Source organism: Streptomyces sp. NPDC046939 (assembly GCF_040644575.1).
Classification (GTDB): domain Bacteria; phylum Actinomycetota; class Actinomycetes; order Streptomycetales; family Streptomycetaceae; genus Streptomyces.
This window is the reverse complement of record NZ_JBEYWV010000043.1, coordinates 1-55,876: the sequence shown is the minus strand read 5'-3', so window position 1 is coordinate 55,876 and position 55,876 is coordinate 1. Positions and strand designations below refer to the sequence as shown.

Below are 55,876 nucleotides of genomic sequence, written 5' to 3'. Positions count from 1 at the left end.
CACGGAGGCGCTGCGCCCGCTGCTCACCGCCGTGCGCGACGCCGCCGACCGCACCGTGCGCACGCGCCGCGTCCCGCTCCTGGTGAAGATCGCGCCCGACCTGGCCGACGAGGACATCGACGCGGTCGCCGACCTCGCCGTCGAACTCGGCCTGGACGGCATCATCGCCACCAACACCACGATCTCCCGCGAGGGCCTGCGCACCAAGGGCGCCGTCGTGGACGAGACCGGCGGTCTGTCCGGGGCGCCGCTCAAGGAGCGCTCCCTGGAGGTCCTCAGGCGCCTCTACGCGCGCGTGGGCGACCGCCTCACCCTGGTCGGCGTCGGCGGCATCGAGAACGCCGAGGACGCCTGGCAGCGCATCCTCGCCGGCGCCACCCTGGTCCAGGGCTACTCGGCCTTCATCTACGAGGGCCCGTTCTACGCCCGCGCGATCCACAAGGGCCTCGCCGCGCGCCTGAACAACTCCCCGTACGCCACGCTCGCCGACGCGGTGGGCGCCGATGTGAAGAAGAAGGCCGAGGCCGCATGAGCGCCAACGAACCCTTCGGCGCCCGCCTGCGCCGCGTCATGGACGAGCGCGGCCCGCTCTGCGTCGGCATCGACCCGCACGCCGCCCTGCTCTCCTCCTGGGGCCTGAGCGACGACATCGCGGGCCTGGAGACCTTCACGCGGACGTCGGTCGAGGCCCTGGCCGACACCGTGGCTGTCGTGAAGCCCCAGAGCGCGTTCTTCGAGCGGTTCGGCTCGCGCGGCATCGCCGTCCTGGAGCGCGCCGTCGCCGACCTGCGCGCGGCGGGCACCCTCGTCGTCATGGACGCCAAGCGCGGCGACATCGGCTCCACCATGGCCGCGTACGCGGAGACCTTCCTCCACAAGGACTCCCCGCTGTTCTCCGACGCCCTGACCGTCTCCCCGTACCTCGGCTACGGCTCCCTGAAGCCCGCCGTGGACCTCGCGCGCGAGTCGGGCGCGGGCCTCTTCGTCCTGGCGCTCACCTCCAACCCGGAGGGCGGCGAGGTGCAGCACGCGGTGCGGGCCGACGGGCGCAACGTCGGCGCGACGATGCTCGCCCACCTCGCCGAGGAGAACGCGGGGGAGAGCCCGCTCGGCTCCTTCGGCGCGGTCGTCGGCGCGACCCTCGGCGACCTGTCCTCCTACGAGCTCGGCATCAACGGCCCGCTCCTCGCGCCCGGCATCGGGGCCCAGGGTGCCACCGCCGCCGATCTCCCGACGGTCTTCGGCGCCGCCGTGCGCAACGTCGTACCCAACGTCAGCCGGGGCGTCCTCAAGGCCGGACCCTCGGTCGCGGCGCTGCGGGACGCGGCCGTGCGGTTCGCGGACGAGGTGCGTGAGGCGGTCGAGGGCGCCTGAGGCAGGTGCCCCGGGGTGGCACTGCGTGCCGACTTTCCGGCCCGCGTCCGAATCCTGACCGATTTGCGGGTTGTTTTGTCGGAAATGCGCGGCTCCATAGAGGCTGACCAGGACTTTTCGTCTGTTCTCGCTGACTCAGACGGCCGAGGCCGCTAGTCTCCGTCGAGAGGTGTGGGGCGACTAGGTTCCTCACCGGTCCGTATCCGACAGTTTCGACATCCGAGGTGACGTAGGCGTGGCTCTTCCGCCCCTTACCCCTGAACAGCGCGCAGCCGCGCTCGAAAAGGCCGCCGCGGCTCGCCGGGAGCGGGCCGAGGTGAAGAATCGACTCAAGCACTCCGGCGCCTCCCTCCACGAGGTCATCAAGCAGGGCCAGGAGAACGACGTCATCGGCAAGATGAAGGTCTCCGCCCTCCTGGAGTCCCTGCCGGGCGTGGGCAAGGTCCGCGCCAAGCAGATCATGGAGCGTCTCGGGATCTCCGAATCCCGCCGGGTGCGCGGTCTCGGTTCCAACCAGATCGCCTCCCTGGAGCGCGAGTTCGGCAGCACCGGAGCCTGAGGCCATGGGCCGGCCCCCGGGCTGGTCCGGGGCACTCCGGAACAACTGGAATAATCGCTGCATGAGTGAACGTCCGCGGCTGACCGTGCTCTCCGGCCCCTCGGGGGTCGGCAAGAGCACGGTCGTCGCCCATATGCGCAAGGAACACCCCGAGGTCTGGCTCTCGGTGTCGGCGACGACCCGCAAGCCGCGCCCCGGCGAGCAGCACGGCGTCCAGTACTTCTTCGTCACCGACGAGGAGATGGACAAGCTGATCGCCAACGGCGAGCTCCTCGAGTGGGCCGAGTTCGCGGGGAACCGCTACGGCACTCCGCGCGGCGCCGTGCTCGACCGCCTGGAGGCGGGGGAGCCGGTGCTGCTCGAGATCGACCTCCAGGGTGCTCGCCTGGTCAGGGAGTCGATGCCGGAGGCGCAGCTGGTCTTCCTCGCCCCGCCGAGCTGGGACGAACTGGTCCGCCGGCTCACCGGGCGCGGCACCGAGGCGCCGGAGGTCATCGAGCGCAGGCTCGCGGCCGCGAAGGTGGAGCTGGCCGCCGAGGCGGAGTTCGACACGACCCTTGTCAACACCTCCGTCGAGGACGTGGCGCGTGAGCTGCTAGCCTTGATGAAGGTTCTTTGATCTTTACCCCAGCCGGGACCCCGGTTCCGGCCCCCATCGGAAGGCAGAGAGTGTCCTCTTCCATCACCGCGCCCGAGGGCATCATCAACCCGCCGATTGATGAGCTGCTCGAAGCCACCGACTCGAAGTACAGCCTGGTCATCTACGCCGCCAAGCGCGCGCGTCAGATCAACGCGTACTATTCGCAGCTCGGTGAGGGTCTCCTCGAGTACGTCGGCCCGCTGGTGGACACGCACGTCCACGAGAAGCCGCTCTCGATCGCCCTTCGCGAGATCAACGCGGGTCTGCTGACGTCCGAGGCGATCGAGGGCCCGGCGCAGTAGCTCCGTCAGCTTTCCCACAGGCCCGACAGCCCGTCTGTCGGGCCTGTGGTGTGTCATGGAGTCGTACGTTTTTCCGAAGCCAGGGGAGAGCCGGTGTCGTCCAAGCCCAAGGTCGTGCTCGGGGTCAGCGGCGGGATCGCCGCCTACAAGGCGTGCGAGCTGCTGCGCCGCCTGACCGAGTCCGGCCACGACGTACGTGTCGTCCCCACCGACTCCGCGCTGCACTTCGTCGGCGCCGCCACCTGGTCCGCGCTCTCCGGCAACCCGGTCTCCACCGAGGTCTGGGAGTCCGTCCACGAGGTGCCGCACGTGCGGATCGGGCAGCACGCGGACCTGGTGATCGTCGCCCCGGCCACCGCCGACATGCTCGCCAAGGCCGCCCACGGCCTCGCCGACGACCTGCTCACCAACACGCTCCTCACCGCCCGCTGTCCGGTCGTCTTCGCGCCCGCCATGCACACCGAGATGTGGGAGCACCCGGCGACGCAGGAGAACGTGGCGACGCTGCGCCGCCGCGGCGCCCTCGTCATCGAGCCCGCCGTCGGCCGGCTGACCGGCGTCGACACCGGCAAGGGCCGCTTCCCGGACCCGGTGGAGATCTTCGAGTACGCGCGCCGGGTCCTGGCGCGCGGCGCCGAAGCCGCCGTCTCCGATCTCGCGGGCAAGCACGTCGTGGTCAGTGCGGGCGGTACCCGCGAACCCCTCGACCCGGTCCGCTTCCTCGGCAACCGCTCCTCGGGCAAGCAGGGCTACGCGCTGGCCCGCACCGCCGCCGCGCGCGGCGCCCGCGTGACTCTTCTCTCCGCGAACGCGACGCTGCCGGACCCGGCGGGCGTCGACGTCGTCCACGTGGGCACGGCCGTGCAGTTGCGCGAGGCGGTCCTGAAGGCGGCGGCGGACGCCGACGCGGTCGTCATGGCGGCGGCGGTCGCCGACTTCCGCCCCGAGACGTACGCCACCGGCAAGATCAAGAAGAAGGACGGCGAGGAGCCCGCCCCGATCGCGCTCGTCCGCAACCCCGACATCCTCGCCGAGGTGTCCCGCACGCGCGCCCGTACGGGCCAGATCGTCGTCGGGTTCGCCGCCGAGACCGACGACGTCCTCGCCAACGGCCGCGCCAAACTCGCCCGCAAGGGCTGTGACCTGCTCGTCGTCAACGAGGTCGGGGAGCGCAAGACCTTCGGCGCCGAGGAGAACGAGGCCGTCATCCTGGGCGCCGACGGCACCGAGACGCCGATCCCGTACGGTCCGAAGGAGGCGCTCGCGGACCGGATCTGGGACGAAGTCGTCCGGCGTGTCTGAAAACCCGGTAATTCGCGGCGCCCAGTAGTCTTCCGGAGACGGTTCATCGTGGCGCAGAATGCCGTGTCGCAGGTCACAGCCCTCCCAAGGGGCGAGATGTGTGGTCCGGCGGCCGAGCGCGACCGATAAACTGAACGCGGACACCGCCGGGCGCAGCTCCCGGCAGTCCAACAATGATCAGCCAGCAGCCGCTGCAACCACAGGGAGCGTTGTGTCCCGTCGCCTGTTCACCTCGGAGTCCGTGACCGAGGGTCACCCCGACAAGATCGCTGACCAGATCAGCGACACCATTCTCGACGCGCTGCTGCGCGAGGACCCCACGTCCCGCGTCGCCGTCGAGACGCTGATCACCACCGGCCTGGTGCACGTGGCCGGCGAGGTCACGACCAAGGCGTACGCGCCGATCGCGCAGCTCGTGCGCGACAAGATCCTCGAGATCGGCTACGACTCCTCGAAGAAGGGCTTCGACGGCGCGTCCTGTGGCGTCTCGGTCTCCATCGGCTCGCAGTCGCCCGACATCGCGCAGGGTGTCGACACGGCGTACGAGAAGCGTGTCGAGGGCGATGAGGACGAGCTCGACAAGCAGGGCGCCGGCGACCAGGGCCTGATGTTCGGCTACGCGTGCGACGAGACGCCGGACCTGATGCCGCTCCCGATCCACCTGGCGCACCGGCTTTCGCGCCGCCTGTCCGAGGTCCGCAAGAACGGGACGATCCCCTACCTGCGCCCCGACGGCAAGACCCAGGTCACCATCGAGTACGACGGCGACAAGGCGGTCCGCCTCGACACCGTCGTGGTCTCCTCGCAGCACGCGAGCGACATCGACCTCGACTCGCTGCTCGCCCCCGACATCCGCGAGTTCGTCGTGGAGCCGGAGCTGAAGGCGCTCGTCGACGACGGCATCAAGCTGGAGACCGAGGGCTACCGCCTCCTGGTCAACCCGACCGGCCGCTTCGAGATCGGCGGCCCGATGGGCGACGCGGGCCTCACCGGCCGCAAGATCATCATCGACACGTACGGGGGCTACGCCCGCCACGGCGGCGGCGCCTTCTCCGGCAAGGACCCGTCCAAGGTCGACCGCTCGGCCGCGTACGCGATGCGCTGGGTCGCCAAGAACGTCGTCGCCGCGGGTCTCGCCGCGCGCTGCGAGGTCCAGGTCGCGTACGCGATCGGCAAGGCCGAGCCGGTCGGCCTCTTCGTGGAGACGTTCGGCACGAACACGGTCGACACGGACAAGATCGAGACGGCGATCTCCGAGGTCTTCGACCTCCGCCCGGCCGCGATCATCCGCGACCTCGACCTGCTCCGCCCGATCTACTCCCAGACGGCCGCCTACGGCCACTTCGGCCGCCCGCTGCCCGACTTCACGTGGGAGAAGACGGACCGGGTGGACGCGCTGCGGAAGGCCGCGGGCGTCTGAGCCCCGCTCACCTGGCTCTCGGGGTCCGGTTCTCCTTCGGGAGGGTCGGGCCCCGGCGCTTTTCCCGGGCCCGGCGCTGTCGGTGCTCTCTGGTAGGAATACGACTGTGAGCAGCGAGAACGACACCCCCGAGCCGCCGGAGCAGCTTGCGCTCATTCGGGAGAGTGTGCGGCGGGCGAAGGTGCCGAAGGCGAAGCCGCGTACGTGGCGGGGGGCCGCGCTCGCCAAGGAGCTGCCCGTCGCGCGGGTGCTCGTCGACAAAGGGGTGCTCCACCTCGACCGGTACTTCGAGTACGCGGTGCCGGAGGAGCTGGACGCCGCCGCGCAGCCCGGGGTGCGGGTGCGGGTGCGGTTCGGGGCCGGGTCGAAGAACGTGCGGGACGGGCGGCGCGAGGGCGGCGGCCTCATCGACGGGTTCCTCATCGAGCGGGTCGCCGAGGCCGAGTACCAGGGGCCGCTCGCCGCGCTCGCCCAGGTCCTCTCGCCCGAACCCGTGCTCGACCCCGAGCTGTTGGGGCTCACGCGGGCCGTCGCCGATCGGTACGCCGGGAGCCTCGCCGACGTGCTGCAGCTCGCGGTGCCGCCCCGGCACGGCAAGGCCGAGGCGCGGGAGTTCCCGGCGCCGCCACCCGCGCCGCCCGCGCCCGAACCGGGTTCGTGGCAGCGGTACGAGCGGGGGCCCAATCTGCTCGCGTCCCTGGCCGCCGGGGGTGCCCCGCGCGCCGTGTGGACCGCGCTGCCCGGGCCCGAGTGGGCCGGGGAGATCGCCCGCGCCGTGCAGGCGACGCTCGCCTCCGGGCGCGGGGCGCTCGTCGTCGTCCCGACCGTACGTCTTGCGGCACGGGTCGACGCCGCGTTGCGCGAGGCGCTGGGGGAGGGGCAGCACGCCCTGCTCACCGCCGACGCCGGGCACCAGCGGCGCTATTCCGAGTGGCTCGCCGTGCGGCGGGGCGCCGTGCGGGCGGTGGTGGGGACGCGGGCCGCCATGTTCGCCCCCGTACGGAACCTGGGGCTCGTGGTCGTGTGGGACGACGGGGACGCGCACCACAGTGACGACCGGGCGCCGTTCCCGCATGTGCGGGAGGTTCTCGAGTTGCGGGCGACGCGGGACAAGTGCGGCTTCCTGCTGGGGAGTTGGAGCTGCACCGTCGAGGCCGCGCAACTGGTGCGCAGTGGGTGGGCCGGGGCCGTGGCCGCGCCCAGGGAAGCGGTGCGGCAGGTCGCGCCCCTCGTACGGACCGTCGGGGACCTGGATGTCGCGCGGGACGAGGCGGCGCGGGCCGCCCGGTTGCCGAGCCTCGCCTGGGACGTGGCGCGGGCCGCGCTGCGGGACGGGCCGGTCCTCGTACAGGTGCCCCGGCGCGGATACGTGCCGCGCCTCGCCTGCCAGGAGTGCCGTACGCCCGCCCGGTGCCGGCACTGCGCGGGGCCGTTGGAGGCGCGGGCGGCGACCGGCGTCCTGGCCTGCGGCTGGTGCGGTCGCGAGGAGGCGCACTGGCACTGCGCGGAGTGCGGCGGGACCCGGCTGCGGGCGCAGGTCGTCGGGGCGCGGCGGACGGCGGAGGAGCTGGGCCGGGCCTTTCCCGCGGTGCCGGTGCGCACCTCAGGGCGTGAGCAGGTGCTCGACACGGTGTCGGCGGCGCCCGCGCTGGTCGTGAGCACACCCGGCGCCGAACCCGTCGCCGAGGGCGGTTACGCGGCCGCGCTGCTTCTCGACGGGTGGGCCATGCTCGGGCGGCCCGACCTGCGGGCGGGGGAGGACGCGCTGCGCCGCTGGATCGCCGCCGCCGCGCTCGTGCGGCCCCAGGAGGCGGGCGGCACCGTCGTCATCATGGCCGAGCCGACGCTGCGGCCCGTGCAGGCGCTGGTCCGCTGGGACCCGGCGGGGCACGCGGTGCGCGAACTGGCGGACCGGGCCGAGCTGGGCTTCCCGCCCGTCTCCCGGATGGCCTCGGTGACCGGGGCGCCGGAGGCGCTGCGCGACTTCCTCGGCGCGGTCGAACTGCCCCCGGACGCGGAGGTTCTCGGCCCGGTCCCGCTGCCCCGCGCCCGCCGTACGGGGCCGGCACCGCAGGAGGACCCGGGCGAACGCTTCCTGGTACGCGTCCCCCCGGGCAGCGGCGCCGCCCTGGCCCACGCCCTGAAACAGGCCCAGGCGGCACGCATGGCCCGGGGCGGGACGGAACCGGTACGGGTGCGGGTGGATCCACCGGACATCGGATGACCCAAGGGGGGCGGGAGGTCGCTGTCGGGGTCCTGCCCCCCGTACGCCGCTGCCTCCCCGCCCATGGGCGAGGAGGCAGCAAAGAGCGCACGGTTTCAACCGTTGCGTGGGCCGGGGAAGGCGCTTGGCCGGGCCTCGTCGCGCAGGCCCTGGCTGCTCGCGGTCGGCTGGGTCGGCATGGCGCGGGCGGCCGGTACCGAGGGGAGGGTGCCCGTGGGCAGCGGCAGCGCGGGGCGCTGGGCCGTCGTCGTGTCGCCGGCGCGCTCGGCGTCGGCCGCCGCCTGGGCGACCGCCCTGCGCGCCCCGTACCTGCGGTGCACCGCCTGCTTGGTGACGCCGAGGGCCGAGCCCACGGCGTCCCACGAGAAACCCAGCGAACGGTCGAAGTCCACGGCGGCGGTCACCAGGGTCTCGACACTGTCCCGCAACTCTTGCGCGAGGCGGACGGTCGGTGCGGGGGCCCGCCCGTAGACGACGAAGCCCGCGGCGGGGCCGGAGCGGCGGGGCCGGTAGACGTTGCCGAGCTGCGCGGTGAGGGTGCGCAGTGCGTCCACCTGCCGTCGGACCCGCTCGATGTCCCGCACCAGCAGGTGCAGGCTGGCCCGTGCCTGGGCGTCGTGGGTTGCGTGGTCGGCCATGTACAAGCCTCTCGAACCGGCGATGAGAACGGTCGGGCCGCGCACGCAGCAAGCACCAGCCTCCGCTGCCGGCGGAGGGAGCTGAGTGAGCACGACCCCTGGTCTGGTCAACTCTTTCTTGACCAACGCGCCATTCAGTGAGGGGTCACGCTGTTGCGGTGTATCCGTTCCCGTGCGGGGCGCGTGTTCCGGCGCGCGCCCCATAGACTGGTGCGCTGCCCGTGACCCTGCCCCGAGAGGCCGTTAGCCACCGATGAAGCTCGTCTTCGCCGGCACCCCCGAGGTCGCCGTTCCCGCTCTGGACGCACTGATCGCCTCCGATCGGCACGAGGTCGCCGCCGTCGTGACCCGCCCCGACGCGCCCGCGGGCCGCGGCCGCCGCCTCGTCGCGAGCCCCGTCGCGGAGCGGGCCGAGGAGGCCGGCATCGAGGTGCTCAAGCCGAACCGGCCGCGCGACGAGGACTTCCTCGCCCGCCTGCGCGAGATCGGCCCGGACTGCTGCCCGGTCGTCGCCTACGGCGCGCTCCTGCCGAGGGTCGCCCTCGACGTGCCCGCCCACGGCTGGGTGAACCTGCACTTCTCCCTGTTGCCCGCCTGGCGCGGCGCGGCGCCCGTGCAGCACGCGGTCATGGCGGGCGACGAGATCACCGGCGCCTCCACCTTCCTCATCGAGGAGGGCCTCGACTCCGGGCCCGTGTACGGCACGGTGACCGAGCGGGTCAGGCCCACCGACACCAGCGGCGACCTGCTGACCCGTCTCGCCTTCGCGGGCTCCGGGCTGCTCGTCGCGACGATGGACGGCATCGAGGACGGCTCGCTCAAGGCCGTGCCGCAGCCCGCCGACGGCGTCTCCCTCGCCCCGAAGATCACCGTCGAGGACGCCAGGATCGACTGGTCCGCGCCCGCGCTCCGCGTCGACCGCGTGGTGCGCGGCTGCACGCCCTCGCCCGGCGCCTGGACCGAGTTCCGGGGCGAGCGCCTGAAGGTGCGCACGGCCGTGCTCGCCCCCGACCGCACCGACCTGGCCCCCGGCGAACTGGGCGTCGGCAAGAAGAACCTGTACGTGGGCACCGGCTCGCACGCCGTCGAGCTGCTCTGGGTGCAGGCGCAGGGCAAGAAGCCGATGGCCGCCGCCGACTGGGCGCGCGGGGTGCGCATCGCCTCCGGCGAGCAGCTCGGCTGAGCCGCGTCCCGCACGTCGGCGGCGTGGACGTACGCTGGGAGGGTTCACCTCGGCGTACGTCCATCCCGTACGCCCGTACGACCTCTGCGTACTTCTCGTACGACCCCACCAGCGGAGCACCTTTGAGCGACCAGCCGACCCCGTCCAGCCGCAGGCCACGTAAGCCGGGCAAGCCGCATCGCCGCCCCCAGAAGGACCCCGTGCGCATCCTCGCGTTCGAGGCGCTGCGCGCGGTCGACGAGCGGGACGCCTACGCGAACCTCGTGCTGCCGCCGCTGCTGCGCAAGGCCCGCGAGAAGGAGGGGCCGGGGAAGTTCGACGGCCGGGACGCGGCGCTCGCCACCGAGCTGGTGTACGGGACGCTGCGCCGCCAGGGCACGTACGACGCGATCGTGGCGGCCTGCATCGACCGGCCGCTGCGCGAGGTCGATCCGCCGGTGCTCGACGTGCTGAACATGGGCGTGCACCAGTTGCTCGGCACGCGCATCCCGACGCACGCGGCGGTCTCCGCCTCCGTGGAGCTGGCGCGGGTGGTGCTCGGCGACGGGCGGGCCAAGTTCGTCAACGCCGTGCTGCGCAAGGTCTCGCAGCACGATCTCGACACGTGGCTGGAGAAAGTCGCGCCGCCCTATGACGAGGACCCCGAGGAACACCTCTCCGTGGTGCATTCGCACCCGCGATGGATCGTCTCCGCGCTGTGGGACTCGCTCGGCGGCGGGCGGGCCGGGATCGAGGACCTTCTTGAGGCGGACAACGAGCGGCCCGAGGTGACGCTGGTCGCGCGCCCCGGGCGCATCACGGCGGACGCCGTCCTCGCTGACGTGGGTGAGGAGTCCGCGCTTCCGGGCCGCTGGTCCCCGTACGCCGTGCGGTTGACGGAGGGCGGGGAGCCGGGCGCGCTCGACGTCGTGCGCTCCGGCCGGGCCGGGGTGCAGGACGAGGGCAGTCAGCTCGTCGCCCTCGCACTCGCGAACGCGCCCCTCGAGGGCCGGGACGAGAAGTGGCTCGACGGCTGCGCGGGCCCCGGCGGCAAGGCCGCGATGCTGGCCGGGCTCGCCGCCGAGCGTGGGGCGATGCTGCTCGCCGCCGAGAAGCAGCCGCACCGCGCGGGCCTCGTCGCGAAGGCGCTGCGCGGGAACCGGGGGCCGTACCAGGTGATCGCCGCCGACGGGACGCGCCCGCCGTGGGGGCCCGGCACGTTCGACCGGGTCCTCGTGGACGTGCCCTGCACGGGGCTCGGCGCCCTGCGGCGGCGGCCCGAGGCGCGCTGGCGGCGCCGTCCGCAGGACCTGGAGGGGTTCGCGCCGCTCCAGCGCTCCCTGCTCCGCATGGCGCTCGACTCCGTACGCGTCGGCGGTGTCGTCGGCTACGCGACCTGCTCGCCGCACCTGGCGGAGACGCGGGCCGTCGTCGACGACGTGCTGAAGGCGACCGGCGGGGCCGAACTGATTGACGCCCGGCCACTGCTCGACGGCGTCCCGGCTGTCGGGGACGGCCCCGACGTCCAGCTGTGGCCGCACCTGCACGGCACCGACGCGATGTACCTAGCACTGATCCGCCGCACCGCCTGAGGATCCGCCTAGCGTACCGCCTGGCGCGCTGCCCGGTGTCGCTCGCGGCGCATCGCCTGGCGTTGCTCCTGGCGCGCTGCCCGGTGTCGGTCCTGGCGCGTTGCCTGGCGTTGCTCCTGGCGCGCTGCCCGGTGTCGGTCCTGGCGCGTTGCCTGGCGTCGCTCGTGGCGCGCTGCCCGGTGTCGGTCCTGGCGCGTTGCCTGGCGTTGCCCCTGGCTCACCGCCCGGTGTCGGTCCTGGCGCGCTCCCTGGTGTCGCTCCTGGCGCGCTGCCCGGTGTCGGTCCCGGCGCATCGCCTGGCGTTGCCCCTACGCACCGCCCGGTGTCGGTCCCGGCGCACCGCCTGGCGTTGCCCCTACGCATCGCCTGGCGTCGCTCCTGACGTACCGCCCGGTGCTGGTCCCGGCGCATCGCCCGGCGTTGCCCCCGGCGCACCGCCCGGTGCCGCTCCCGGCGGGCCGTCCGGCGCCCCGCCCGACACACCACCCGGCGCCCCGCCCGACCCACCGTGCGGCGCCCCGCCCGACACACCGCCCGGCGCCCCGCCCGACGACCCCGCGAGGGCGCTAGGCCACCACACCCGTGACCCCACGTCCAGGAAGAGTGCCGTCACCAGGACCGAGCGGACGATGAAGGTGTCGAGGAGGACGCCGAGCGCGACCGCGAAGCCGATCTCGGCGAAGGCCACCATCGGCAGCGTGCCCAGGGCGGCGAACGTGCCGGCGAGGACCAGGCCCGCCGAGGTGATCACCGCGCCGGTCGCGGACAGGCCCGTGACGACGCCCGGCCGGGTGCCCTGGCGGGCGGCCTCCTCGCGGATGCGGGTGGTCAGGAAGATGTTGTAGTCGATGCCGAGCGCCACCAGGAAGACGAAGACGAAGAGCGGGAAGTCCGTCGACTCGCCCGCGTAGTCGAACAGGTGGCGGAAGGCGAGCGCGCTGACGCCGAGGGCCGCGGCGAACGACAGGACGACCGTCCCGATCAGCAGCAGCGGCGCGACCACGGCGCGCAGCAGCAGCCCGAGGATCAGCAGGACGACCACCAGGACCAGCGGGATCACGAGCTTGTTGTCGTGGGCGGTGGCGCGGTCCATGTCGAGCAGGGTCGCCGAGCCGCCGCCCACCTTGGCGTCCGCGTCCGGCACGGCGTGCACCGCGTCCCGCACCCGCTGCACGGTGTCCCGGGCCGCCTGGCTGTCGGACGGCGCCCTGGTCGTGGCCTCGAACAGGACCCGGCCGTCGTGCTCGGGCGCGGTGTTCGGCGGGACGTTGATGCTGCGCGCGACGACCCCTTCCGTACGCGCGACCGCGAGCCGCACGCGCCCGCTCCGCTCACTGTTGGCGATGACGACGAGCGGATCGCCGGTGCCCGCGGGGAAGTACTTCGCGGAGACCTCCTGGCCCGCGATCGAGTCCGGCTTGTCCGTGAAGGAGTCGGCGTTGCTGATGCCCTCCGCTCGCAGTTGCAGCAGGCCGAGCGAGAGGACGGCCAGGGTGATCGCCGTCGCGGACCACACCAGGCGCGGCCGGTGCGCGATGCGGCGGCCGATCCGTGACCAGACACCGCGCTCGGTGGGCTCCGGGGAGCCCAGGTGCGGGACGACGGGCCAGAACAGCCAGCGCCCGAACACCACGAGCAGGGCGGGGAACAGCGTCAGCATGGCGAGCAGGGCGACGGCGACGCCGATCGCGGCGACCGGGCCGAGGCCGCGCGTGGAGTTCATGTCGGCGGTGAGCAGCACCAGCATGCTGCACACGACCGTCGCGCCGGAGGCGAGGACCGCCGGGCCCGCCCGGTGCAGGGCGAGCGCCATCGCCTCGTGCCGGTCCTCGTGGCGGCGCAGTTCCTCCCGGTACCGGGCGACCAGGAGCAGGGCGTAGTCCGTCCCCGCGCCGAAGACGAGGACGGTGAGGATGCCCGCGCTCTGCCCGTTCACGGTGAGGCCCGCGTGCTTGGCGAGCAGATAGATGAGCGCCTGCGCCGTGAACAGGGCCGCCACCACGCTCACCACCGGCACCAGCAGCAGCGACGGGCTGCGATAGGTGAACAGGAGGATCACGACGACGATGCCGAGCGCGGACAGGAGCAGCGTCGAGTCGATGCCCTCGAACGCCTTGGAGAAGTCCGCCGACGTGCCGCCGGGGCCCGTGATGTGGATCGTGAGGCCGCCCACCGACTTGCCGGTCTGGTCCCGTACGGAGTCGACGGCGGGCGCGATCCGCTGCCAGCCCTTCGCGTCCATGGTGATGGGCACGGCGATCTGCGCCGCGGACGGCCGTACCGGCTTGTCGAAGACCGGCCCGACGGTCTGCGCGCCGCGCAGGCCGTGGTCGTCGAGCCCCCGGATCTGCCGGGCGTCGGCCGCGATGCGGGCCCGGTCCGCCACGGTCAGGCCGCCCTCGCGCGCGTAGACGACGATGGCGGGGATGGTCTCCGGGCGGAAGTCCTTGGAGAGGTCGAGCACTTGTGTCGACTCGGCCGAGCCCGGCAGCCAGGACTGGGCGTCGTTGTCCTGCGCGTCGGTGAGCTTCTGCGCCAGCGGCGCCACCCCGACCAGGACGACCAGCCACAGGAGCACCACCAGCCACTTGCTGCGCCGCCCGCACACCAGATGGGCGACGCCGCGCCGCGGTGCGGGCTCCGTGGTCCGGGCATCGGTCCGTACGTCCGCCATGGCGCGCCCCCCGCTGCGTCGTGCGCGGTGATCCCTGTCCGCCCTTCCTGGACGGCCCACGATGGCACGACAGGGCACGGCTCGGCATCGGTTCCGCGCGGTGGTCCGGACCGAGGCGGATGCCGGGCCCGGTCCATGGCAGGCTGGGGGCATGGCTCAGATCAACCCCAGCATCCTGTCCGCGGACTTCGCGCGCCTCGCCGACGAGGCAAAGGCCGTCGAAGGCGCCGACTGGCTCCATGTCGATGTCATGGACAACCACTTCGTCCCCAACCTCACGCTCGGGGTGCCGGTCGTAGAGTCGCTGGCGCGGGCTACGGACACCCCGCTGGACTGCCATCTGATGATCGAGAACCCCGATCAGTGGGCTCCCCAGTACGTCGAAGCGGGTGCCGGTTCCGTCACCTTCCACGCCGAGGCGGCCGGCGCCCCGGTCCGGCTCGCGCGCGAGATCCGCGCCAAGGGCGCCCGCGCCTCCATGGCGCTCAAGCCCGCGACGCCGATCGAGCCGTTCGAGGACCTGCTCCCCGAGCTCGACATGCTGCTGATCATGACGGTCGAGCCGGGCTTCGGGGGCCAGGCGTTCCTCGACATCATGCTGCCCAAGATCCGCAGGACGCGGCAGCTCATCGCCAAGCACGGCCTCGAACTGTGGCTCCAGGTCGACGGCGGCGTCTCCGCCAAGACGATCGAGCGGTGCGCCGAGGCGGGCGCGGACGTCTTCGTCGCGGGCTCGGCCGTGTACGGCGCCGACGACCCGGCCGAAGCGGTACGTGCATTGCGCACCCAGGCGCAGAGCGCGATGGCCTCCGCGCCGTGGGCATGCGACCACTGAGCCACGGATACGTGAACGCCCGTCATCAGGGCTGATCAAGCCCGAAGGATCTGCAAGGATGAGCCGCGTATCCAGGTTGTGAACGCAGTGAGTCGTGCAGAAGAGCAGAAGAGCAGTGAGGAGATCGCCGTGTCCGCATCATCGGCAGGTCGGTCAGCCCTGCGGATGGGGCCCGCGGAGCTGGTGCAGGCGGCGGCCATGGCCCGTCGCTTCTACCTAGAGGGCAAGTCCAAGATCCAGATCGCCGAGGAGTTCGGCGTCAGCCGCTTCAAGGTGGCCCGGGTCCTGGAGACGGCCCTGGAGCGAGATCTCGTACGCATCGAGATCCGGGTCCCGGCCGAGCTGGACGCCGAGCGCTCCGACGCGCTGCGCGCCCGCTACGGCCTGCGGCACGCGGTCGTCGTCGAGTCGCCCGCCGAGGCCGAGGAGTCGCCCGACCCGGAGAACCTCGGCGAGGTCGCCGCCGATCTCCTCGGCGAACTGGTGACCGAGGGCGATGTCCTCGGGCTCGCCTGGGGCCGCTCCACCATCCACATGGCCGCCGCCCTCGACCGCCTCCCGCCCTGCACCGTCGTGCAGCTCACCGGCGTGTACGACGCCGGGACCGCCGAGCGCGGCTCGGTCGAGGCCGTGCGCCGCGCCGCGCAGGTCTCCGGCGGCGACGCGCACCCGATCTACGCGCCCATGCTGCTCCCCGACGCCGCCACCGCCGCCGCGCTGCGCAACCAGACCGGGATCGCCCGCGCCTTCGAGTACTTCGACAAGGTCACCGTGGCCTGTGTGTCGATCGGCTCCTGGGAGCCCGGCATCTCCACCGTGCACGACATGCTCAGCGACGAGGAGCGCGCCCACTACGCTTCGCTCGGTGTCGCCGCCGAGATGTCCGCGCACCTCTTCGACGCCCAGGGCCGCCGGGTCGGCCGGGACCTGGGGGAGCGGTGCATCACCGTCGAGGCGGACCGGCTGCGCCGGATACCGGAGGTCGTCGCCATCGCGGGCGGCCAGCGCAAGGCCGCCGCCATCGACGCCGTGCTCCGCTCGGGCCTCGTGACCAGCCTGGTCACCGACACCGCCGCGGCCGACTTCCTGCTCGCGGCGGGGCCCGGGCCGCGCCCCGCGCTCCAGCGCACGGACCCGGATGACTGACCCCCTCGTCCTCGGCCTCGACCTCGACGGGGCCGGGGACAAGGCCGCGTTCATGGAGCGCTGCGCGGCCGTGCTCGCCCTGCCGGACTGGTTCGGGCGGAACTGGGACGCGCTCGCCGACTGCCTCCGCGACCCCGGCGTCCTGCCGGGCGCCGGGCGGCGGCTCGTCCTCGTGGTGACCGGCTGGCAGGGCTTCGCCGCGCGCTGCCCCGAGGACTGGGCGACGGCCCGCGCCGTGTTCGCCGAGGCGCCCGCCGTCGAGCTGCGCCTCGCCTGACCGCCGCCCTTGGACGATCGTCCGAGCCCGGCCTGCGACCTTGGGAGGTTCGGCCCGGAGACGGCTTCACCGCGCGCGTGGGAAAATGAAGTACGTGCTTTGTGCCCCGGAGGGTTCCTCCCGGGGACCCCTTCTACCGACTGGGATGTCCGCACGTGCGTTTCCTCAATGACATCAAGCCCGCGTACGACCTGACGTACGACGACGTCTTCATGGTGCCGAGCCGGAGCGCCGTCGGCTCCCGCCAGGCCGTGGACCTCTCCTCGCCGGACGGCACGGGCACCACGATCCCGCTGGTCGTCGCCAACATGACCGCGATCGCCGGGCGCCGCATGGCCGAGACGCTCGCCCGCCGCGGCGGACTCGTCGTCATTCCGCAGGACATCCCGATCGAGGTCGTCACCGAGGTCATCTCCTGGGTCAAGACGCGCCACCTCGTCCTCGACACCCCGATCATCCTCGCGCCGGGCCAGACGGTCGCCGACGCCCTCGCGCTCCTTCCCAAGCGCGCGCACAACGCGGGCGTCGTCGTCGACGACGAGCTGCGCCCCGTCGGTGTCGTCACCGACGAGGACCTGACCGGCGTCGACCGCTTCACGCAGCTCTCCGAGGTCATGTCCCGTGACCTGCTGCTGCTCGACGCGGACATCGACCCGCGCGACGCCTTCAACAAGCTGGACGGCGCCAACCGCCGCTACGCCCCCGCGGTCGACAAGGACGGCAAGCTCGCCGGCATCCTCACCCGCACCGGCGCCCTGCGCGCCACCCTCTACACCCCGGCCACGGACGCGAACGGCAAGCTGCGGATCGCCGCCGCCGTCGGCATCAACGGCGACGTGGCGGGCAAGGCCAAGCAGCTTCTCGACGCGGGCGTGGACACCCTCGTCATCGACACCGCCCACGGCCACCAGGAGTCGATGATCAGCGCGATCAGGACGGTGCGCGCGCTCGACCCGCAGGTGCCGATCGTGGCGGGCAACATCGTCGCCGCCGAGGGCGTCAGGGACCTCATCGAGGCGGGCGCCGACATCATCAAGGTCGGGGTCGGCCCCGGCGCCATGTGCACCACCCGCATGATGACCGGCGTCGGCCGCCCGCAGTTCTCCGCCGTCCTGGAGTGCGCCGCCGAGGCGAAGAAGTACGGCAAGCACGTGTGGGCCGACGGCGGTGTCCGCCACCCGCGCGACGTCGCCATGGCGCTCGCCGCGGGCGCCTCCAACGTCATGATCGGCTCCTGGTTCGCCGGGACCTACGAGTCCCCGGGCGACCTCCAGCACGACGCGCAGGGCCGCGCCTACAAGGAGTCCTTCGGCATGGCGTCCGCGCGCGCCGTGAAGAACCGGACCTCGGAGGAGTCGGCCTACGACCGTGCCCGCAAGGCGTTGTTCGAGGAGGGCATCTCCACCTCCCGGATGTTCCTGGACCCGCAGCGTCCGGGCGTCGAGGACCTGATCGACTCGATCATCGCGGGCGTCCGCTCGTCCTGCACCTACGCGGGCGCCAACTCGCTGGAGGAGTTCGCGGAGCGGGCGGTCGTCGGGATCCAGTCCGCCGCCGGTTACGCCGAGGGCAAGCCGCTGCACGCGAGCTGGAGCTGATCTCCGGGGCGGTGGGGGCGGTGCCGGTCAGAGCGACGGCGCCGCCCACGCCGCCTCGATGCGTTTGCCGCCCGGCGCCGGGAGCACCGCGAGCCGTTCGGCGAGCCGCTCCACCATGTGCCAGCCGAATCCGCCGCCGCCGCCCAGGTCGGGGGTGCGCGGCACGGGCGGGCGCGGGTCGCCGTCCTCCACCGTCACCGCGAGGCCGCCCTCGTCCACCCGCAGGCGCAGGCGCGCCGGGGTGGCGGTGTGCCGCGACGCGTTGGTGACCAGCTCCGAGACGACGAGCAGGACCGCGTCGGCGTCGGCCCACGGGCAGTGCTCGGCGAGGAACCGGGCTGTGGCGCCCCGGGCCTGGGTCCCCGTCAAGGGGCCGTCCACCACGATCTCCATAGCTGACAGCTACCCCGCCGCCGGATCTTCATGGTCGCCGCCCCCGGTGGGGGGCAGGACGGTGTCGAGCCCCGTGATCAGGAAGATCCGTTCGACCGCCGGGGAGAGCCTGCTGATCGCCAGCACGGCGTCGCGCTCCAGGAGCCTGCTGCGGGCCCGCAGCAGCACGTTGATGCCGCCGGAGTCGAAGAACCGCACCCCCGACAGATCGAGGGTGACGGTGGTGCCGGGCTCGGTCGCGAGCGCGGTCACCGCCGCGAGCAGGTCGGGCGCCGTCTCGTAGTCGAGGTCGCCGGTGAGGGCCATGACGGGGCCGTCGGGACCGTCCGTGACGGTGCGGCCCTGCGCCGTGCCGGGGCCGTCGGGTATGGACTCGGATGCCGCGTGGCTCATCGGCTCCTCCGTACGGTCAGGGCGAGTGTGTCGTCCGGGTGCAGGATCACGGTGTGCATGTCCTCGGCGAGGGCGCCGGGGATGTCCTCGGTGGGGCGGTGGCGGTGGCGGACGGCCGCCTCGACGAGTCTGCGCTCGCCCTCGTAGGGGTCGCGGCGGCTCTCGGTGAGGCCGTCCGTGTAGAGGACGAGCAGGTCGCCGGGGGCGAGCCGCTCGTGCCAGAGGCGGTCGCTGCCGGCCATCGGGTAGCCGACGCCGCGCCCGCGCACCTCCAGGAAGCGGGCCGTGCCGTCGTCGGAGACGAGGAGCGGCGGCGGGTGGCTGCCGTTGGCGAGGTCGACGTGGCCGGTGGCCGGGTCGATGCGGGCGAGCAGGACCGTCGCCATCAGCTCACGGTCGTAGGGCAGCAGGATCTCGTCGGTCCGCGCGATGATCGTCTCGAGCGGGTGGCCCTCCAGGGCGAGCGTGCGCACGGCGTGCGTCACGTTCAGGGCGCTGCTGGTACTGGTGAGGCCGTGGCCGAGCGCGTCGACGACCGTGATGTGCACGGTGCCGTCGGGCAGCTGGAACCAGTCGTACAGGTCGCCGCCGGTCGGCGCGTCGGTGCCCGCGGGCGCGTAGTGGATGGCCAGTTCGAGCCCGTCGACCTTCATCGGGCCGGGGCGCAGCGCGTCCTCCAGTTCACGCAGCATCTGGCCGTGGGCGCGGCGCAGTTGCTCGTCGCGCTCCTCCAGCTGGACGTAGAGGGCGAGGACGCCGCTGTTCGTCTCGTCCAGCTCGTGGGTGAGGCGGCGCCGGTCGGCCTCCAGGGCGTCGGCGCGGGCCACCGCCACCCGCAGCTCCTCCTCCAGGAGGGCGGTGGGGGAGGGATCGGCGCACTCCAGGGCCTCCAGGGCCGGGGGACGGCGCTGGCCCGGCAGCGGCACCTGCCACACCGTGGCGTCCGCCTCGCGCGCGGCGGGCAGCGGCAGCGTCTCCACCGACGCGGCCCAGGGCGCGGCCGGGGCGTGCAGCCGCACGGTCAGGGACTGCCGGTGCGCGGAGTGCTCGTAGGCGCTCTCCAGGGTCACGGGCCGGCCCGCGCGCAGTTCGGTCTCCGCGACGCGGGCCACCGAGAGGGTGAGCCGGGTGCGGAGCTCGGCCGAGAGCCGGAACGTCACCGCCAGCGCCCGCACGGCGGCCCGCAGATCGGCCGCCGAGCGGTGGGTCGAGCGCTGAGCAGGCACGGCTGCCCGGTCCGTCATGTGTTCCTCCTTGCCGCCCCGGAGACCAGGGCGGTCGCGTCGTCCCGCGCCGAGCGGTGGCCGTGCCCGAGGGCGGCGGCCAGCAGCCGGGGCGGCAGCCCCAGCAGGAACGGGGGCGCGGAGTCCGCCCAGCGCGGCGCGATGCCGTCGCTGTGCAGGACCGCCGCGCTGTCCTCGGCCATCGGCAGCGTACGGGTCCGCGGCCTCGGCATGTTCCAGCCCACGACACCAGGCTGCCCGGTGTCGCGGGCGGCGATGCCGGCGTGGCCGACCAGGAGCAGGCGTACGTTGCCGACCCCGCAGTGCTCGACCGTGCCGGGCCGCAGACGCACCAGGGAGACGGCGGCGCCGCGGGTGCCGCGCAGGGCGCGGTCCATCGTCGTGAGCAGCTCGGGCAGCGGACGGTCCGGGTTCTCGCGGAAGACCCGGACGGCCTCGGCGCTCGCCCCGGCCGCCTCGGCGCCGTGCCCGAGGCCGTCGACGACGACCGCGGTGCGGCCGCCGGGGTCGTCGACCACAGCCGCGCTGTCCCCGCACAGCTTCTCGCCGCGCAGCGGCAGGCAGACCAGGCCGAGGTCGGCCGCTGCCGGGGCCGCGCCGGGCGCGTGGAAGCGGGCGCAGATCAGGGTGCCGAGGCCCGGCAGGGTGCGCAGGGTCAGCTCGTCGGCGAGCCGCTGGGCCGCGCCCATGCCGGAGCCGAGGGTGCCGATGGTGCTGTAGCCGTCGACCATGGCGCGGTCGGGGCTGGCCATGCCGGGGCCCCGGTCGACGGCGGTGACGTCGATGCCGCCCGCCCCGCTGTCGGCGGGACGGCGCTGCACGTAGACGGCGCCCTCCACGGCGTGCCGCAGGAGGTTCTCGGCGAGCTCGGTGGTGAGCACGGCGGCCCGCTCGACGGTGGTGGCGTCGAGCCCGGCCGCCCGCGCGGCGTCCTTGGCGAGGGACGCCGCGTGGTGCACGGCGCTGGGGTGGTCGACGACGACGTGGGCGGTCACGGCGACGTCGGCGAAGGCCGTCACCGCACCGTCCAGCGCACGACGGTGACGGTGGTCCCGGCGCCGGGACGGCTCTCCACGTGGAACTCGTCCATGAGCCGCCGGGCCCCGCCGAGGCCGTGGCCGAGGCCGTTGCCGGAGGTCCAGCCGTCGGTCATGGCGGCGCCGAGGTCCGGGATGCCGGGCCCCTCGTCCCGTATGACGAGGCGGATGCCGTCGGCGCCGCCCCGCTTGAGCAGTTCGACGGTGAGGGTGCCGCCCCCGCCGTGGATGTAGGCGTTGCGGGCCAGTTCGCTCGCCGCCGTCACCACGCGGGTCTGGTCGACCAGGCCGAAGCCGCACTCGACCGTCGCCGCGCGCACGGCGTGACGCACCGTCAGCAGGTCGTCCTCGGACCGCACTTCGTAGCTGCGGCGGACGGTCACCTGGGCCGCGGGGCCGTGGTGCACCGCGCGGGCGGCGAGCTCATCGGACATGGTCACGGCCTGGGCCCTCCGGGGTCCGCTGCCAGCCGAGCGCGGCGAGCGCCTGCTCGGCGTTGAGCGCCGTCTCGACGCCGGTCAGCCGGATGCCCAGCTCGACCAGGGTGATCGCGACGGCGGGGCGCATGCCCGCGACGATGACCCGCGCGCCCAGGAGCCGGGCCATGTGCGTGAGCTCCATCAGGGTGCGGGCCACGAACGAGTCGATGAGTTCGAGCCGCGAGATGTCGATGAGGACACCGCGGGCGCGGTCGGCGACGATCCGCTCGGTCAGCTCCTCGGTGAAGGCGATCGCGGAGCGGTCGTCCAGCTCGTTGAGCAGCCCTGTCACCAGGACGTCCGCGAGCCGCAGGATCGGAACGCCCGTCGTGCCGGGCGTCGGCGGTGTCGTCACGTGGCGGCCGACTCGGTCACGGAGAAGCCGACGGCGGGCTGCTCGGTCATCTTCATCGCGTCGGCGAGCGCGTCCGCCAGCGTCGCGCGGGTCATGATGGTGGACAGGTCGATTCCCAACTGGGCGATGGTCTGGGCGATGGGCGGCCGGATCCCGCTGATGACGCAGTCCGCGCCCATCAGGCGGACCGCGTTGACGGTGTGCATGAGGTGCTGGGCGACCGCCGTGTCGACGGTCAGCACACCGGTGATGTCGATGATGGCGATCTTCGCCTCGTCGTCCTGGATCGCCTGGAGCAGCGACTCCATGACGATCTGGGTCCGGGCCGTGTCGAGCGTGCCGATCAGCGGCACGGCGAGCACGTGCCGCCACAGGCGCACGACGGGCGTGGACAGCTCCATGAGCTGCCGGCTCTGCCGCTGGATGATCTCCTCGCGCCCCTCGACGTAGGTCTCGAAGGAGAGGGCGCCCGCGGCGTCGAGCATGCGGTTGACGAGGACCGCCGCCGAGAACAGCTCGCTCGTGTCGCGGGTGGTGTGCTGCACCGCGGCGAGGAGCGCCTCCTTGAGGGAGAGGACGGCGAGCGCGGTGTCGGTGGGGGTGGCGCCGGCGCGGACCCGGCGCAGGGAGAGCTGCGTCACCGTCGTCCGCAGGTCGTGGTGCGAGGTCACGAGCCGCTCGACGGGGACGTCGCTCGCCAGGGCCTCGGTCAGGGCGTCGATGAGCAGGTGCGCCTCCTCGCGCAGCGCGCTCTCCGGCAGGTCCGCGCCGAGAGCCGCCTGCTCGAGCTGGAGCGTCGTCCAGCGGTCGGCGATCTGCCCCTCCTGATCACGCAGCGCCTCGAGCAGCACCTTGCGGATGTCGTCGGTATCGCTGGTACTCACAAGCCCCTCTTCACACCGTTCTCTTCGTCTTGTCTCTGTATGGCCCATGCACCTCGACCATGATGCACACACCGAATCTTCACCGCGTCCCCCAGGGTGGTGACGCGCCGCCGCCCCGTGGCGACCGGCTTCTCGGCCGACGCACGGGACGGCCCGTCCGCGTACCCATGAACCGAAGGTTCATGCCCCCTGAACCGATGTGAGCCCGGCCACACCAAGCACGCAACAGACGAAACGGACGCCGCAACGAACATGCGCACGACCGGGATTCGCGCAACGATCGTCCGGCCGCGCGCAAGGTTGCTGCATTACAGCCGGGAAGTCACGTCCTCTAGAGTCATCCGCTGTACGCGGCACGGCGGGAACGCGCTGCTCGGCGCTCCCCCGTTCGCGGTGTGACCGATCAGACGCCTCCTCGCCCGGCCCTACCCCCTACCGGCAGCGATGAAGGAGCCAGTCCGTGCTCGATCACGGCGCACCCCCGCGCAACCCCCACGACGAGTCCGCGAGCGCGGGCCTCGGCGCCCGTCTGATGCGCCGCAAGCCGGTGGAGCGGCTGGTCGAGGAGGGTGGCCAGGGCGAGGGCGGTCAGCTGCGGCGCTCGCTCGGGCTGTGGCAGCTCACCATGATCAGCATCGGTGCCACGCTCGGCACCGGCATCTTCGTCGTCCTCGGCGAGGCCGTCCCGAAGGCGGGCCCCGCCGTCACGCTCTCGTTCGTGATCGCGGGCCTCACCGCCCTCTTCTCGGCCCTGTCCTACGCCGAGCTGGCCGGCTCCATCCCGGTCGCGGGCTCCTCCTACTCGTACGCATACGCAACGATGGGCGAGCTGATCGCCTGGGTGTGCGGCTGGTGCCTGGTCCTGGAGTACGGGGTCTCCGTCGCCGCCGTCGCGGTCGGCTGGGGCGAGTACCTGAACGAGCTGCTCGACGGCACGATCGGCGTCACCATCCCCGACGTCCTCTCCGCACCGCCCGGCGACGGCGGCATCTTCAACCTGCCCGCGCTCATCGTCGTCCTGCTCGCCATGGTGTTCCTGCTCGGCGGCGCCAGGGAGTCCGCGCGCGCAAACACGATCATGGTCGTCGTCAAGATCGTGTCGCTGCTGCTTTTCTGCGCCATCGGCCTCAAGGGCTTCCAGTCCGGCAACTACGAGCACTTCATGCCGCTCGGCATGGCGGGCGTCAGCGCCGCCGGAGCCACCCTCTTCTTCTCCTACATCGGCTTCGACGCCGCCTCCACCGCCGGCGAGGAGGCGAAGAACCCGCAGCGCGACCTGCCGCGCGCGATCATGCTCTCCCTCGTCATCGTCACCGCGCTGTACGTCCTCGTCGCCGCGGTCGCCGTCGGGGCCCGGCCCTGGAAGAAGTTCAGCGACTCCGAGGCCGCGCTCGCCGGGATCATGAAGGACGTCACGGGCCAGTCGTTCTGGGCGACGCTGCTCGCCGCGGGCGCCGTCATTGCCATCGCCTCCGTCGTCCTGACCGTGCTCTACGGGCAGACCCGCGTCCTGTTCGCCATGAGCCGCGACGGGCTCGTGCCCAAGGTGTTCTCCAAGGTCCACGCCAGGAGCGGGGCGCCGCGCGCCAACACCGTCCTCGTCTCCCTGTTCTGCGGCGTCCTCGCCGCCGCCGTCCCGCTCGGCCAGCTCGCCGACGCCACCAGCATCGGCACGCTCTTCGCCTTCGCCCTGGTCAACGTCGCCGTGATCGTGCTGCGCCGGACCCGCCCCGACATGGAGCGCACCTTCCGGGTGCCGCTGTCGCCGCTCTTCCCGGCCGTCGGCTTCGCGCTCTGCGTCTGGATGATGGGCAGCTTGTCCACGATCACCTGGATCGTCTTCGGTGTCTGGATGGCCGTCGGCCTCGTGTTCTACTTCTGCTACGGGATGCGCCGCTCCCGTCTCGCCGCCCCCGCACAGCCCTCCGCCGCCCCCTCAGAGCCCCAGAAGTGAACCTCCTGCCTTGCTGAACGATCTCGACGAACGCATCGTGCACGCCCTCGCCGAGGACGCCCGCCGCTCCTACGCCGACATCGGCCAGATCGTCGGCCTGTCCGCGCCCGCCGTGAAGCGGCGCGTGGACCGGCTGCGGGCCACCGGCGCGATCACCGGCTTCACCGTGCGCGTCGACCCGGCCGCGCTCGGCTGGGAGACCGAGGGCTTCATCGAGATCTACTGCCGCAGCAACACCTCGCCGGACGCGATCCGGCGGGGCCTGGAGCGCTACCCCGAGGTCGCCGCCGCCTCCACCGTCACCGGGGAGGCGGACGCCCTCGTCCAGGTGTTCGCCTCCGACATGCGCCACTTCGAGCGCGTCCTGGAACGGATCGCGGGGGAGCCCTTCGTCGAGCGGACCAAGTCCGTGCTCGTGCTCTCCCCGCTGATGCGCCGCTTCACCTCCGGCTCGCCCGTCTGAGCCCGCGCAACGAATCGCCGTACAGGCGCTCTCGTACGCAACGGATCACCTCGGCAGACGCAACAGACGCGTCTTGTCCCACCCAGCGCGCGAAACGTACCGTCATAGCGGCCCCGGTGAGCCCGGTGGCCCCCTCACACCACGGCCGTACGTATCCGAGCACAGCCATGCCGTCGTCGCCGCCGCGAACCCCGTAGCCGCGTACCCCCGCGTACCGGCGTATCCGCAAGGAGCCCGTAGCCCATGACGTCCACGGTGCCGACCGCCGTCCAGCACACCGAGGCGCAGCAGCCGCCGATCACCATGTTCGGCCCCGACTTCCCGTACGCCTACGACGACTTCCTCGCGCACCCCGCGGGGCTCGGGCAGATACCGGCGACCGAGCACGGCACCGAGGTCGCCGTCATCGGCGGCGGCCTGTCCGGCATCGTCGCCGCGTACGAGCTGATGAAGATGGGCCTCAAGCCCGTCGTCTACGAGGCGGACAGGATCGGCGGCAGGCTGCGCACGGTCGGCTTCGACGGGACGCCGCCGGACGCGGCCGGGCTCAGCGCCGAGATGGGCGCGATGCGCTTCCCGCCGTCCTCGACCGCGCTCCAGCACTACATCGACCTGGTGGACCTCAAGACGCGGCCGTTCCCGAACCCGCTCTCCCCGGCGACCCCTTCGACCGTCGTCGACCTCAAGGGCGAGAGCCACTACGCCGAGACGATCGACGACCTGCCGCAGGTCTACCGCGACGTCGCCGCCGCGTGGGCCGCCTGCCTGGAGGAGGGCGCCGACTTCTCCGACATGAACCGGGCGATGCGCGAGCGGGACGTGCCGCGCATCCGCGAGATCTGGTCGCGGCTCGTCGAGAAGCTCGACAACCAGACCTTCTACGGGTTCCTCTGCGACTCCGAGGCGTTCAAGTCCTTCCGTCACCGCGAGATCTTCGGCCAGGTCGGCTTCGGCACCGGCGGCTGGGACACCGACTTCCCCAACTCCATCCTGGAGATCCTGCGCGTCGTCTACACCGAGGCCGACGACCACCACCGCGGCATCGTCGGCGGCTCCCAGCAGCTCCCGCTGCGGCTGTGGGAGCGCGAGCCGCGGAAGATCGTGCACTGGCCCCTCGGCACCTCCCTCGCGTCGCTCCACGAGGCGGGGACGCCCCGGCCCGCCGTGACCCGGCTCGCCCGCACCGCCGGGAACCACATCACCGTCACCGACGCCGACGGCGACATCCGCACCTACCGCGCCGCGATCTTCACTGCGCAGTCCTGGATGCTGCTCTCCAAGGTGGCCTGCGACGACGCGCTCTTCCCGATCGACCACTGGACGGCGATCGAGCGCACCCACTACATGGAGTCCAGCAAGCTGTTCGTGCCGGTCGACCGGCCGTTCTGGCTGGACAAGAACCCGGCGACCGGGCGCGACACCATGTCGATGACGCTCACCGACCGCATGACGCGCGGCACCTACCTCCTGGACGACGGGCCGGACAAGCCCGCCGTCATCTGCCTCTCCTACACGTGGTGCGACGACAGCCTGAAGTGGCTGCCGCTCTCCGCGAACGAGCGCATGGAGGTCATGCTCAAGTCGCTCGGCGAGATCTATCCGGACGTCGACATCCGCAAGCACATCATCGGCAACCCGGTCACCGTGTCCTGGGAGAACGAGCCCTACTTCATGGGCGCGTTCAAGGCGAACCTGCCCGGCCACTACCGCTACCAGCGCCGCCTGTTCACCCACTTCATGCAGGACCGCCTCCCCGAGGACCGGCGCGGCATCTTCCTCGCCGGCGACGACATCTCCTGGACGGCCGGCTGGGCCGAGGGCGCCGTGCAGACCGCGCTCAACGCCGTCTGGGGCGTCATGCACCACCTGGGCGGCGCCACGGACCCGACGAACCCCGGCCCCGGCGACGTGTACGACGACATCGCACCCGTCGAGCTGCCTGAGGACTGACCCTCCAGAGGGGTCAGACCCCGGCCGACCTGGCCTTCTCGTAGACCTCCGCCGCGACGTCCGTCAGCTCCCGGGCGTCGCGGCAGTCGCCCTGGAGGTCGATGAGGATCTCCTCCAGGCCGACCTCGTCGTGCGCGACCAGGTCCTCGACGATCTGGTCGACGCTGCCCTGGAACGGGCGCCGGTCGTCGGCCGTGCACGGCTCGCGCGTGTAGAGCGTGTTCGCCCGCAGCACGCTCTGGAGCGGCGCCGTGCGGCCCCGCTCCTCGGCGAGCGCGCGCAGCTCGGCCCACTGCCGCTTCAGGGCCTCGGCACCGGTCGCCGCGGGCATCCAGCCGTCCGCGCGGTCGACCAGGCGCCGCGCGGCCCTCGCGCTGTTCGCGGGCAGCAGGATCGGCAGCGGGCCCGCGGGCTTCGGCCCGACCACGGACGGTGCGATCGTCGTCAGCTCGCCCTCGTACGCGACCGGGTCCGGGCCCCACACCGCCCGGCACACCGCGATCAGCTCGTCCAGGACCTTGCCGCGCCGCTCGAAGGGGGCGACACCGGCCGCCGCGTACTCGTCGCGGGACCAGCCGGTGCCGAGCCCGGCGACGACCCGGCCGCCGCTCGCCGCGTCCAGCGAGGCGAGGGCGCGGGCCAGCTGGAACGGCACGTGCAGCGGCGCCACGAGGACGCTTGTCCCGAGCCGCGCCCGCGAGGTGACCGCCGCCGCGAGCGTGAGGGAGACCAGCGGGTCGGCGACCGAGCGGTACCGGTCGGGCCAGGGGAGCCCCGGGATGCCGTAGAGCCCCTGCCGGGCGGGTTCGGGGAACAGGATCCGCTCGAAGACCCAGAGGCTGTCGTAGCCGATGTCCTCTGCGGCGCGGGCCACGTCGGGAATGTCGCGGCCGACGTCGTACTGTCGCATCTGCGGGAGGCCGAGGCCGAGGCGGGTCGCCATACCGTGCTCCTTCGTCGCATGCGCACCGGATGTCGCAAGGCTTAACGCGCGGGCGCCGCCCGGGAGTTCCGGGTACTCGTGTACGGGGAACGGTTCTCAGCCGGGCAGCGGGGTGAGCAGCATGCGGCCCACCAGCCCGGCCGACGTGTCCAGGGAGCGGGCGAACTCGGCCGCCACGCCCGGCAGCCCGCGCAGCGCCCACAGCGCGCGGGCCGCGCCCCACGCGGCGTCGCGCGCCCGCTCCAGGCTCCACGAGCCGAGCAGATGGGTGAGCGGATCGGCGACCTGGAGGAGGTCGGGGCCCGGCATCAGCTCCTCGCGGATCCGCTCCTCCAGGGTGATGAGAAGGTCGCCGACGCGCTCGAACTCGTCCTCCAGGGCGGCCGGCGCACAGCCGAGGGCATGGCAGGAGTCCACGACGGCGAGGGCCAGGTCGTGCCCGATGTGCGCGTTGATGCCCGCGAGCGCGAACTGGAGCGGGTGGACGCCGGGGTGGCGGCGGAACTGCAGCAGCGGCCGCCAGCACGCCGGTCCGAGCGCCGGTCCGGGGGAGGCCCCGTCGACGGCCGTCAGGTAGCGCTCCGCGAAGCGGACGTCGAGGGTGACCGCGGCGGCGCGGTCCGGGAAGCCGCCCGCCGGGCCGCTGTCGATGGCCCGGTCGACCGCCTCCGTGACGGCGAGGTAGACCCGGTTGAAGACCGCCACGCCGTCCCGGGGCGGCAGGCCGGCGGCGAGCGCGCGCATCCGCGCGATCACCGCGTCGACCCCCTGCGCCGCTGCGAGCGGCTCGTACTGCTGCGACTGCGCCATGAGCGAAGAGTCGCAGCCGGGGCACGTCGCGGGCGCGGGCCCGCTCACGGCTTCCCCAGAACGAGCGAACCGGGACCTACCGCCGCGCCTCCTCGTCGTACGTCGACGTACCCGCGTCGAGCAGTGGCTCCTGCGTCTTCAGGTGCGCGGGCGCCAGGGCGCGCAGCGCGTGGTAGCCGGTGATGACGACGATCGTGCCGAGCGCGATGCCGCTGAGGGAGAAGGTGTCGCTGAACTTCAGGGAGACGTTGCCGACGCCGATGATGATGCCCGCGGCGGCGGGGACCAGGTTCAGCGGGTTGCGCAGGTCCACCTTGGCGTTGATCCAGATCTGCGCGCCGAGCAGGCCGATCATGCCGTAGAGGATGACGGTGATGCCGCCGAGGACGCCGCCGGGGATCGCCGCGACGATCGCGCCGAACTTCGGGCACAGGCCGAAGAGGAGCGCGAACCCGGCCGCGGCCCAGTAGGCGGCCGTCGAGTAGACGCGGGTCGCGGCCATGACGCCGATGTTCTCGGAGTACGTCGTGTTGGGCGGGCCGCCGACGGCGGTGGAGAGCATCGAGCCGACACCGTCGGCGGAGATCGCGGTGCCGAGCTTGTCGTCCAGGTTCTCGCCGGTCATCTCGCCGACGGCCTTGACGTGTCCGGCGTTCTCCGCGATGAGCGCGATGACCACGGGCAGCGCGACGAGGATCGCGGACCACTCGAACGACGGTCCGTGGAAGGTGGGCAGCCCGATCCAGTCCGCCTTGCCGACGGCGGAGAAGTCCAGACGCCAGTGGTCGACGGCCTCGGCGCCGCCGTTCACCGAGTGGATCTTGCCGAAGATCCGGTCGAGGAGCCACGAGATCACATAGCCGAAGATCAGCCCGAGGAAGATCGCGATGCGGGACCAGAAACCGCGCAGGCACACCACGGCCAGACCGGTGAACAGCATCACCAACAGCGCCGTCCACTGGTCGGCGGGCCAGTACGTGGACGCCGTCACCGGCGCCAGGTTGAAGCCGATCAGCATGACGACCGCGCCGGTGACGACCGGCGGCATCGCCGCGTGGATGATCCGCGCCCCGAACCGCTGCACCGCGAGGCCGACGAGGAAGAGCACGGCGCCGACGACGAGGACCGCGCCCGTCACGGTGGCGCTGCTGCCTCCTTGCGCCCGGATCACGGCCGCGACCCCGACGAAGGAGAGCGAACAGCCCAGGTAGCTGGGGACGCGGCCGCGCGTCGCGAGCAGGAAGATCACCGTCGCGACGCCGGACATCATGATGGCGAGGTTCGGATCGAGCCCCATGAGCACGGGGGCCACGAAGCTGGCGCCGAACATGGCGACCACGTGCTGCGCGCCGAGCCCGATCGTGCGCGGCCACGTCAGCCGCTCGTCGGGGCGGACGACGGCGCCGGGGGCCGGGGTCCGGCCGTCGCCGCCGTGCAGTTTCCAGCGGACGCCGAGGTCCATGTGCGTTCTGCTTTCTCTGGCTCGAAACGATCGCCTCATGGTAAGGGCACGTACGTACGAGCCTCGCGCCGAGCCGAGCCCGCCGCCACCGGTCTCAGTTCGTCCGCGCCACCGACGCGTCCTTCTGGGCCGCCGTCGTGCGGTCCGCCCCGCGCAGCACCCCGGCGAACGCCATCAGCCCGCACGTCAACGCCGTGACCAGGCCGAACGACACCACGAGGCTCGTCATGTCGGCGACCGTACCGATGGCCGACGGGGCGATCAGGCCCGAGGTGTACGTGATCGTGGCGACGCCCGCGATGGCCTGGCTCGGGTTGGGCCCGCTGCGCCCGGCCGCCGCGAAGGCGAGCGGGACGACGACCGCGATGCCGAGCCCGAGCAGACCGAACCCGGCCATCGCGACCGGCGGGTTCGGGGCCAGGACCACGAGCAGCGCGCCGGCCGTGGCCATGACACCGCTCACCCGTACGGTGCGCACCGCGCCGAAGCGGTCCACGACGGCGTCGCCCGCGATCCGGGCCAGCGCCATGGTGAGCGTGAACGCCGTGGTGCAGGCGGCGGCGAGCCCGGCCGAGGTGTCGAGGACGTCCCGCAGATAGACCGCCGACCAGTCGAGGCTCGCGCCCTCGGCGAAGACGGCGCAGAACCCGACGGCGCCGATGAGCAGCGCGGACCTGGGCGGCAGCGCGAACCGCGGGGGCGCCTCCTCGCCCTCGGCCGGGCGCAGGTCGAGCACCCACTGGCAGGCGGTGAAGCCCACGGCGGTCAGGACGGCGGCGGCGAGCAGGTGGTGCAGGCGGGCGTCGGCGCCCAGGTGCGCGGCGAGGGTGCCGCCCGCCGAGCCGATGAGCGCGCCGACGCTCCACATGCCGTGCAGCCCCGACATGATCGATTTGTCGAGGCGGGTCTCTATCTCGACGCCGAGCGCGTTCATCGCCACGTCCGACATGCCCGCCGTCGCGCCGTAGACGAAGAGGACCGCGCAGAGGGTGAGCAGGTTCGGGGCGAGCGAGGGCAGGACCAGGGACAACGTCCACAGGGCGAGCAGGCCGCGCAGCGCCGTCCGCGCGCCGAACCGGTGGGTCACGCTGCCCGCGAGCGGCATCGCCACGGACGCGCCGATGGCGGGGAAGGCGAGCGCGAGGCCGAGCTGGCCCGCGCTGACGCCCGCGTGGTCCTGGATCCACGGCACCCGGGTCGCGAAGGACCCGGTCACCGCGCCGTGCACGCAGAACACGGTCGCGACGGCGTAGCGCGCCCGCTTCACGTTCCGCAGCGCGTACGTCACTTCACTCATCCGGCGGGCCCCTCCCGGTCTCAGTCCCCGCACGCGTCCCGTCCGCGTCCGAGGTCGCCGCCGTAAACTATCAGGAACCCTGCCTGATAGTTACCCTGTTTCCGCGTAGGATCCCGCCATGCCCGCATCTCCGAGGACCGCACGCGCCATCAACGACCGGCTCGCGCTGCGCTTCCTCCAGGACGAAGGCCCGCTCACCGCCGGGCAGTTGAAGGACCGCACGGGGCTCTCCCGGCCCTCCGTCGCCGACCTCGTCGAGCGGCTCACCGCGTCCGGGCTCGTCACGGTGGTGGGGGAGGCGGGCGCCCAGCGGCGCGGCCCCAACGCGCGCCTCTACGGGATCGTCGCCGACCGTGCCCACCTCGCGGCGCTCGACGTGCGCACCGAGAGCGTCCGCCTCGTCGTCGCCGACCTGCTCGGCACGGTGCTCGCGCGGGCGTCCCTGCCGGTCGAGGCGGGGGAGCGGACCGGCGCCGCCGTCGAGCGCGCCGTCGCCCTCCTCGAACACACGGCGAAGGAGGCGGGCATCGACCATCTGCACACGGTCGGCGTGGGCGCCCCCGGTCTCATCGACCCGGCGACCGGCGAACTCCGCGACTCCTCCGGGCTCCCCGAATGGCACCGCCGCCTCGTCACCGTCCTCCAGGAGCGCCTCCCCGCCCGGATCCTGGTGGAGAACGAGACGAACCTCGCGGCCCTCGCCGAACAGCTCGACGGCGCCGCCCGCGCGCAGGACACCTTCGTGCTGCTCTGGCTCGGGCTCGGCATCGGCGCGGCGGTCGTCCTCGACGGCAAGCTGCGCCGCGGCGCCTCCGGCGGCACCGGCGAGGTCGGCTTCCTGCCCGTCCCCGGCACCACCGGACTGCCCTCCGCGACCGGCTGCGACGGCGGCTACCACTCCCTGGCCGGCTCGGCCGCCATCCTCGGCCTGGCCGCCGCCCACGGCCTCGCGGCCCCCGGCGAGCCGGTGGAGCGCGCGGCCGAGGTGGTCCGCGAAGCGGTCGCCTCCGGCGCGGACGCCTTCCTCGACGCACTCGCCGACCGCGTCGTCCTCGGCGCCGCCGCCGTCGTCGCCGTGCTCGACCCCGGCTTCCTGGTCCTGGCCGGCGAGGTGGGCCGGGCGGGCGGCGAGGCCCTGGCCCACCGCGTCGCCACCCGCCTCACGCGGATGTCACCGCTGGCCACGGAGGTGCGGCCGGGGGCGCTCGGCGGCGGCGCGGTGCTGCGCGGGGCGCTCCTGATGGCCCGCGAATCGGCGCAGGAGGCCGTCTTCGGGGCCGACGGCCAGGCGCTCAGCGCCGCGCCAGGAACTCCTCGAACGTCCCCTTCCCCACCGCCTGCTCCGGCGCCAGATGCCCGCCCGCCCGGAACGCCCGGTACGTCTTCCCCGCCAGCGGGACGCTGACCACCGCCCGCCGCCTGCCCTCCGCCCGCAGGTAGGCGCGGGCCAGGTCCCTGAACGTACGGACCTCGGGTCCGCCCATGACGGGGACGCGGCCCGCCGGGGGCCCGACGGCGAGCTCCGCCAGCCGGCCGGCGACCTCCGAGACCTCGATCGGCTGGTCGTCGAGGCCGGCCGGGAGCGGCATCACCGGTGACTTCGCGAAGGTGCGCAGGATGTCGTGGACGAACTCGTGGAACTGGGTCGTGCGCAGCACGGTCCAGCCGAGCCCGGACTCCTCGATCAGCCGCTCCACCGCGAGCTTCGCCTTGTAGTAGCCGAACGGCACCCGGTCCACACCGACGATCGAGATGTAGACCAGGTGCGGGACCCCCGCCCGGCGGGCGGCCGCGATCAGGTTCCGCGCCGCCTCCTCGTCGCCCCCGCGCGGCGACGACGCGCAGTGCACGATGACATCGGCCCCGTCGACGGCCCGGTCGAGCGCGGGGCCGCCCTCGCGCAGGTCCACCGCGTACGGCTCGGCCTTCCTGCTCAGGACCCGTACCTCGTGCCCGTCCCCGCGCAGCCGCTCGGCGACGAGCCGGCCCAGCGTCCCGGTCCCCCCGGTCACCAGAATCGTGGTCACGGCCGCATCAGCTCCTTCGTACCCCGGAGCGCTCCCTCGTGGAGCACCCGTCAGCAAGGGAGAACCGGCGGACGCCCGGGAATGTGACAACCCCCGGACGGCGCTCCTCAGCCCTCCCGTGCCGCGGCCAGCTGGGCGCCCATGAACTCCAGCTTGTCGGGGTTGAGCACCGTCTGCGCGGCCACCACGAGCCCGCCCCGCACCTCGAAGGTGACGACCGCGAACAGCCTGCCCCCGACCGTGACGACCAGCCCCGGGCCCCCGTTGACCTCGGCGACCGACAGCTCCGCGCCGACGAGGTACCGCTCCGCGACGCCCACCAGGAACCGCAGCACCTTCTCGCGGCCCTCGACCGGCCTGCGCGCCGCGCTGACCTTGCCCCCGCCGTCGCCCCACCAGACCACGTCGGCGGCGAGGAGCTTCTCCAGCGCGGCCAGGTCGCCCTCGCGCGCCGCCCCGACGAACGCCTCCGCCAGCTCCCGCCGCACCCGCTCCGACGGTGCGAACCGCGCCCCGGGCTCCCCGATCCGCGCCGTGGCCCGCCGGTACAACTGGCGGCAGTTCGCCTCCCCGAGACCGAGCACCGAGGCGATCTCCCGGTAGCCGTACGCGAACGCCTCCCGCAGCACGTACACCGCCCGCTCGGTCGGCGTCAGCCGCTCGAGGAGGAGCAGAAGCGCGGCGGAGACCGACTCGCGCTGCTCGGCCGATTCCAGGGGCCCGAGCGCGCCGTCGGAGGTGAGGACCGGCTCGGGCAGCCAGGGCCCCGCGTACCTCTCGCGCCGTGCCCGTGCCGACGTCAGCCGGTTCAGGCAGAGGTTGGTGACGACCTTGGCGAGCCAGCCGCCGAGATGCTCGACCGAACCCGGCTCGGTACCGGCGAACCGCAGGTAGGCGTCCTGCACCACGTCCTGCGCCTCCTCGGCGGAGCCGAGCATCCGGTAGGCGAGCGAGAACATCCGCGGGCGGTGCCGCTCGAACTCGGCGGTGCGGTCGGGGCCTTCCGCCGGGCCGGCGGCTGAGCTGGTCGTCACGTGGTCAGCCTGTCAGACGGGCCCACCGCGACCGGCGGCCCTGTGAGCCAGCCCACAGTATTCGCATGCATCCGCATCGATCGGACGTGGCACACTGGCCATGTACCAGAAGCAGCGCACTCCGGGGTCGGTGAAAGTCCGAACCGGCGGTTACAGTCCGCGACCCGGTCACGTCCAGTGACCGGTTGACCAGGTGAAATTCCTGGACCGACGGTTAAAGTCCGGATGGGAGGCAGTGCGCGGCGGGCGGGCACCCCAGGGTGCGCGTCGCCGTCTGTTCCGGGTGCCGTCCACACGTCGTGGCCGGTCCGGTCTCTCGGCGTCGTCCCCGGTGACCGGTGTCGCAGTCCGTACGTTCTGTCGTCGTCGCACGACAGTGCCCCGGAGTCCATGCCCTATGAGGGAGGACCCGGGAAGTGTTCACCGGAATCGTCGAAGAGCTGGGCGAGATCACCGCCGTCGAGATGCTCGACGACGCGTGTCGCTTCCGCGTCCGCGGCCCCGTCGTCACGCAAGGCGCCAAGCACGGCGACTCCATCGCGGTCAACGGGGTCTGCCTCACCGTCGTCGAGCACGACGGGGACTCCTTCACCGCCGACGTCATGGCCGAGACCCTCAAGCGCTCCAGCCTCGGCGCGCTCACGACCGGCTCCCGCGTCAACCTCGAACGCCCGATGGTCGCGGACGGCCGCTTCGGCGGGCACATCGTGCAGGGCCACGTCGACGGCACCGGCACGATCATCGAGCGGCTGCCCTCCACGCACTGGGAGATCGTCAAGGTCTCGCTCCCCGCCGAGCTGGCCCGGTACGTCGTCGAGAAGGGCTCCATCACCGTCGACGGCGTGAGCCTGACCGTCGTCGAGGCGGGCGCCGACTACTTCACCCTCAGCCTCATCCCCACCACCCTCGACCTGACCACGCTCGGCATCAAGCAGCCCGGCGACCCGGTCAACCTCGAGGTCGACGTCCTCGCGAAATACGTCGAGCGGATGCTCGGTTACCAGGGCAGCGATCAGCGAAGCGACCGGGACAGCGCCCAGGGGGGCACCAAGTGAACTGGCTCAACACCGAAGCGTTCACCCTCTTCGACCAGCACATTCTCTGGTCGGACATGATCGGCAACACCATCGGTCTGATCGCCCTCGCGCTCGGCTGGCGCCGCTCCATATGGACCTGGCCCGCCCAGCTGGTCTCCGGCGCGATCCTGCTCACCGCGTTCGCCACCGCCCACCTCTCGGGCAGCGCGGGCAAGCAGCTCGTCGTCATCGTCGTCGCCCTGTTCGGCTGGTGGCAGTGGAACCGCGGCACGGGCCAGGCGCAGGACGGCTCCATCGCCGTACGGTTCGCCACCTGGCGCGAGCGCGGCGCCCTCGTCGCCGCCGCCGCGCTCGGCACCCTCGCCGTCGGCGGACTGTTCACCGCGTTCCCGACGCTGTCGTGGGACCCGTGGCCGGACGCGTACATCTTCGTCGGGACCGTCGTCGCCATGTACGCCCAGGCGCGCGGCATGGTCGAGTTCTGGTTCGCCTGGCTCCTCGTCGACGTCGTCGGCGTCCCGCTGAACTTCGCCAACGGCTTCGCCTTCTCCGGCTTCGTCTACGTCATCTACGGCGCGCTCGTCCTGTGGGGCATGCGCGACTGGTGGCTGCGGTCCCGCGCCGCCGCGGCCAAGGCCCCCGCGCTCGAAGGAGCCCACGCATGAGCACCGCAGCCCACCTGTACGAGATCACCGACACCGACCTCACCCTCGACCCGGTCGAGCAGGCGATCCGCGACATCGCGGCGGGCCGCCCCGTCGTGGTCGTCGACGACGAGGACCGGGAGAACGAGGGCGACCTCGTCGTCGCCGCCGAGAAGATCACGCCCGAGATCGTCGCCTTCATGATGAGCGAGTGCCGCGGCCTGATCTGCGCCCCCATGGAGGGCGCCGAACTCGACCGGCTCGACCTGCCGCAGATGGTCGGCGACAACACCGAGTCGATGAAGACCGCGTTCACCGTCTCCGTCGACGCCTCCGGCGCCCACGGCGTCACCACCGGCATCTCCGCCGCCGACCGCGCCACCACGCTCCAGCTCCTCGCGAGCGGCACGGCCGAGCCCGGCGACCTCGTCCGGCCCGGCCACATCTTCCCGCTGCGCGCCCGCACCGGCGGCGTCCTCGCACGCAACGGCCACACCGAGGCCGCCGTCGACCTCGCCCGCCTCGCGGGCCTGCGCCCGGCCGGCGCCATCGTGGAGATCGCGGGCGAGGACGGCGTGATGCTGCGCCTGCCCGAGCTGATCCCGTTCGCCCGCAAGCACGGCCTGACGATCATCTCCATCGAGGACCTCATCGCCTACCGCCGCTCCGCCGAGCCCACCGTCAAGCGCGAGGCGACCGTCCACCTGCCCACCGCCTTCGGCGAGTTCACGGCGTACGGCTACCGCTCCACGGTCGACGGCGTCGAGCACGTCGCCCTCGTCCACGGCGACATGGGTACGGGCGAGGATGTCCTGGTCCGCATCCACTCCGAATGCCTCACCGGCGACGTCTTCCACTCCCTGCGCTGCGACTGCGGCCCCCAGCTGGAGGAATCGATGCGCCGCATCGTGGAGAACGGCCGCGGCGTCGTCGTCTACCTGCGCGGTCACGAGGGCCGCGGCATCGGCCTGCTCTCCAAGCTGCGCGCCTACGAGCTCCAGGAGCGCGGCCGCGACACCCTCGACGCCAACCTGGAGCTGGGCCTGCCCGCCGACGCCCGCGACTACGCGGCCGGCGCCCAGATCCTCGACGACCTCGGCGTGCGCACCCTGCGCCTGATGACCAACAACCCCGACAAGACCGACGCCCTCACCCGGCACGGCCTCGTCGTCACCGCCCGCGAGCCCATGCCGATCAGCGCGGGCGAGCACAACCTCCGCTACCTGCGCACCAAGCGGGACCGGATGGGCCACGACCTGCCCTGGCTGGACGCCCCGACGACGTCCGCCTGCACCAACCAGTGATCTGTATCCCGCAACCCCTGAACCATCTACGTACGAGGAGAAGCGCGTGAGCGGCAAGGGTGCCCCCGAACTGAGCGTGAAGAACTGCGGCGACCTGCGCGTGGCCGTCATCGCCGCCCAGTGGCACGAGAAGGTCATGGACGGGCTCGTCGACGGCGCCCTGCGCGCCCTCACCGAGCTGGGCATCAGCGAGCCCACCGTCCTGCGCGTCCCCGGCAGCTTCGAGCTGCCGGTCGTCGCCAAGGTCCTCGCGGGCCGGGGCTACGACGCGATCGTCGCGCTCGGCGTCGTCATCCGCGGTGGCACCCCGCACTTCGAGTACGTGTGCCAGGGCGTCACCCAGGGCCTCACCCAGGTCTCCGTCGACACCGGCGTCCCCATCGGCTTCGGCGTCCTCACCTGCGACACCGAGGAGCAGGCGCTCGACCGCGCGGGCATCGAGGGCTCCCGCGAGGACAAGGGGCACGAAGCGGTCACCGCGGCCGTCGCCACCGCCACCACGCTGCGTACCGTCTCCGAACCCTGGCGTTAGGGGCGGGGGAGAGCCGCGTAAAGTAGGGGCCACCATGTCCAATAAGACGTTCGAGGAGCTCTTCGCCGAGCTCCAGCAGAAGGCCGCCACCGGCGACCCCGCCACTTCCCGCACCGCAGAGCTGGTCGGCAAGGGCGTCCATGCCATCGGCAAGAAGGTCGTCGAGGAGGCCGCCGAGGTCTGGATGGCGGCCGAGCACGAGGGCAAGGAAGCCGCCGCCGAGGAGATCTCGCAGCTTCTGTACCACGTCCAGGTGATGATGGTCGCCCGCGGCATCTCCCTCGACGACGTGTACGCCCATCTCTGAGCCGGCCCCCGAGTCCGTTCACCTCTCTCCCCCTTACGCGAAGGAATCCGTCCTCATGCTGCGCATCGCCGTCCCCAACAAGGGTTCACTGTCCGGACCTGCGTCGGCGATGCTCCATGAGGCCGGCTACCGCCAGCGCAAGGAGTCCAAGGAACTCGTCACGGTCGACCCGGACAACGAGGTCGAGTTCTTCTACCTGCGCCCCAAGGACATCGCGATCTACGTGGCCTCCGGCAAGCTCGACATCGGGCTCACCGGCCAGGACCTCCTGATCGACTCCGGGGCCAACGCCGAGGCGATCCTCCCCCTCGGCTTCGCCCGCTCCACCTTCCGCTTCGCCTCCCGGCCCGGCGCGGTCAAGGACCTCGCCGACCTCGCGGGCAAGACGATCGCCACCTCCTACGAGGGCATCGTCGGCAAGTACCTCGCCGAGCACGGCGTCGACGCCTCCGTCGTCCACCTCGACGGCGCCGTGGAGACCGCCATCGAGCTCGGCGTCGCCGACGCCATCGCCGACGTCGTCGAGACCGGCACCTCCCTGCGCAACGCGGGCCTGGAGGTCTTCGGCGAGCCGATCATGAAGTCCGAGGCGTGCGTCATCCGCCGCAAGGGCGACAGCGCCGACGAGCCGAAGGTGCAGCAGTTCCTCCGCCGCCTCCAAGGCGTCCTCGTCGCCCGCACGTACGTGATGATGGACTACGACTGCCGCGCCGAGCACCTGGAGAAGGCCGTCGCCCTCACCCCGGGCCTGGAGTCGCCGACTGTCTCCCCGCTGCACAACGAGGGCTGGGTCGCCGTGCGCGCCATGGTCCCCGCCAAGGACGCGCAGCGCATCATGGACGACCTGTACGCCCTCGGCGCGCGGGCCATCCTCACCACGGCCATCCACGCCTGCCGCCTCTGAGGACGCCGACCATGTCCGACCCCGTCGCCCCTCCCGCCCTGCCCGTCACCTTCCGGCCCGGCCACACGCGCGTCATCCTGCACGCGCTGGGCGCCGCCTGTTTCGTGGTGATCAGCGCGATCGCCTTGCTCATCGACACGATGAGCGCGGGGGAGAAGCTCAGCTTCATCTTCACCGCCGCCCTGTTCTGGGGCGTGCTCGCGCTGCTCGCGCGGCCCAAGGTCGTCGCCGACGAGGACGGCGTCACGGTCGTCAACATCGCGCGTGGCCGCCGCCTCGCCTGGGCGGAGATCGTCCGGGTCAACCTGCGCCCCGGCGACCCCTGGGTCTTCCTCGACCTCACCGACGGCACGAGCCTCGCCGCGATGGGCATCCAGCCGGCCCTGGCCAGACAGAGCGCCATCCGCGACGCGAAAGCGCTCCGCGCCCTGGCGGAGTCGCGCACGACACATCAGGGCTGAGTCAGGGCCCCGGCCCCTGACACCTTCGCCCCAACCTTGATTAATCTGTTGGGCGGGGCGTGTGCCATGTGCCGCCCCGCCCCTGACGCGCCCGGACGGGCGGGCGGGGGCCCCTGCTAACCAAGGAGTGACTCCCTCCAGCGATGGACGGATCGTCCGGCAGTACCTGCGCCGCCCCCTCCCGACATAGCGCGCCCCTCGCGCGTACGTCTGCGGAGGCGGCGGCATGACCATCCCGTTGCTGCTCCTCGCGGCAGCCTTCCTCCTGATCCTCGCCAACGGATTCTTCGTGGCGGCCGAGTTCGGGCTCGTCACCGTCGAGCGCCAGGACGCCAAGGAGGCGGCGGACGCCGGCGACAAGCGCGCCCGCACCGTCGTCGAAGCCCTCAAGGAGCTGTCCTTCCAGCTCTCCGGCACCCAGCTCGGCATCACCATCACCTCCCTGGTCGTCGGCATGCTCGCCGAACCGGCCCTCGCGGAGCTGCTGCGCGGCCCCTGCGAGGCCGTCGGCCTGCCCGAGTCCGCCGCGAGCGGCGTCTCGGTCGTCGTCGGCATGCTGCTCGCGTCCGCCGCCCAGATGGTGATCGGCGAACTGGTCCCGAAGAACTGGGCGGTCTCGAAGCCGCTCCAGGTGGCCCGCTTCGTGGCAGGCCCCCAGCACGCCTTCGCCCGCCTCTTCCGCCCGGTGATCGCCCTGCTGAACACGGTCGCCAACCGCCTCGTCCGCGCCCTCGGCGTCGAACCGGCCGACGAGCTGGCCTCCGCCCGCACCCCGGGCGAGCTGGTCTCGCTCGCCCGGCACTCGGCGCAGGCGGGCGCCCTGGAACAGGACACCGCCGACCTGTTCGTGCGGACGCTCTCGCTCGGCGAGCTGACCGCGCAGCACGTCATGACGCCCCGCGTGAAGGTCAGCGCGCTCCAGGCATCGGCGACCGCCGAGGACGTGGTCAACCTGACCCGCGCCACGGGCCTGTCCCGCTTCCCCGTCTACCGGGAGCGGATCGACGAGGTCATCGGCATGGTCCACCTCAAGGACGCCCTGGCGATGACCGCGCACGAGCGCCTGCGCACGCCCGTCGTGCGCATCGCGCAGACCCCGCTCATGGTCCCGGAGACCCTGCCGGTGCAGCCGCTCCTCGCACGCCTGCGCAGCGAGCAGCCGATCGCCGTCGTCGTCGACGAGTACGGCGGCACGGCCGGGGTCGTCACCCTGGAGGACATCGTGGAGGAACTCGTCGGCGAGGTCCGCGACGAGCACGACCGGCTCGACCTGCCCGAACTGGCGGCGGCCCCGCCCGAGGACGGCAGGCCCGCCTGGGACGCCGACGGCAGTTGCCGCGTCGACATCCTGCGCCGCATCGGCCTCGACGCCCCCGAGGGCCCGTACGAGACGGTGGCCGGCCTCGTCGCCGACCTCCTGGGCCGCATCCCGGCCCCCGGCGACAAGGCCGAGCTGCCCGGCTGGCGCCTCGCCGTGCGCCAGGTCGACCACTACCGCGCCGAGCGCGTCCGCATCGTCAAGCTCGCGGACGCACCCACCGCTGTCCTGGAGGCGGCCCGATGAGCGCCCTGCAACTCCTCTTCGCGGCCCTGCTCGTCCTCGCCAACGGCTTCTTCGTCGGCGCCGAGTTCGCCCTGGTCTCGGTCCGCCGCAGCCAGATCGAACCGCTGCCGGGCAAGCGCGCCCGCCAGGTCCTGTACGGGCTTGAGCACCTGCCGCAGATGATGGCGGCGGCCCAGTTCGGCATCACCGTCTGCTCGCTGACGCTCGGCGCGGTGGCGGAGCCGACGGTGGCGCACCTCCTGGAGCCGGTCTTCGAGGCGGTCCACGTCCCGCACGGCATGGTCCACCCGCTGGGCTATGTGATCGCCCTGGCGGCGGTCGTCTTCCTGCACCTGGTCATCGGCGAGATGGTGCCGAAGAACCTGGCGATGGCGGCGCCCGAGAAGACCGCGCTGTGGTTCAGCCCGGGCCTGGTCGCCTTCGCCCGGCTCTGCAAGCCGGTCACGATCGCGCTCGGCGCCTGCGCCCGCGTCGTCCTGAAGCTGTTCAGGGTCGAGCCGAAGGACGAGGTCGAAGCGGTCTTCACCAGCGAGCAGCTCAACCGCCTGGTGGAGGACTCCGGGCAGGCGGGTCTGCTCGACCCGGAGGAGCAGGAGCGTCTGGAGGACGCCCTGGAGCTGGGCTCGCGCCCGGTCACCGACGTCCTGTTGAACCGGGCGGAGCTGGTCACGGTCGGCCCCTCGGTCACCCCGGCCGAGATCATCGCCCTCACCGCGCGCACCGGGTACTCCCGCTTCCCGATCTGTGCGGAGGGCGGCGCCTTCATGGGCTACCTGCACATCAAGGACGTCCTCGACCTGATCGAGGGCCCCGGCACGGACCGCGCGGTCCCGCAGCAGCTCTGGCGGCCCATGACGACGCTCCGCGCCGAACTGCCCCTGGACGACGCGCTGACGGTGATGCGCCGGGCGGCGACGCACCTGGCCCAGGTCGCCGACGCCTCGGGCCGGGTCCTCGGCCTGGTCGCCCTGGAGGACGTCCTTGAGCTGCTCGTCGGCGAGGTCCGCGACCCCGCGCACCGCGAGGAGGCGGAGGTCCCGCAGGCCCGGACGAGGCAGGAGGCGCTGACCTAGACGGGGAGAACGCCGCAGGCCCTACAGCCCTGTGGGGTCCTGCGGCCCCCGCCCGGAGAGCACCTCCCCGTACGCCTGCATGAGATCGGGCAGCCGCAGCGTGGCGAGGTCGTCGCGGGACGGCTCGGTCAGATATCCGGTGAGCCGCAGATCGCGGTAGGCGCACGACTTCTCGTACAGGGTCCGCAGGAACCGGCCGTTGCCCAGCTCGTCGATCCACCCCTGCTCGACCACGTGCGTGGCGATGGAGCGCAGCTCCTCCAGCGCCTCCTCGTCCCACACGTCCCCGTTCTCCGCCGCGAGGACCTCGCCGATGGAGGTCAGCTCCATCGGCCGGTACGAGGGGAAGTCAACGCGGGAGGTGAAGCGCGAGGACAGGCCGGGGTTGGCGGCGAGCAGCCGGTCCATGCCCTCCGGATATCCGGCGAGGATGACCACGAGATGGTCCCGGTTGTCCTCGGCCCGCTTGAGCAGCACTTGCAGCGCCTCGTCGCCGTACGCGTCGCCCTTGCCGTAGCCGGAGTTGGACAGCGCGTACGCCTCGTCGACGAAGAGGACGCCGCCGAGCGCGGAGTCGATCAGCTCGTTGGCCTTGACGGCGGTCTGGCCGAGGTACTCGCCGACCAGGTCCGAGCGCTGGGCCTCCACGAGGTGGTCGCCGCCGAGCAGGCCGAGCGCGTAGAAGACCCGGCCGAGGATGCGGGCCACCGTCGTCTTGCCGGTGCCGGAGGGGCCCGAGAAGACGAAGTGACGCTTCGGCGGCTGGACCGGCAGGCCCTGCCCGGCGCGCAGACGCGCCATGTTCAACTGCGCGGAGAGCGCTTTGACCTGGCGCTTCACCGGTTCCAGGCCGACCATCAGCTCCAGCTCGGAGAGCGCCTCCTCCAGGAGCACCGGGTCGGCGGGCCCGGCCGGCAGCGGCGCCGGGACCGGGACGACCGCCTTCTCCCGCACCATGTCGGGTTCGTCCGCGCCGACCGCGCTCGGGGTCGGCAGGCCGGACTCGGTCACCTTGAGGTCCCGGCCGTCGCCCGCGTACAGCGGCTCGGCCGACTCCCCGCCCTCGGCGCTGTCCTGATACCCGGTCAGGGGGAGCGGGGCGAGATCGGGTCCGTCCCCGAAGTCCCCGTACCCGTCCCCCTCGGCGATCGCCGCGAGCCGCGCCGAGGTGTCCATGAACGCCGGGTCGACGCGGTGCACGGCCCGGTACAACGGCATCGCGGCGGCCGAACGCCCTGTGCCCTCGTGCGCCCGCGCCAGCCAGTACCGTAGCTCCTTGCGCTGCGGCTGCTCACTGCGACAGCGCATCAGGGCCGAGGAGAGCAGCGGCTCCGCCTGCCCGTACATCTCCATGCGGACCCGGGCCATGCCGCCGAAGAGCCCGGCCTCGATGCCGAGCATCGGGTCGTCGATCAGCGAGTCCGTGTGCCGGACCAACTGCTCCCAGTCCTTGACCAGGTAGGCCCGGCAGGCGTGCAGGAAGCGCACCTGCGGGTCCGTGTCGGCCGGCGGCAGGGTGGCGAGGGCCCGGTCCAGCTCCGGGACGTGGCGTCCGTCGAGCCAGTGCGAGGCGTGCGCGAGCAGCAGGTCGCGCGGGCGTTCGAGGACCGGCTGGACCCACCAGCCGAGCCAGTACCAGGAGTTGAGGGTGCGGCGGTGTCGCGTGCGCTGTTCCCCGAACCGGTCGCGGTGGCGGAACATCCGCAGCAGCGCCGTCGTCGTGTCGATCCGCAGCGCGTGCAGTCCGAGCCAGCCGTCGGCCATCCCAGGATCGAGCCGCACGGCGGTCCGGAACTCCTCCTCCGCCTGCGGATACGCGCCCATCGTGTACGCGTCGACGCCCCGCAGCCAGGCGAGGTCGGCCGGGCCCGTCGGCGCGCCGGTGCCGAAGTCCATCACGTCCCCCACAAGCCGTGCCCCCGATGAACCGCTCTGTCATGGACGGGAGTTGTCACGATGCGGACAGCGAGCCGTCCGTAGGCCGCACCGAAGGCATCGTACCTGCGGGGGCGTGGTCGGCCGTAGGGCGCGGCGGCGTCGGATCGGCGCGGAGCGGGCGGTGAGCGCGGGATTTCGCGCAGGTGAGCGCGGTGGAGGATGGTGACCCAGGGTGAGCGGCGAGCGTCCCGGCGCGGATCGAGCAGGACATTGCGGGCAGAACGAAGCCCCCGATCACGGGGGAACAACCGGGGGCTTCGCGTCTGCCGGCGGCCCGGAGGGGCCGCTCATTGGAAACGTAAGTCCTGTACGGCCCCTGGGTCAAGCAGAGTTGAGGCACTCGGGGAAAGTGGCGGAAGGCCGTATCAAGGCCGTCAGCTCACCGCTGGCGGTTCCTCACCCTGTGTGACGGCAGCGTGGTTTCGCAGGGCCCCGCCCGGCCCCACGCGCATCGCGTACCCCACAGGACACTCCCGTACCAATTCCCCGGCGAAGGGGCGGGACGGGTCACGAGTGAAATGCTCGCGCTCCGCCGGTATCCAGCCGTCCCAGAAGCTCTCCTGCGCCGCGCCGTCCCGGGCCCGCCCCCGCGCCCACGCCGTCTCCGGCGGCATGTCCATCCACAGCAGCCGCGCCAGGGAGGGCCGCAGAGCGCGCCGGCCCGCGCCCACGCCCTCGACGAGGACCACGTCGGCGGGTGCGAGGACGCGCACGGCGTCGAAGCGGCGGGCGTGCCAGTCGTAGGTCTCGTAGTGCGCGGCGTCGCCCCGGGAGAGCGGGACGAGTACCTGTTCGCGCAGTCGGTCCGTCCAGGCGAAGAGGGCGTCGTGGCTCGCCAGGTCGTCCAGGCGCAGCACCGGCGCCCCGCCGAGCGCCTCGGCGAGCCGCGTCGCGAAGGTCGACTTCCCCGAGCCCGCGTGCCCGTCGATGCCGACGAGACGCACGGGGCCGCACGAGGGCGGCAGCGCGCGCAGGCGCTCGGCGTACGGGGCGAGGGGCACGGGCTGAAAGGTCACACCGCCAGGCTACGTGGCGTCCGGCCCGGGTTTCGCGCGCGCCTCCGCAGGTCATTCCAGTGGTGGAGACCAATATTGGTACGGGCGACAGGCCCCGGAACGCTGGTGGAAATCACGTCACTACGGCCATAGTTGGCGCACTGTCCCACAGGCCCGCACGGGACCACACCTGGCTCGCCCGCACTGTCTGTCCGACCCGCACGACCCACACCGCCCGCACGACCCGCATGACCCGCACCGTCCGCACAGCCTGTCCGACCTGGCTGACCCGCACGACCGTCCGACCCGCACCGCCCGTACGACCTGCACGCCCCGCACAACCGTCCACCCCGTGCCGTCCGCACGACCGTCCGACCCGCATGACCCGCACGACCGGCGGCCCGCACGGCCCATCTGACCCGCACGCCCCGCACCGCCCGCATGACCTGCACGACTCGCACGGCCCGTCCCACCCGCACCGCCAGCACGCCCCGCACAACCGTCCGCACCGTGCCGTCCGCAAGACCCGCACGACCGTCTGACCCGCACGACTCGCACGGCCCGTCCCACCCGCACCGCCAGCACGCCCCGCACAACCGTCCACCCCGTGCCGTCCGCAAGACCCGCACGACCGTCCGACCCGCCCGACCCGTCGACTGGGGGACCACCCGATGACCCGATCCGAACAGGACTCCCGTCCGGCCCGCAGAACCGTGCTTGCCGCGGCCGCGGGTGCCGTGCTTGCTGTCACGACGGCCGCGGCCGCGCACGCCGCGCCGGGCTCCGGCGCCCGCGCGAAGGCGCCCGGACGCCTCGTGGACAACCACGCCTGGACGACGTACGCCGACTGGCGCGCGGGCGCCGGCAACGGCACCCGCGCCGTCGCGGGCGACCGCCCCGGCGTGACGCTCGCCAAGGCCACCGGCACGCTCACCTACACCGATCCGCACCTGAACAGGACCGCCGACTGGGAGTACGCCACCTGGACCTCGCCGGTCCACCGGCTGAGCGTCCCCGCCACCGAGGTCATCGCCTCCTGGAACGCGCACACCCCGTCCGGCACCTGGATCCAGGTCGAGCTCCGGGGCACGTACACCGACGGGACGAAGACGCCCTGGTACGTGATGGGCCGCTGGACGGCCGGGGACGACGAGAAGGCCGACATCCGCCGCACCTCCGTCGACGACCAGAGCGACGGCAAGTCGAGCATCTGGACGGACACCTTCTCCATCGACGACGCGGCCTCGGGCCTGCGGCTCGTCTCCTACAGCCTGCGCCTCACCCTGCTGCGCACCCCCGGTTCCAAGGCCGCGCCGACCGTATGGCGGCTCGGCGCGATGGGCTCGGACATCCCGGACCGCTTCACCGTCCCGGCCTCGAAGCCGGGGCTCGCCAAGGAGCTGGTCGTCCCCCGCTACTCGCAGGAGATCCACGCCGGCCAGTACCCGCAGTACGACAACGGCGGCGAGGCGTGGTGCAGCCCCACCTCCTCGCAGATGATCATCGAGTACTGGGGCCGCAAGCCCACCCCGGCCCAGCTGGCCTGGGTCGACCCGTCCTACGCCGACCCGCAGGTCTGCCACGCCGCCCGTCATACGTATGACTACCAGTACGCGGGCTGCGGCAACTGGCCGTTCAACGCGGCGTACGCGGCCACGTACAGGGACCTCCAGGGCGTCGTCACCCGCCTCTCCTCCCTGACGGACCTGGAGACGTTGATCGCGGCCGGCATCCCGGCCATAACGTCCCAGTCGTTCCTCAAGGAGGAGCTGACGGGCGCGGGCTACGGCACCTCCGGGCACCTCATGACGGTCATCGGGTTCACCGCCGAGGGCGACGTGATCGCCAACGACCCGGCGTCGCCGAGCGACCCGGCGGTGCGGCGCGTCTACAAGCGGGCCGAGTGGGAGACGATCTGGCTGCGCACGAAGCGCTACAACGCCTCCGGCAAGGTGGTCTCCGGCACGGGCGGCGTCTGCTACCTGTACTTCCCGGCCCACCCGACCCCGAAGCAGCGCAAGGCGCTGGCGGCGGTGGGGGTGCGCTGACCTCCGGGGATCATGGCGTGACCACGGGCGTGACCACCCAGTCCGGGTGTCCTGGCATCGGCGGGGTCTTGGGGCCGTACAGCCACGGGTGCAGGAAGCCGGACAGGTCGCGCCCGGCGACCTTCGAGGCCAGGGCGGTGAAGTCGGCCGTGGACGCCGCCCTGCCCCGGTAGGTCGTGAGCCAGGCCCGTTCGATCCGCTGGAACGTGCCGGCGCCGACCTCCTCGCGCAGCGCGTAGAGGACGAGCGCCGAGCCGTCGTAGCGCATGCGCTTGAACAGGTTCGGCTCGGTCGGCTCGGCGGGCGCCCCGTAGTCGTGGCGCCACTGGTCGTGGTTCTCGTAGGCCGTCCTCATGGCGGCCTCGAAGCTGTCGCCGCCGTGCTCCTCGGAGTACTCCCGCTCGTAGAAGCGGGCGTGGCCCTCGCTGAGCCACAGGTCCGACCAGGTGGCGAGGGCGACGCTGTCCCCGAACCACTGGTGGGTCAGCTCGTGCACCAGGTCGCGCTCGGCGTCGACCCGGGTGCCGAGCAGGTCCGCCTTGGGCAGCAGTGACAGCGTCTGGGTCTCCAGGGCCACGCCCAGGTCCGTGTCGCCGACCAGGACGCCGTACCGGTCGAAGGGGTAGGGGCCGAGGCGCTCGCGGAGCCAGTCGAGGTGCGCGGGTGTCAGGTCGCGGTACTGCTGCGTCGGCGCGACCAGCGCGTCGGGCACGACGTCACGCAGCGGCAGGCCCTCGGGGCCCTCGCTGTCGATGAGCTGGAACCTTCCGATGGCCAGTTGCACCAGTTGGGCCGCGACCGGCTGTTCGGAGTCGTAGGTCCAGCGGACCCGGCCGTCGGGGCGTACGGACCGGTCGACGAGTTTGCCGTTGGCGGCGGCCGTCAGACCGGCCGGTGTGGTGACGCGGAAGGTGAGGGGGGCGCGCCGGCTCGGGTGGTCGTCGCTGGGGAAGATCATCTTGGCGCCGTTGGGCTGCGGGTAGAGGACCGTGCCGTCGGGCGTGGGTATCCAGCCGTAGTTCTCGATCGCGTCGTCGCGGTGGCGGATCTGTGTCGGATCGGCGGTGTAGTCGACCTTCACGGTGAACGAACCGCCCTTGCGCAGCGGCGACTTGGGGGTGATCACCAGTTCGTCGCCGTCCCGCCGGGTCTGCGCGGGGCGCCCGTTCACGGTGACCGAGCGCAGCTCGTTGCCCGCGAAGTCGAGGTCGAAGCGGGACAGCGCCTGCTCCGCCGTGGCCGTGATCGTCGTCGACGCGGGGAACGGGGTCAGAGGCGCTCGCCAGTCGAAGTCGAGCGTGTAGTGGCGGACGCGGTAGCCGCCGTTCCCGTCGAGCGGGAACAGCGGGTCGCCGAGGCCGGGGGCGCCCGGCGTGGGCTGATCGGCGGCGGCCTGCGAGACGGCGGCCGGGGCGGTGAGCGCCGCGCTCAGGGTGAGCGCGGCGGCGACGGTGAGACGGGCTCTGCGGCCAGGTGTGCGGGGTGTCCGGTACGTGCGCATCGAGAACCTTCCGGTCGATGTCGACGGGTACGCGTCGAAGTGTGGGACGCGCGACACCGCGGACCGGTTGTGCGGGGCGGGAACGGGCCCCGCGCACGCGTGACCAAGGTCTCGGCCGCGGAGCGACATTCCGGTGGCAAAGTGGTAGGCGCACCGCCCCTGCACCGAGTGAGTGAGACCCCCATGACCGCAGACTCCGTAGCCGCCTCCGCGGCCAGCCAGGTTTCCGCCGCCGCCCGCACGCGCACCGGTGGCCCCCGGGAGGACGGCCCGCAGATCCTCGAGCACCTCATGGGGTGGACCTTGGTGGTCGTGCTCGCGATGTTCGTCACACAGGCCGGCCTGATGTGACCGCTGCCACGAAGACCGTGAGGGGCGGGACCCGGAAGACCGGGCCCCGCCCCTCACGCGTGCGGTTCGGGCGCGGTGTCTAGCTGACGGCCTTGATCAGCTCACCGTTCGCGGTGTCGCCGGACAGCTCCCACAGGAACGTGCCGCCGAGGCCCTGCTGGTTCTTGTAGGTCATCTTCCCCGCGATGGTCTGCGGGGTGTCGTAGCTCCACCAGTTGGTCCCGCAGTGCGCATACGCGGTGCCGCCGACCGTGCCCGTGGCGGGGCACTTGGTCTTCAGCTCCTTGTAGTCGTCGATGCCCTGCTCGTACTTGCCCGCCGCCGGGCCGGTCGCCGTGCCGCCCGGGGCGGACTGGGTGACGCCGGTCCAGCCGCGCCCGTAGAAGCCGATGCCGAGCAGCAGCTTCGAGGCGGGCACGCCCGCGGCCTTCAGCTTGGTGATGGTGGCGTCGGTGTTGTAGCCGGCCTTCGGTATGCCCGTGTACGCCTTCAGCGGCGAGTGCGGGGCGGTCGGCCCCTTGGCGTCCCAGGCGCCGAAGTAGTCGTACGTCATCGGGTTGTACCAGTCGACGTACTGGGCGGCGCCCGCGTAGTCGGTGGCGTCCAGCTTGCCGCCCGCGGAGGCGTCGGCGGGGATGGCGGAGGTCAGCAGGTAGTTCGCGCCGAACTTCGCGCGCAGCGCCGCCATCAGCTTCTTGTAGGCGTCACGCCCGCTGGTGTCGCAGGTCAGGCCGCAGGCGTTGGGGTACTCCCAGTCGATGTCGATGCCGTCGAAGACAGCGGCCCACTTGGAGTTCTCGACGAGGTCGTAGCAGGACTGGGCGAACGCGGCCGGGTTCTTCGCGGCCTCCGTGAACCCGCCGGACCAGGTCCAGCCGCCGAAGGACCACAGGACCTTGAGGTTCGGGTGCTTCTTCTTCAGCTTGAGGAGCTGGTTGAAGTTGCCGCGCAGCGGCTGGTCCCAGGTGTCGGCGACGCCGTCCACGGACTGGTCGGCGGTGTACGCCTTGTCGGTCGCCGCGTAGGCGTCGCCCATCGTGCACTTGCCTCCCTGGACGTTGCCGAAGGAGTAGTTGATGTGCGTGAGCTTGGCGGCGGAGCCGGACGTCTCGATGTTCTTGACGTGGTAGTTGCGGTCGTAGACGCCCCACTCGGTGAAGTATCCGACGACCTTGGAGCCGGCGGCCTTCGTCTGCGTGGGCGTCTCCGCCTGGGCGGCCGCGCTGCCCGCGGAGGCGAGCAGGCCCGCGCCGAGCACGGCGGAGCAGGCGGCGGCGGCGAGCGCCTTGACGCGGGTGTGGGGGAGGTGCGGTCTGCGCATGGTGTCTCCTCGTGGGGGGGAGGGGACACCGACAGTAGGAGGACTAGACCAGTGCGGTCAATGGTCCGAACCAATTCCGTTGCCACGTCAACTGCCGCGGTCGTGCGCGTACTTGGGCATACGCGGCACACCCTGCGCCGGCCGGACGGCGGCGGTCAGTACGGCTGCGAGGCGCTGAACTGCCCGGTCCGCACGGTGGGGGTGATGAGCCGCACCCACTCCGGGTCGTACCGGCCCGGCAGCGTCTTCCCGCACTCGGCCCAGGTGGCGAGGAGGGCGCGGTAGAGGGGCGGGTCCTGGGGCGCCTGGTGCGGCGCCTGACGAACCGATTCTGCGAAGACGGGGACAGGGACGGGCGAGAGGCCGCGCCCGCGCCGCCCGGTGGGCGCGGGGGCGGGGGTCTGCGTCGGGGTCATGCCAGGACAACGCGCGGCCACTGGCGCGAGTCACCGGTGGCGGCATTCGGGAGTCCGTTCGCGGGCTCACCGGCCCCGCGACACCCCTCCCGCACCACGGCGGCGTGCGGGCCATGGCGCGGGGCGCGTACGGGCGAAGTCCAGGTGGGGCGAAAGACGCGGGTCAGGCCGCGGCGCGGCGCTGCGGCTGGAACGGCACGCGCAGCGGCCGCGAGCCGGGCCCGCCCACGTGCGAGAACGGCTGCATGCGCCAGTCGAGCCCCTGAGGCAGCGTCAACAGCAGGGCGGTGTCCTGCTCCTGAGCACCGATCAGCTCGTCGGCGGGGCGCGCCTCGGCGGCCGGGCGCCCGGTGCCCGCGCAGACGGTGAGCCCGAACGGGTTCCAGGGCGAGGCGCACAGCGCGTGCTCCGGAAGGACGTCCTCGTCGGCGAGGAGCGCGATGGGCTGCGCGCAGTCCGGGCACAGCACCCGGTACATCTCGAACGTGTCGTAGGGGTCGGCCTCGGCGTCGAGGGCCTCGTCGTCGAAGACGTCGGGTTCGACGCCCTCCGGCTGGGGCTCGGCGACCGCGCGCTTGCGCTGACGGGTGGCGGGGCGTCCGGGACGCTTCACGTTCTGCATGGGAATCTCCCCCTCGGGTGGGCCGACCAGGAACCGCGGCCACGACCACAGCAAGCACTTCCCTCCCCGCCCTCGCGGTAATCGCTTCCCGTGTGAGGACACGGGTGTAAGTGTGTGGTCTTCGTCACATGCCGGTTGCGTGTGCCCGGGGCGCGGTAGGCGCGGGGGCCGCACAGGGCCGAACGCGCGGCTCCGAGGTGTCCGGGGCGATCACGTGCCTGTAGGTTCTGCCGCATGGAGGAGCTCGACCGACAGATCGTGCAACTGCTCGTCAAGGACGGGCGGATGAGCTACACCGACCTGGGCAAGGCCACGGGCCTGTCCACGTCGGCCGTGCACCAGCGGGTGCGCCGCCTGGAGCAGCGCGGCGTGATCCGCGGGTACGCCGCGGTCGTCGACCCCGAGGCGGTGGGCCTGCCGCTCACCGCGTTCATCTCGGTGAAGCCGTTCGACCCGAGCGCCCCCGACGACATCGCCGACCGGCTCGCGGGCGTCCCCGAGATCGAGGCGTGCCACAGCGTGGCCGGGGACGAGAACTACATCCTCAAGGTCCGCGTGGAGACCCCGCACGAACTGGAGAACCTGCTCGCGCGCGTGCGCTCCCTCGCCGGAGTCTCCACGCGCACGACGGTCGTCCTGTCGACACCCTACGAGGCACGGCCCCCGCGCATCTGAGGGCGCGGGCGGGCCGAGGACCGACAAAAAGGACCCCGGCACGCGCGCGTAGCGCCCCGCGCGGGAGACTGTCCCCCATGAGCACGCCCTCCAGCACCCGTACCGTTCTCCTCCGGCGCGGCGAGGTCCACAGCCCCGCCGACCCCTTCGCCACCGCGATGGTGGTGGAGGCCGGACACGTCGCCTGGGTCGGTTCGGAAGGCGCGGCGGACGCGTTCGCGGACGGCGTGGACGAGGTCGTCGACCTCGACGGCGCCCTGGTCACCCCGGCGTTCACCGACGCCCACGTCCACACCACCTCGACCGGCCTCGCCCTCACCGGCCTGGACCTCACGGCCGCCCGCACCCGCGAGGAGGCCCTCACCCTCGTACGGGACCACGCCGCGGCCCGCCCCACCGACCGGGTCCTCCTCGGCCACGGCTGGGACGCCGCCCGCTGGCCCGACACCCGCCCGCCCTCGCGCGCCGAGCTCGACGAGGCCACCGGCGGACGGCCCCTCTACCTCTCCCGCATCGACGTGCACTCCGCGGTCGTGACCACCGCCCTGCTCGACCTGGTGCCCGGCGTCAGGGACCGGGCCGGGTTCGCCGCCGACGGGCCCCTGACGCGCGACGCCCACCACGCGGTGCGCGCCGCCGCCCTCGGCGCCGTCGGGCCGCAGCAGCGCACCGAGGCGCAGCGCGCGGCCCTGCGGCACGCCGCGTCCCTCGGCATCGGCTCCCTCCACGAGTGCGCGGGACCCGAGATCTCCTCCGAGGACGACTTCACCGGGCTGCTCGACCTCGCCCGCTCCGAGCCGGGGCCGCGCGTCGCCGGGTACTGGGCCGACCGCGACATCGAGCGGGCCCGCGCCCTCGGCGCCCTCGGCGCGGCCGGCGACCTCTTCGTGGACGGCGCCCTCGGCTCGCACACCGCCTGCCTGCACGCGCCCTACGCCGACGCCGGCCACACCGGCACCGCCTACCTGAGCGCCGCCGACGTCGCCGCGCACGTCGTCGCCTGCACCGAGGCGGGTCTCCAGGCCGGCTTCCACGCGATCGGCGACGCCGCCCTCACCGCCGTCGTCGACGGAATGCGCGCCGCCGCCGAGAAGGTCGGCCTCGCGCGCGTGCGCGCCGCCCGGCACCGCGTCGAGCACGCCGAGATGCTGACCCCGGAGTCGGTGGCGGCCTTCGCCGAGTTCGGCCTCACCGCGTCCGTGCAGCCCGCCTTCGACGCGCTGTGGGGCGGCGAGGACGGCATGTACGCCGACCGCCTCGGCGCCGAACGGGCCCGCACCCTCAACCCCTTCGCGGCCCTGCTGCGCGCCGGGGTCCCGCTCGCCCTCGGCTCCGACAGCCCGGTCACCCCGCTCGACCCGTGGGGCACCGTCCGCGCCGCCGCCTTCCACCGCACGCCCGAGCACCGGGTCTCGGTACGGGCCGCCTTCACCGCCCACACGCGCGGGGGATGGCGCGCCGTCGGCCGCGACGACGCCGGGATCCTCGTGCCGGGCGCCCCCGCGGACTACGCCGTCTGGCGCACCGACGAACTGGTCGTGCAGGCCCCGGACGACCGGGTGGCCCGCTGGTCCACGGACCCGCGCTCCGGCACCCCGGGCCTGCCGGATCTCTCGCCGGGCGCCCAACTCCCCGTCTGTCTGCGGACGGTGGTCTTCGGACAGCCGGTCTACGTAGGGCCGGACGAGTGAGATACCGGGGCGGCGCGTGGTCCGTCCCGGGCGTCCGCCGTCCCCGCAGACCTGCGTGTCCTCGGCCCTGACCAGCCGTCTTCGCGGACAGGTGCAGGTGGGACGGGTGTTGACAGACCGCGGCAGGGGGCGGGTAGGTTCGGCCGGGTCCACCACCTTTCGCACGACCGGGCACAACACGCGGTCGTAGAACGCAGTCCGGCGCCCGCGCCACGGGGCGCTGGAACGTTCCGGCCGGTCGGCGAGGTGCGACCCGGGTGGGGCCCGGGCGTTCAGTAGACAACGGCTCTCGGTCGACCCGCAGCCAGCGGGCCCCAGGTCGGCCCGAAGGACGCCCGGCCCCGATCCGCAGTGTCGGCCCGACCTGCGGCGCTCGCTAAGGTAGGTCCTCTTGTGCAGCGAGGTGTGCACGAAAGTTCTGCATTTCTAAGGGGAATCTGTGAGCGACGGCGGTGGGCGCGAGTTCGGCCCTCTCGGTACGGCCTTGGTGATCATTCCGACCTATGACGAGGCGGAGAACATCAAGTCCATCGTGGGGCGGGTCCGGGCCGCGGTGCCCGCCGCCCACGTGTTGGTCGCCGACGACAACAGCCCCGACGGCACGGGCAAGCTCGCCGACGAACTGGCCGCGTCCGACGACCACGTGCACGTCCTGCACCGCTCCGGCAAGGAGGGGCTCGGCGCCGCCTACCTCGCCGGATTCGCGTGGGGCATGGAGCGGGAGTACGGCGTCCTCGTCGAGATGGACGCCGACGGCTCCCACCAGCCCGAGGAGCTGCCCCGGCTGCTCACCGCGCTCAAGAGCGCGGACCTGGTGCTCGGCTCGCGCTGGGTGCCGGGCGGGCGCGTCGTCAACTGGCCGAAGTCCCGCGAGTACCTCTCCCGCGGCGGCTCCACCTACTCCCGGCTCCTGCTCGACGTCCCGATCCGGGACGTCACCGGCGGCTTCCGCGCCTTCCGCCGCGAGACCCTCGAAGGGCTCGGCCTCGGCGACGTCGCCTCCCAGGGCTACTGCTTCCAGGTCGACCTCGCGCGCCGCGCCGTGCAGGCCGGGTACCACGTGGTCGAGGTGCCCATCACCTTCGTCGAGCGCGAGCTGGGCGACTCCAAGATGAGCAAGGACATCGTCGTGGAGGCCCTGTGGCGGGTCACCACGTGGGGTGTGGGCGCACGCGTGGGCAAGATGCTCGGCCGCGCCTCCGAGGGCCCCTCGGGCGCCGCAGGAGCCTCAGGCCGGTCCTGAGCCCCGCGGACCGTCGCCGACCTCTGCTTACGCCAGTCGGACGGGTCCCCAGGCACACTGGGGACATGACCACAGGCACCCCGCCCCGCAACCAGTCCACCGGCGCCCGGCGCTCCCGGGTCCGCACCTTCCTGCCGCTCGCCGTCGTCGCGTGGGTGGTCCTGGAGATCTGGCTGCTGACGGTGGTGGCGGACGCCGTCGGCGGCTTCACGCTGTTCCTGCTCCTGGTCGGCGGCTTCGCCCTCGGCGCCGCCGTGATCAAGGCGGCCGGGCGCCGTGCCTTCCAGAACCTCAGCGAGACGCTCCAGCGCGGACAGCGGCCGGGCGCGGTGGAGGAGGGCGAGCAGCGCTCGCAGGGCAACGGGATGCTGATGGCCGCCGGTCTGTTCCTGATGATCCCCGGACTCGTCTCGGACGCCCTCGGCCTGCTGCTGCTCGTGCCGCCGGTCCGTACGGCCCTGAGCCGCTACACGGAGCGGACCATCGAGCGGAAGATGACCGAGGCCACCCGGGGCGCGTTCGGAGCCGCCTTCCAGCAGAGCCGTGGCGGTCCGGCCGGTGGCACGGGCACGGTGATCCAGGGCGAGGTCGTCCGGCACGACGAGAAGCCGTCGAACGGCACCGACGGCACCGATGGCCCGGGCGGGTCGCGACCGCGCCCGCCGATCATGCCGTCGTAGCGGCCGGGCGGCAGGCCCGGGGTAACCTCCGCGCCCGCCTCACCTCCTTCGTCGGCCGCGGCGACGACCTCGACGCGATCCGTACCGACCTCGGCCGCGTC

Annotated in this window: 55 protein-coding genes and 1 riboswitch (1 of these 56 cut by a window edge); of the genes, 34 read left to right on the top strand and 21 right to left on the bottom strand. The window is 72.8% G+C overall.

Translation table 11 applies throughout. The features are described from left to right. The 8 genes from ABZ877_RS34995 to ABZ877_RS34960 form a co-directional block, all read left to right on the top strand. Positions 1-532 carry the end of a quinone-dependent dihydroorotate dehydrogenase gene (locus ABZ877_RS34995; protein WP_361079769.1) on the top strand. 578 nt of this gene lie to the left of the window's left edge, so 532 of the gene's 1,110 nt are visible here — the last part of the coding sequence; its start codon lies beyond the left edge, outside the window; it ends in the stop codon at positions 530-532. After that, a complete protein-coding gene (gene pyrF / locus ABZ877_RS34990; RefSeq protein WP_361079767.1) occupies positions 529-1,374 on the top strand; it encodes an orotidine-5'-phosphate decarboxylase in 846 nt (281 codons plus the stop codon). The genes ABZ877_RS34995 and pyrF overlap by 4 nt, the downstream gene beginning before the upstream one ends. 235 nt (positions 1,375-1,609) lie before the next feature. Continuing rightward, complete coding sequence (locus tag ABZ877_RS34985) at positions 1,610-1,933, top strand: integration host factor (protein ID WP_026246651.1); 324 nt, start codon at positions 1,610-1,612, stop codon at positions 1,931-1,933. Positions 1,934-1,994: 61 nt separating this feature from the next. Then, complete coding sequence (gmk, locus tag ABZ877_RS34980; protein ID WP_361079765.1) at positions 1,995-2,552, top strand: guanylate kinase; 558 nt, start codon at positions 1,995-1,997, stop codon at positions 2,550-2,552. Positions 2,553-2,602: 50 nt separating this feature from the next. After that, entirely contained in the window at positions 2,603-2,875 is a 273-nt protein-coding gene (rpoZ, locus tag ABZ877_RS34975) for a DNA-directed RNA polymerase subunit omega (RefSeq protein ID WP_005319902.1), read from the top strand. A 93-nt stretch (positions 2,876-2,968) separates the two neighbouring features. After that, positions 2,969-4,177 (top strand): bifunctional phosphopantothenoylcysteine decarboxylase/phosphopantothenate--cysteine ligase CoaBC, encoded by a 1,209-nt coding sequence (gene coaBC, locus ABZ877_RS34970; RefSeq protein WP_361079763.1) that lies wholly within the window; start codon positions 2,969-2,971, stop codon positions 4,175-4,177. 211 nt (positions 4,178-4,388) lie between these two features. Further along, positions 4,389-5,597, top strand: coding sequence for a methionine adenosyltransferase (gene metK, locus ABZ877_RS34965; RefSeq protein ID WP_361079761.1), 1,209 nt, complete (start codon positions 4,389-4,391; stop codon positions 5,595-5,597). Positions 5,598-5,703: 106 nt separating this feature from the next. Beyond that, entirely contained in the window at positions 5,704-7,821 is a 2,118-nt protein-coding gene (locus tag ABZ877_RS34960; RefSeq protein WP_361079759.1) for a primosomal protein N', read from the top strand. 95 nt (positions 7,822-7,916) lie between these two features. Here ABZ877_RS34960 and ABZ877_RS34955 read toward each other — a convergent pair whose 3' ends face one another. Continuing rightward, positions 7,917-8,459, bottom strand: coding sequence for a hypothetical protein (locus ABZ877_RS34955; RefSeq protein WP_361079757.1), 543 nt, complete (start codon positions 8,457-8,459; stop codon positions 7,917-7,919). A 253-nt stretch (positions 8,460-8,712) separates the two neighbouring features. On the opposite strand from ABZ877_RS34955, the gene fmt reads away from it, so the two are divergent. Beyond that, entirely contained in the window at positions 8,713-9,642 is a 930-nt protein-coding gene (gene fmt, locus ABZ877_RS34950; RefSeq protein ID WP_361079755.1) for a methionyl-tRNA formyltransferase, read from the top strand. Between the two features lie 122 nt (positions 9,643-9,764). Continuing rightward, on the top strand, positions 9,765-11,213 hold the full coding sequence (locus ABZ877_RS34945) for a transcription antitermination factor NusB (RefSeq protein WP_361079752.1): 1,449 nt from the start codon (positions 9,765-9,767) through the stop codon (positions 11,211-11,213). Between the two features lie 355 nt (positions 11,214-11,568). Here the strand turns inward: ABZ877_RS34945 and ABZ877_RS34940 are convergent, their stop codons facing one another. Then, positions 11,569-13,887: an MMPL family transporter gene (locus ABZ877_RS34940; protein WP_361079750.1), complete on the bottom strand. Its 2,319-nt coding sequence runs from the start codon at positions 13,885-13,887 to the stop codon at positions 11,569-11,571. A 151-nt stretch (positions 13,888-14,038) separates the two neighbouring features. On the opposite strand from ABZ877_RS34940, the gene rpe reads away from it, so the two are divergent. From rpe to ABZ877_RS34920, 4 genes are all read left to right on the top strand, one after another. Beyond that, positions 14,039-14,722 carry a ribulose-phosphate 3-epimerase gene (gene rpe, locus ABZ877_RS34935; RefSeq protein ID WP_361079749.1) on the top strand — a complete coding sequence of 228 codons (684 nt, stop codon included), beginning with the start codon at positions 14,039-14,041 and terminating at the stop codon, positions 14,720-14,722. 165 nt (positions 14,723-14,887) lie between these two features. Beyond that, positions 14,888-15,868, top strand: a complete 981-nt coding sequence (locus ABZ877_RS34930; RefSeq protein WP_361079821.1) for a sugar-binding domain-containing protein — start codon at positions 14,888-14,890, stop codon at positions 15,866-15,868. Beyond that, positions 15,861-16,145, top strand: coding sequence for a barstar family protein (locus ABZ877_RS34925; protein ID WP_361079748.1), 285 nt, complete (start codon positions 15,861-15,863; stop codon positions 16,143-16,145). Before ABZ877_RS34930 ends, ABZ877_RS34925 begins: the two co-directional genes overlap by 8 nt. 155 nt (positions 16,146-16,300) lie before the next feature. Next, entirely contained in the window at positions 16,301-17,743 is a 1,443-nt protein-coding gene (locus ABZ877_RS34920) for a GuaB1 family IMP dehydrogenase-related protein (RefSeq protein WP_361079747.1), read from the top strand. 27 nt (positions 17,744-17,770) lie between these two features. Here ABZ877_RS34920 and ABZ877_RS34915 read toward each other — a convergent pair whose 3' ends face one another. From ABZ877_RS34915 to ABZ877_RS34885, 7 genes are read right to left on the bottom strand one after another with little or no spacing between them, the layout of a single operon-like run. Beyond that, positions 17,771-18,136 (bottom strand): ATP-binding protein, encoded by a 366-nt coding sequence (locus tag ABZ877_RS34915; RefSeq protein WP_361079745.1) that lies wholly within the window; start codon positions 18,134-18,136, stop codon positions 17,771-17,773. Positions 18,137-18,145: 9 nt separating this feature from the next. Further along, positions 18,146-18,529: an STAS domain-containing protein gene (locus ABZ877_RS34910; RefSeq protein ID WP_361079743.1), complete on the bottom strand. Its 384-nt coding sequence runs from the start codon at positions 18,527-18,529 to the stop codon at positions 18,146-18,148. Then, positions 18,526-19,773: a PP2C family protein-serine/threonine phosphatase gene (locus ABZ877_RS34905; protein ID WP_361079741.1), complete on the bottom strand. Its 1,248-nt coding sequence runs from the start codon at positions 19,771-19,773 to the stop codon at positions 18,526-18,528. Before ABZ877_RS34905 ends, ABZ877_RS34910 begins: the two co-directional genes overlap by 4 nt. Beyond that, positions 19,770-20,792, bottom strand: coding sequence for a SpoIIE family protein phosphatase (locus ABZ877_RS34900; RefSeq protein ID WP_361079739.1), 1,023 nt, complete (start codon positions 20,790-20,792; stop codon positions 19,770-19,772). Before ABZ877_RS34900 ends, ABZ877_RS34905 begins: the two co-directional genes overlap by 4 nt. Then, positions 20,789-21,244, bottom strand: a complete 456-nt coding sequence (locus tag ABZ877_RS34895; RefSeq protein WP_361079737.1) for an ATP-binding protein — start codon at positions 21,242-21,244, stop codon at positions 20,789-20,791. Before ABZ877_RS34895 ends, ABZ877_RS34900 begins: the two co-directional genes overlap by 4 nt. Further along, positions 21,234-21,644 carry an STAS domain-containing protein gene (locus ABZ877_RS34890; RefSeq protein WP_361079735.1) on the bottom strand — a complete coding sequence of 137 codons (411 nt, stop codon included), beginning with the start codon at positions 21,642-21,644 and terminating at the stop codon, positions 21,234-21,236. Before ABZ877_RS34890 ends, ABZ877_RS34895 begins: the two co-directional genes overlap by 11 nt. Continuing rightward, the gene (locus ABZ877_RS34885; RefSeq protein ID WP_361079734.1) at positions 21,641-22,528 is read right to left on the bottom strand and encodes an STAS domain-containing protein; all 888 of its coding nucleotides are present in this window, start codon (positions 22,526-22,528) and stop codon (positions 21,641-21,643) included. Before ABZ877_RS34885 ends, ABZ877_RS34890 begins: the two co-directional genes overlap by 4 nt. A gap of 460 nt (positions 22,529-22,988) precedes the next feature. Here ABZ877_RS34885 and ABZ877_RS34880 point away from each other — a divergent pair, with 460 nt between their 5' ends. From ABZ877_RS34880 to ABZ877_RS34870, 3 genes are all read left to right on the top strand, one after another. Further along, positions 22,989-24,482, top strand: coding sequence for an amino acid permease (locus tag ABZ877_RS34880; RefSeq protein WP_361079732.1), 1,494 nt, complete (start codon positions 22,989-22,991; stop codon positions 24,480-24,482). Positions 24,483-24,492: 10 nt separating this feature from the next. Continuing rightward, complete coding sequence (locus ABZ877_RS34875) at positions 24,493-24,945, top strand: Lrp/AsnC family transcriptional regulator (RefSeq protein ID WP_361079730.1); 453 nt, start codon at positions 24,493-24,495, stop codon at positions 24,943-24,945. A 243-nt stretch (positions 24,946-25,188) separates the two neighbouring features. Continuing rightward, positions 25,189-26,895, top strand: a complete 1,707-nt coding sequence (locus ABZ877_RS34870) for an NAD(P)/FAD-dependent oxidoreductase (RefSeq protein ID WP_361079728.1) — start codon at positions 25,189-25,191, stop codon at positions 26,893-26,895. A 13-nt stretch (positions 26,896-26,908) separates the two neighbouring features. On the opposite strand, the gene ABZ877_RS34865 is transcribed toward ABZ877_RS34870, so the two are convergent. The 4 genes from ABZ877_RS34865 to ABZ877_RS34850 form a co-directional block, all read right to left on the bottom strand. Continuing rightward, positions 26,909-27,838, bottom strand: a complete 930-nt coding sequence (locus tag ABZ877_RS34865; RefSeq protein WP_361079727.1) for an LLM class F420-dependent oxidoreductase — start codon at positions 27,836-27,838, stop codon at positions 26,909-26,911. A gap of 96 nt (positions 27,839-27,934) precedes the next feature. Beyond that, positions 27,935-28,648: a DUF5995 family protein gene (locus ABZ877_RS34860; protein WP_361079724.1), complete on the bottom strand. Its 714-nt coding sequence runs from the start codon at positions 28,646-28,648 to the stop codon at positions 27,935-27,937. A 76-nt stretch (positions 28,649-28,724) separates the two neighbouring features. Continuing rightward, on the bottom strand, positions 28,725-30,110 hold the full coding sequence (locus ABZ877_RS34855) for a solute carrier family 23 protein (protein ID WP_361079722.1): 1,386 nt from the start codon (positions 30,108-30,110) through the stop codon (positions 28,725-28,727). Positions 30,111-30,204: 94 nt separating this feature from the next. Beyond that, positions 30,205-31,407: an MFS transporter gene (locus ABZ877_RS34850; protein WP_361079720.1), complete on the bottom strand. Its 1,203-nt coding sequence runs from the start codon at positions 31,405-31,407 to the stop codon at positions 30,205-30,207. 118 nt (positions 31,408-31,525) lie between these two features. On the opposite strand from ABZ877_RS34850, the gene ABZ877_RS34845 reads away from it, so the two are divergent. Next, entirely contained in the window at positions 31,526-32,812 is a 1,287-nt protein-coding gene (locus ABZ877_RS34845; RefSeq protein ID WP_361079718.1) for an ROK family transcriptional regulator, read from the top strand. Here ABZ877_RS34845 and ABZ877_RS34840 read toward each other — a convergent pair. Both ABZ877_RS34840 and ABZ877_RS34835 read right to left on the bottom strand, forming a co-directional pair. Beyond that, positions 32,700-33,434 carry an NAD(P)H-binding protein gene (locus tag ABZ877_RS34840; protein WP_361079716.1) on the bottom strand — a complete coding sequence of 245 codons (735 nt, stop codon included), beginning with the start codon at positions 33,432-33,434 and terminating at the stop codon, positions 32,700-32,702. The two genes, ABZ877_RS34845 and ABZ877_RS34840, sit on opposite strands and share 113 nt — an antisense overlap. 107 nt (positions 33,435-33,541) lie before the next feature. After that, a complete protein-coding gene (locus tag ABZ877_RS34835; RefSeq protein ID WP_361079714.1) occupies positions 33,542-34,468 on the bottom strand; it encodes an RNA polymerase sigma-70 factor in 927 nt (308 codons plus the stop codon). A gap of 112 nt (positions 34,469-34,580) precedes the next feature. Further along, positions 34,581-34,711: riboswitch (FMN riboswitch) on the top strand. Positions 34,712-34,884: 173 nt separating this feature from the next. Here ABZ877_RS34835 and ABZ877_RS34830 point away from each other — a divergent pair. From ABZ877_RS34830 to ABZ877_RS34790, 9 genes are all read left to right on the top strand, one after another. After that, complete coding sequence (locus ABZ877_RS34830; protein WP_361079712.1) at positions 34,885-35,523, top strand: riboflavin synthase; 639 nt, start codon at positions 34,885-34,887, stop codon at positions 35,521-35,523. Continuing rightward, positions 35,520-36,170, top strand: coding sequence for a nicotinamide mononucleotide transporter family protein (locus tag ABZ877_RS34825; protein ID WP_361079710.1), 651 nt, complete (start codon positions 35,520-35,522; stop codon positions 36,168-36,170). The genes ABZ877_RS34830 and ABZ877_RS34825 overlap by 4 nt, the downstream gene beginning before the upstream one ends. Then, positions 36,167-37,453 (top strand): bifunctional 3,4-dihydroxy-2-butanone-4-phosphate synthase/GTP cyclohydrolase II, encoded by a 1,287-nt coding sequence (locus ABZ877_RS34820; RefSeq protein ID WP_361079707.1) that lies wholly within the window; start codon positions 36,167-36,169, stop codon positions 37,451-37,453. Before ABZ877_RS34825 ends, ABZ877_RS34820 begins: the two co-directional genes overlap by 4 nt. Before the next feature lie 46 nt (positions 37,454-37,499). After that, complete coding sequence (ribH, locus tag ABZ877_RS34815; RefSeq protein ID WP_361079706.1) at positions 37,500-37,985, top strand: 6,7-dimethyl-8-ribityllumazine synthase; 486 nt, start codon at positions 37,500-37,502, stop codon at positions 37,983-37,985. A 34-nt stretch (positions 37,986-38,019) separates the two neighbouring features. Then, positions 38,020-38,292, top strand: coding sequence for a phosphoribosyl-ATP diphosphatase (locus tag ABZ877_RS34810; protein ID WP_361079704.1), 273 nt, complete (start codon positions 38,020-38,022; stop codon positions 38,290-38,292). A gap of 55 nt (positions 38,293-38,347) precedes the next feature. Beyond that, positions 38,348-39,196: an ATP phosphoribosyltransferase gene (gene hisG / locus ABZ877_RS34805; protein ID WP_361079702.1), complete on the top strand. Its 849-nt coding sequence runs from the start codon at positions 38,348-38,350 to the stop codon at positions 39,194-39,196. An 11-nt stretch (positions 39,197-39,207) separates the two neighbouring features. Beyond that, complete coding sequence (locus ABZ877_RS34800; RefSeq protein WP_361079701.1) at positions 39,208-39,657, top strand: PH domain-containing protein; 450 nt, start codon at positions 39,208-39,210, stop codon at positions 39,655-39,657. A gap of 226 nt (positions 39,658-39,883) precedes the next feature. After that, the gene (locus tag ABZ877_RS34795; protein WP_361079700.1) at positions 39,884-41,221 is read left to right on the top strand and encodes a hemolysin family protein; all 1,338 of its coding nucleotides are present in this window, start codon (positions 39,884-39,886) and stop codon (positions 41,219-41,221) included. Further along, positions 41,218-42,294, top strand: coding sequence for a hemolysin family protein (locus ABZ877_RS34790; protein WP_361079699.1), 1,077 nt, complete (start codon positions 41,218-41,220; stop codon positions 42,292-42,294). Before ABZ877_RS34795 ends, ABZ877_RS34790 begins: the two co-directional genes overlap by 4 nt. A 21-nt stretch (positions 42,295-42,315) precedes the next feature. Here ABZ877_RS34790 and ABZ877_RS34785 read toward each other — a convergent pair whose 3' ends face one another. Together ABZ877_RS34785 and ABZ877_RS34780 are read right to left on the bottom strand one after the other, a co-directional pair. After that, positions 42,316-44,190 (bottom strand): AAA family ATPase, encoded by a 1,875-nt coding sequence (locus ABZ877_RS34785; protein ID WP_361079697.1) that lies wholly within the window; start codon positions 44,188-44,190, stop codon positions 42,316-42,318. Positions 44,191-44,606: 416 nt separating this feature from the next. Then, complete coding sequence (locus ABZ877_RS34780; protein WP_361079695.1) at positions 44,607-45,248, bottom strand: AAA family ATPase; 642 nt, start codon at positions 45,246-45,248, stop codon at positions 44,607-44,609. 359 nt (positions 45,249-45,607) lie between these two features. On the opposite strand from ABZ877_RS34780, the gene ABZ877_RS34775 reads away from it, so the two are divergent. After that, entirely contained in the window at positions 45,608-45,769 is a 162-nt protein-coding gene (locus ABZ877_RS34775; RefSeq protein WP_361079694.1) for a hypothetical protein, read from the top strand. A 129-nt stretch (positions 45,770-45,898) separates the two neighbouring features. Next, positions 45,899-47,275 (top strand): peptidase C39 family protein, encoded by a 1,377-nt coding sequence (locus ABZ877_RS34770; protein WP_361079692.1) that lies wholly within the window; start codon positions 45,899-45,901, stop codon positions 47,273-47,275. A gap of 10 nt (positions 47,276-47,285) precedes the next feature. On the opposite strand, the gene ABZ877_RS34765 is transcribed toward ABZ877_RS34770, so the two are convergent. Then, positions 47,286-48,776 (bottom strand): M1 family metallopeptidase, encoded by a 1,491-nt coding sequence (locus ABZ877_RS34765; RefSeq protein WP_361079690.1) that lies wholly within the window; start codon positions 48,774-48,776, stop codon positions 47,286-47,288. 183 nt (positions 48,777-48,959) lie between these two features. Here ABZ877_RS34765 and ABZ877_RS34760 point away from each other — a divergent pair, with 183 nt between their 5' ends. Further along, positions 48,960-49,127 (top strand): SCO1431 family membrane protein, encoded by a 168-nt coding sequence (locus ABZ877_RS34760; RefSeq protein WP_361079688.1) that lies wholly within the window; start codon positions 48,960-48,962, stop codon positions 49,125-49,127. A gap of 79 nt (positions 49,128-49,206) precedes the next feature. On the opposite strand, the gene ABZ877_RS34755 is transcribed toward ABZ877_RS34760, so the two are convergent. The 3 genes from ABZ877_RS34755 to ABZ877_RS34745 all read right to left on the bottom strand — a co-directional run bounded on the left by ABZ877_RS34755 (position 49,207) and on the right by ABZ877_RS34745 (position 51,486). Then, a complete protein-coding gene (locus ABZ877_RS34755; RefSeq protein WP_361079686.1) occupies positions 49,207-50,448 on the bottom strand; it encodes a glycoside hydrolase family 18 protein in 1,242 nt (413 codons plus the stop codon). A 155-nt stretch (positions 50,449-50,603) separates the two neighbouring features. Next, positions 50,604-50,864 carry a hypothetical protein gene (locus tag ABZ877_RS34750; RefSeq protein WP_361079684.1) on the bottom strand — a complete coding sequence of 87 codons (261 nt, stop codon included), beginning with the start codon at positions 50,862-50,864 and terminating at the stop codon, positions 50,604-50,606. 163 nt (positions 50,865-51,027) lie between these two features. Then, positions 51,028-51,486, bottom strand: coding sequence for a hypothetical protein (locus tag ABZ877_RS34745; RefSeq protein ID WP_361079682.1), 459 nt, complete (start codon positions 51,484-51,486; stop codon positions 51,028-51,030). A gap of 234 nt (positions 51,487-51,720) precedes the next feature. Here ABZ877_RS34745 and ABZ877_RS34740 point away from each other — a divergent pair, with 234 nt between their 5' ends. From ABZ877_RS34740 to fxsA, 4 genes are all read left to right on the top strand, one after another. Continuing rightward, positions 51,721-52,161, top strand: a complete 441-nt coding sequence (locus tag ABZ877_RS34740; protein ID WP_361079680.1) for an Lrp/AsnC family transcriptional regulator — start codon at positions 51,721-51,723, stop codon at positions 52,159-52,161. A gap of 77 nt (positions 52,162-52,238) precedes the next feature. After that, positions 52,239-53,852: an amidohydrolase gene (locus ABZ877_RS34735; RefSeq protein WP_361079678.1), complete on the top strand. Its 1,614-nt coding sequence runs from the start codon at positions 52,239-52,241 to the stop codon at positions 53,850-53,852. Between the two features lie 439 nt (positions 53,853-54,291). Beyond that, positions 54,292-55,095, top strand: coding sequence for a polyprenol monophosphomannose synthase (locus ABZ877_RS34730; protein WP_361079676.1), 804 nt, complete (start codon positions 54,292-54,294; stop codon positions 55,093-55,095). A 65-nt stretch (positions 55,096-55,160) separates the two neighbouring features. After that, a complete protein-coding gene (gene fxsA / locus ABZ877_RS34725) occupies positions 55,161-55,775 on the top strand; it encodes an FxsA family membrane protein (RefSeq protein WP_361079674.1) in 615 nt (204 codons plus the stop codon). Positions 55,776-55,876 lie beyond the last annotated feature (101 nt).

Excerpts from the sequence above, each read along its gene's own strand:
- pyrF (WP_361079767.1), top strand. The coding sequence starts at position 529 with ATGAGCGCCAACGAACCCTTCGGCGCCCGCCTGCGCCGCGTCATGGAC.
- gmk (WP_361079765.1), top strand. The coding sequence starts at position 1,995 with ATGAGTGAACGTCCGCGGCTGACCGTGCTCTCCGGCCCCTCGGGGGTC.
- ABZ877_RS34955 (WP_361079757.1), bottom strand. The coding sequence starts at position 8,459 with ATGGCCGACCACGCAACCCACGACGCCCAGGCACGGGCCAGCCTGCAC.
- fmt (WP_361079755.1), top strand. The coding sequence starts at position 8,713 with ATGAAGCTCGTCTTCGCCGGCACCCCCGAGGTCGCCGTTCCCGCTCTG.
- ABZ877_RS34940 (WP_361079750.1), bottom strand. The coding sequence starts at position 13,887 with ATGGCGGACGTACGGACCGATGCCCGGACCACGGAGCCCGCACCGCGG.
- rpe (WP_361079749.1), top strand. The coding sequence starts at position 14,039 with ATGGCTCAGATCAACCCCAGCATCCTGTCCGCGGACTTCGCGCGCCTC.
- ABZ877_RS34930 (WP_361079821.1), top strand. The coding sequence starts at position 14,888 with ATGGGGCCCGCGGAGCTGGTGCAGGCGGCGGCCATGGCCCGTCGCTTC.
- ABZ877_RS34925 (WP_361079748.1), top strand. The coding sequence starts at position 15,861 with ATGACTGACCCCCTCGTCCTCGGCCTCGACCTCGACGGGGCCGGGGAC.
- ABZ877_RS34915 (WP_361079745.1), bottom strand. The coding sequence starts at position 18,136 with ATGGAGATCGTGGTGGACGGCCCCTTGACGGGGACCCAGGCCCGGGGC.
- ABZ877_RS34910 (WP_361079743.1), bottom strand. The coding sequence starts at position 18,529 with ATGAGCCACGCGGCATCCGAGTCCATACCCGACGGCCCCGGCACGGCG.
- ABZ877_RS34905 (WP_361079741.1), bottom strand. The coding sequence starts at position 19,773 with ATGACGGACCGGGCAGCCGTGCCTGCTCAGCGCTCGACCCACCGCTCG.
- ABZ877_RS34895 (WP_361079737.1), bottom strand. The coding sequence starts at position 21,244 with ATGTCCGATGAGCTCGCCGCCCGCGCGGTGCACCACGGCCCCGCGGCC.
- ABZ877_RS34870 (WP_361079728.1), top strand. The coding sequence starts at position 25,189 with ATGACGTCCACGGTGCCGACCGCCGTCCAGCACACCGAGGCGCAGCAG.
- ABZ877_RS34865 (WP_361079727.1), bottom strand. The coding sequence starts at position 27,838 with ATGGCGACCCGCCTCGGCCTCGGCCTCCCGCAGATGCGACAGTACGAC.
- ABZ877_RS34860 (WP_361079724.1), bottom strand. The coding sequence starts at position 28,648 with ATGGCGCAGTCGCAGCAGTACGAGCCGCTCGCAGCGGCGCAGGGGGTC.
- ABZ877_RS34855 (WP_361079722.1), bottom strand. The coding sequence starts at position 30,110 with ATGGACCTCGGCGTCCGCTGGAAACTGCACGGCGGCGACGGCCGGACC.
- ABZ877_RS34850 (WP_361079720.1), bottom strand. The coding sequence starts at position 31,407 with ATGAGTGAAGTGACGTACGCGCTGCGGAACGTGAAGCGGGCGCGCTAC.
- ABZ877_RS34845 (WP_361079718.1), top strand. The coding sequence starts at position 31,526 with ATGCCCGCATCTCCGAGGACCGCACGCGCCATCAACGACCGGCTCGCG.
- ABZ877_RS34820 (WP_361079707.1), top strand. The coding sequence starts at position 36,167 with ATGAGCACCGCAGCCCACCTGTACGAGATCACCGACACCGACCTCACC.
- ABZ877_RS34810 (WP_361079704.1), top strand. The coding sequence starts at position 38,020 with ATGTCCAATAAGACGTTCGAGGAGCTCTTCGCCGAGCTCCAGCAGAAG.
- hisG (WP_361079702.1), top strand. The coding sequence starts at position 38,348 with ATGCTGCGCATCGCCGTCCCCAACAAGGGTTCACTGTCCGGACCTGCG.
- ABZ877_RS34800 (WP_361079701.1), top strand. The coding sequence starts at position 39,208 with ATGTCCGACCCCGTCGCCCCTCCCGCCCTGCCCGTCACCTTCCGGCCC.
- ABZ877_RS34795 (WP_361079700.1), top strand. The coding sequence starts at position 39,884 with ATGACCATCCCGTTGCTGCTCCTCGCGGCAGCCTTCCTCCTGATCCTC.
- ABZ877_RS34790 (WP_361079699.1), top strand. The coding sequence starts at position 41,218 with ATGAGCGCCCTGCAACTCCTCTTCGCGGCCCTGCTCGTCCTCGCCAAC.
- ABZ877_RS34785 (WP_361079697.1), bottom strand. The coding sequence starts at position 44,190 with ATGGACTTCGGCACCGGCGCGCCGACGGGCCCGGCCGACCTCGCCTGG.
- ABZ877_RS34775 (WP_361079694.1), top strand. The coding sequence starts at position 45,608 with ATGACCCGCACGACCGGCGGCCCGCACGGCCCATCTGACCCGCACGCC.
- ABZ877_RS34770 (WP_361079692.1), top strand. The coding sequence starts at position 45,899 with ATGACCCGATCCGAACAGGACTCCCGTCCGGCCCGCAGAACCGTGCTT.
- ABZ877_RS34765 (WP_361079690.1), bottom strand. The coding sequence starts at position 48,776 with ATGCGCACGTACCGGACACCCCGCACACCTGGCCGCAGAGCCCGTCTC.
- ABZ877_RS34760 (WP_361079688.1), top strand. The coding sequence starts at position 48,960 with ATGACCGCAGACTCCGTAGCCGCCTCCGCGGCCAGCCAGGTTTCCGCC.
- ABZ877_RS34755 (WP_361079686.1), bottom strand. The coding sequence starts at position 50,448 with ATGCGCAGACCGCACCTCCCCCACACCCGCGTCAAGGCGCTCGCCGCC.
- ABZ877_RS34750 (WP_361079684.1), bottom strand. The coding sequence starts at position 50,864 with ATGACCCCGACGCAGACCCCCGCCCCCGCGCCCACCGGGCGGCGCGGG.
- ABZ877_RS34745 (WP_361079682.1), bottom strand. The coding sequence starts at position 51,486 with ATGCAGAACGTGAAGCGTCCCGGACGCCCCGCCACCCGTCAGCGCAAG.
- ABZ877_RS34740 (WP_361079680.1), top strand. The coding sequence starts at position 51,721 with ATGGAGGAGCTCGACCGACAGATCGTGCAACTGCTCGTCAAGGACGGG.
- ABZ877_RS34735 (WP_361079678.1), top strand. The coding sequence starts at position 52,239 with ATGAGCACGCCCTCCAGCACCCGTACCGTTCTCCTCCGGCGCGGCGAG.
- fxsA (WP_361079674.1), top strand. The coding sequence starts at position 55,161 with ATGACCACAGGCACCCCGCCCCGCAACCAGTCCACCGGCGCCCGGCGC.